Raw genomic sequence first — 41,258 nt, 5'->3', positions numbered from 1 at the left:
TAGTTCGCCGCGCCTTCAGCTGCGCCGTCGTTCTTCTTTTCCGCCTTGGCGCCCTTCCCGGAAGCCTTTGCGGAAGCGGGCGAGGCGCCCTCGAGCTGGGTATCGACGAGCTCTTCGGCGGCCGGATCATCCTGATCGGCTTCGGCGTGCTCGAGGCTGGCCTTGGCCTTGTGATCGTAGATCTCCACCTGGGCGTTCGTGGCCGATTGCGAGGCCGAGGGCCGCGAGGAGTCACCCTTGCGTGCCTTCGCCGCGCGGCGGCGGGCCGCCTCACCGGTGCCGAGGTCAGCGAGCACATCCACGCCGCGCGAGGCGGTGTAGCCCACTTCGCCTTCGAAGGCGTCCACGATGAGGGTGCGCAGCTCGGAGACGAGCGGGGCCTTCGGGTTGGCCGGGGTGCACTGGTCTTCCAGGGCGCGGTCGGCCAGCCAGTCGAGCTTGGGCTCGAGCGCTTCCCAGGTCACCCCGTTGGCCTTGAGGCTCATCTCGATACCGAGATCCTCGGCGAGCTTAGTGACCTCGTCGATGAGGGATTGCACGCCCTCTTCGGTGGTCGAGGCCGGGAAGCCCATGTACCGCGCGAATTCCGCGAGGTCTTCGTCGGCGCGGTAGTGCTCGTAGGCCGGGAAGATGGAGTGCTTGTAGGGCTTGGTGGCGTTGTAGCGAATAACATGCGGCAGGAAGATCGCGTTGGTGCGACCGTGCGCAATATCGAATTCACCGCCAACCTTGTGCGAGAGCGAGTGCACAATGCCCAGGAACGCGTTCGCGAAGGCCATACCGGCCATAGCCGAAGCGTTGTGGACCTTTTCCTTCGCTTCCATATCGCCATCCAGCACGGACTTGCGCAGGTTGGCGAAGATGAGCTGGGCGGCGCGAATGGACAGGCCGCGGGTGTAATCGCTGGCCATCGTGGACACGTACGATTCAATCGCGTGCGTGAGCGCGTCCATACCGGAATCGGCGGCGGTGCGCGCGGGCACCGAATCCACGTACTGCGCATCCACAATCGCCACATTCGGGGTAATCGCGTAATCGGCGAAGGGGTACTTGACGTGGGTTTCGGCGTCGGTAATCACCGCGAAAGGCGTACATTCCGAACCGGTACCCGAGGTGGTCGGGATGGCCACGAACTGCGCCTTGCGCCCCAGCTTCGGGAAGCGGTAGGTGCGCTTGCGAATATCCATGAACTTCTGCTTCATGCCGAAGTACGAGGATTCGGGATGTTCGTAGAAGAGCCACATGGCCTTCGCGGCGTCCATGGGGGAACCGCCGCCCAGGGCGATAATGCAATCGGGCTGGAATTCTTCCATGAGTTTCGCCCCGCGGAACACCGTGGTCGAGGAAGGGTTGGGTTCCACGTCCTGGAAGATGTTCCAGGCGACGTCGTCCCGGCGGGCCTTGAGGTGATCGATAATAACGTCCACGTAGCCGTTCATGACCATGCCCGGGTCGGTGACGATGAAGACACGCGAGATCGCGGGCATCTTCTGCAGGTACTGCGTGGAGTACCGCTCGAAGTACGTCTTCGGCGGAACCTTGAACCACTGCATATTGTTACGCCTTTCCGCAATTCGCTTGATATTAATGAGGTCGACGGCGCTGACGTTATGCGAGACGGAATTCCGCCCGTAGGAACCGCACCCGAGCGTCATGGAGGGGATGAGGCCGTTGTAAACGTCGCCGATGCCACCCAGCGCGGAAGGAGCGTTGACGATAATGCGGCAGGCCTTCATACGCAGGCCGTATTCGCGCGCCACGTCCTTATCTTCCGTGTGGATCACCGCGGTGTGGCCCAGGCCGCCGAAACGCAGCAGCTTTTCGGCCACGTCGAAGCCTTCGGCATCGCCTTCCACGGTGGTGTAGCCGAGCACCGGGCACAACTTCTCACGCGAGAAGGGTTCTTCGGGGCCCAGGCCCTCCAGCTCAACAAGGAGGATCTTCGTTCCGGTGGGAACGTCAATGCCCGCACCTTCGGCGATGCGGTCCGCGTTCATACCCACAACGTCGGCGCTGATGGTGCCATCCGCCTTGACCATGAACTTAGCAAGCTTCTTCTTTTCCTCCGGGGTGACAATATGGCAGCCCATGCGCTCGAATTCGGCGAGCAGTTCTTCGCGGATCGAGGCATCGATCACGAGGGACTGTTCGGAAGCGCAGATCATGCCGTTATCGAAAGTCTTCGAGAGGATGAGGTCATTAACGGTGCGCTTGATCTTGGCGGTCTTGTGCACGTACACCGGGGCATTGCCCGGACCCACGCCCAGGGCCGGCTTGCCGGTGGAGTAGGCGGAGGCCACCATGCCCGCTCCCCCGGTGGCGAGGGCCAGGGAGATGGAATCGTGGTTGAGCAGGGTCTTCGTGGCTTCCAGGGAGGGAGTTTCGATCCACTGGATGCAGTGTTCGGGGGCGCCGGCGGCAATCGCGGCGTCCAGCATGACCTGCGCGGCCAGCGCCGAAGACTTTTGCGCACTGGGATGGAACGCAAAAATAATCGGGTTGCGGGTCATAATCGAGATGATGCACTTGAACATCGTGGTGGACGTCGGGTTGGTCACCGGGGTCACTCCGGCGATCACGCCCACGGGCTCGGCAATTTCGATAATGCCCTTTTGCTTATCCTGGCGAATAATTCCCACGGTGCGGTCATACTTGATGGAGTTCCAGATGTATTCCGTGGCGAAAAGATTCTTGATGCACTTATCTTCGTAGAGGCCGCGGCCAGTTTCTTCAATGGCGGCCTTGGCGAGCACCATGTGCTGATCAACCCCGGCAAGGGCCATCGCGTGCACAATCGCATTAATCTTTTCTTGATCGAAGGCATCGAATTCTTCGAGGGCGGATATTGCCTGCGATGCCAAGCGATCGATCATGTCACCAACGTCGGTGCGGTCACCAATTTGCTGAGTGGTAGCCATAGTTCGCTTTCTCCCGATGGATCCGCGCCTGTGTCACCTTCGGCATATAGCGTTGCCCCGCGCTGCGGGAGGCCCGCCGTGCGGGAGAACGCCGGCTCTTGACGAACCACGCGCGTTTCCGTGCGAGCCGTGATGCCGGTTGCCGGCTCCATCGTCGCTCGCGCCTTTACCTTAGCGAATGAAAGATGCTTGCGTTGTAGCGCAGCTCGCACCGGGCGCGCCGCGGAATGAGCGCGGGGAAAGTCGGGACTTTCTGCCCGTTACCTGCGGTTTTACGCGCGGAAAACGCACTGAAAAGCCCTGAAAATTCCTCAGAAAATCGCGGCTCGCGCGCGCGGTGCGACGCAAAAAGTAAAAGTCAGACAACTTTGCGGGACTGATGTCCTCTTCTTCGCCGCCCGCAAAGTTATTTTTTTCACGACGGCGCTAGCCGGGCGCGGGGTGCTTCGGCGGGTGATGTGAAGCTTCGCGGGGCTCCACTCATACCCTTAGTCGTCCAACTCCTCCTCGTAATCCTCCCGGACCGCGCCGGTAGAGCCTGTAAGAAGAACACCGCCATCGACAATAGAACCGGGTTGCGGTGCCGGCTCAATATCAATGGGGAGAGCCAGCTTGATGGGGAAGCCGCAATCAGCGTCGATGCTGTACCACTTTTTACCTGTACGGCTATTCGTGACAATCTCAACGTTCTCACACACTGCCGTGAAGAGGGCACTGGGACTGGCTTCATCGGGCTCACACTCGCCCTCGTATAGGTCGAAAAGATCTGGACTCATGATGAGTTTCGGACCGAAAGTGAAGCTGTCGTCACCGATGGATTCCTTAGCTTTCTCCCACTCTTCAAGGGTCGGAAATACCTCGAGGGCCACCCCAATAGCGGCTAAGTGATAGTTAGTGTAGTGAGCCAGATCGCCGGTGCTGTAGGCATAGCGAACGGAATGGTGGATGGGATACATGTGGGGGTCATCCACACACACGAGCACGCGCGTGAGGAGCCACTTATCCGCATCTTCCTCGTTGAAGTCCGGATCATCGAAGATCCCTGGATCGTCGAAGAAAGCCGGATCGTATACATCTACGAGCGCAAGCCCCGGCGCCAACTGGAAAGCACTCACCACGTGCCCAGCGGAACCGAGAAGCGCCATTGTTTCAGCGAAGAAACCATCCGCAGTTTTAAAGAATCCCACGCATACGCCCGAGGGGTCATCGTGAATAACAAGGAATTCGTAGTAGGGATCACCGGCCAACATTTTCATGGTGCTCAGATCCAAGCACTTCTTCAGCTCGGTAGTATCTGCCGGAAAACCCACTACCTCTAATGCACTCATTGGTTCCATGCGCTTATTTTTTCATGGAATATCTATGCAAACAATGGCATGTCGCAGTCCGCGAGCGCATAGCCAGGTAACGCTTTTTGTAATACGATAATTCTATGGATGAAACGATCAAGGGAATACCGGTTACCGAAGAACAAATACAGGCATGGGCCGCCGAAGCGGAAGCCGGCTACGATGTCGAGACTCTTACCAAACGGGGGCGGGGGCGCCCCGGGCGAGGCACCGTTCCCAGCCAGGTGGTTGCCGTCCGTTTCACGCCAGAGGAAATTAAAGCCATTGATGCTCGCGCTCGGGAGCTCAATGTTACACGCTCCGAACTGATTCGCGAAGCCGTCTTAGCATGACAATTTCACTTCATGCCTCAGCCCCTACAACCCCGTCGCGCTACTCCTGATCGCTACTCCTGGGCGTTATTGGCCGGCTCGCTGACCCGGCGCAGCGCGGGCACCAGCGCCAGGACCGCGAGCAGGGAAAGCACCAGCGCGGCCAGCAAAGCCACCAGCAGCACAGGAGAGAAAGAGGCATCCAGGGAAACAGAACGCATCTCCATGAGCAGCCAGCCCGCCCCGAAACCGGCCGCCGTTGTGATCGTGGCGATGACCGCCAGCGGCAGCACCGACTCCACCACGAGCATGGCGGCCAGCTGGCGCACCTGCATGCCGCTCAGGCGCAGAGTCAGCAAAGAGCGGCGTCGTTCCAATAACCCCGCGTACGTCGAGACCAGCAGCGACACAATCGCCACCGCAAAGGTCAGCGCAATTCCGGCGTAGACCAGGTACGTCATCGTCTCCACGGTCTTATCCACCGCCACCGCGATACCGCGCCCACCGGCGAACACAAACACGCCGCCTGGCTCGGTGAGCTGCGCATTCATGAGGACCGTGCGCACGGCCTCAATATCGCCCGGCTCGCGCAGCTCCAGCAGCACCGCGCGCGCCTCCCCGGAAATATACGCGTTGTAACTTCCCTGCACGGTTTCGGCTAATTGCATGGCATCAGGAGCTTCGACGACGGCGCCCGGCGCATCCGCCAGATCCCAGAAATTCACGCCGATCACGCCACTGCCCTGGCACGTGAGCCCCACAGCGCGAGCGGCACTCTCGCAGGGAAGCACCACCCAGGACCGCGCGAGATAAGGCACCGTGAGGGCCCTCGCCCCCGGAACATTCGCCGGAATCGCCCGGGCCGCGGCCTCGGCCTGCTCCGGGCTGAGGTTCGCGAGCACCGCGGTGGTGCTCGGCATCTTCTCCGCCACGGTCGGCACCTGCGCGCCCAGGAAATCCACTTCAGAAACCGTAGTAATAAAGAAGGTACCGGCGAAAAGCGCGAGGATCACCCCGGAAACCGAGCGGGCAATCCGCCCCGAATGCGCCCGCACGTATTTTTGGCCAATAATCATGGGCGCCCGCCGCGCCCAGCGCGCACTCAGACCGGCCAGCACGTAGATCAACCAGCGCGCCGCCACCACCAGGCCGAGCATCATGATAACCAGCGCAATCAGGAAAAGATTTTGTTCGGTGCCGGTGGCGTTATCCGGCTCGCTGGTGACATACAGATAGCCAAAGATCGCGCAGGCCAGCGCGATACCGGCGAAACTGATCGGAGAGGGGCGGGTGAGAGTGCGGCGGCGTCGTACCACCCCCAGAGGCGTGGCATCGATGCGCCGCAGCCCCCACAGATTCGCTCCCACCACCATCGCAATAATCGCGAGCGCGGCAAGCGCGTAAGCCAGCGGCGTGACCGCGAGGGACTCGGCCCAGTAACGCCCGCGCGCCAGTGGAATCTCCGCGAGAAGCGGCCGCGCCACCGTGAAAAGCGCCGCGCCCAGCACGTACCCGGCCGCCGCTCCCACCAGGGCCTCAAGAATAAGAATCCCGCGCACCTGCCGCCGGGTAGCCCCCACCAGGCGCAAGGTGGCGTAGCGCTGTTCGCGCTGAGCACTGCCGAGCGCCGCCGAAATGGAAATAAGGAAAAGCACCGGGAACAGCAGCACCACCAGCCCGATGAGCAGCAGAATGAAATTCGGGTCGCTTCCGCTGGAGCCGGCCGGCTCGAAGGACGCAAGGCTGCGGGCATCTTCCACTTCGCTCAGATCGGTGCCCACCACGGCGAGGAGGTCGTCCGGGCCGTTGGTGAGCTCTTGCGGCAGCGTGCCCCGATCCACGCGCCCGAAGCGGTGGGCGACCGCCGGATTCGCGCTGGTCTCCAGCAGGGTTCGGGCACCGCGCGAGAGCAGATATTCGCCGCGGCCCGGCCAGGTAATGCCGTGCGGCTGCGCCGGATCGCTCACCCCGGCCGCGTCCACATACACAACCTCGACCTGCGCCCCACCGATCACCGCAAGGTCATCGATACCGGGGCGATACATTTTTATGTGCGACGACGCCGCAGCTGCGGGCAGATCCGAAGCATAAGGTGCATCGTGCAGCGTGTCCTCCCAGGATTCGGCGGTGCGATCCAGGGTGGCGTGGGTGAAAGCCGCGAAGGCGAGCAGGAGGACGGTTCCGAAGGCGACCGCGCCGGTGATGAGGGCGAGGCGGCCTTTGGTGCGGCTGAGGGATTGGCGTACCACGATCCAGGCCATATGCATGGTTATGCCTCCAGGATTCCGTCGCGGACGATGATCTCGCGGTCCGCGTAGGCGGCGATGGTCGGTTCGTGGGTGACGAGCACCACGGTCATGGCGTGTTCGCGGGCCAGTTGGACCAGGCCGCTCATGACGTATTCGGAGTTGAGGGAATCGAGGGAGCCGGTGGGTTCGTCGGCGAAAAGGATGCTGGGGTGGGGGCTCAGCGCGCGGGCGATGGCGATGCGCTGGGCTTCCCCGCCGGACATTTCGCCAGGTAGGGCCTTCGCGTGGTCCGCCAGGCCGACGCGTTCGAGCCAGCGGTAGGCGGTGGCGTAGGCGGCGCGTTTCTTGGTGCCGCCCAGGAGAAGCGGCACCGCGATATTATCCAGGGCGGTGAGCTCCGGGACGAGCTGGCTGAATTGGAAAACGAAGCCGAAATCCTCGCGGCGCAGCCGGGTGCGGTCGTTATCGGAAAGCGCGGTGAGCTCGCGGGGATGGGTTGCGGCCGCGGCATCCGGGGCGCCGGACTGGCTCGCGAGCTGGCGTGCGGTCGCGGCATCCGGAGCGCTGCGCCGGTCCGCCGGGGCCGGGCCGAAGTACGTGACCGTGCCGCTATCGGGAAGTTCGATGCCGGCCAGCGCGTGGAGCAGGGTCGATTTGCCCGATCCGGAGGGCCCCATAATGGCCAGGACTTCCCCGCGACGAATATCCACGCTGACGCCGCGCAAGGCCACGGTTTTGCCGTAGCTTTTCGCGAGGTCGCGGGCGGAAAGGATGATATCGCTCGCGGCTGGTGCGCCCGTGCCGATGCTAGTCATAGCGGTATTGCTCATAGCTCCTCCTTGAGCTGGTCGAGGCGCGAGGAAGTCAATTGGATCCACCGCAGATCGGCCTCGATATGGAAAATGGCGCTGTCGAGAAGAAGTTTTTCGGCCAGCGGGGCATTCTGTTTGCGGGTGGTGAGTTCGCGCATGCGCTGCTGGTGGGTGGCGCGCTGCGCTTTGAGGTAGCCGGAGGCATCTCCGGTGACGAGGAGCGAAAGAATCGTTTTGAAATAGAGGTCTTCTTGGAGGGCTAGCGCCGGAACTTCCGGAGTGGCCAGCCATTCACGCAAGGAGCGCTCCCCGGTGGTGGTGAGGGCGTAGCGCGTGCGGCTCGGGCCACCCGAACTTTCATGATCACCCACCTGCGCGACTTTGGCATCGCGGGCCAGCCGCGCCAGGGTGGCATACACCTGGCCGGCCAAAATCGGCTTATCGCCCGCGAAGTAGCGGTCGTAGAGCTTTTTCAACTCGTAGCCGTAATTCGGTTCGCGGGTAAGCAAACCGAGGAATGCGTACTGAACTTCCATTCCGATACCAACTATTCACTCAGTAACTAGTTCTACTAGTCACCGAGTGTATAGCGGCGGGCGCGGGGTGTGCAAGGAGTGCGGGAGCCGTAGCGAAAAGTAAGTGCACCGGGCGGGTTGCGATGATAGCTACACGAGCACGCGGGGCGGCAGGCGCGGCGCCGTCGTTACTACCGCAGGTCAAGGAGGCAAAAACCACAAACGATTTTCCCACTCAGTTTGCGTCTCACGGATTTTGCCATTACTCTTTCAACCATGGCTTTCAACACCGCTGCATTCGTATCCGCCTCCATGGCTCTGGGTACCTGCATGTGTATGTGCATGCGAATGTGCATGTGCCACTAAATTCACTTAGCGCATTTTCGTCGCCGCATCGCCCGTAGTGGGCACAATTCCCTCATTTTTCGGATAGCAATATCCGCAATTTCACGCACCCAAAAATGGATTAACTATGCCTAAAAACCTATCTTTTGCCACCCGAGTTGTTAACGATTACTCCGCATCGCGCCCGGATGACCAGTACCGTGCGGTCATCCCGCCTATTTATTTGGCCTCCACGTTCGAGCAGCCCACCGACGGCTCGGCCGGCGCGTACGGGTATCAGCGCAGCTCCAACCCGACCCGCGGCTCTGTTGAATCCGCGGTCGCGTACGTGGAAGGCGCCGAGCACGCCCTGGCTTTCGCCACCGGAATGGCCGCAACCGCAACGGTATTTTCCTCCCTGACCACAGGCGACCGGGTTTTACTCACGTCCTCGGTGTACGGAGGTACGTTCCTCTTTGTTGATGAATTTTTCGCCCACCGCGGGATAACCGCCGAGTTCGTCGATGACTTCAACGAATTGACCGAGATTCCCGAGGATACCGCGCTGGTATTTCTGGAATCGCCCACGAATCCCACCCTGCGGGTGACCGATATTTCGCATGTCGTGGCTTTGGCGAAAAAAGTTAATGCCAAGGTGGTTGTGGATAATACGTTCTCAACCGCATACCTGCAAAAGCCTCTGGAACTGGGCGCAGACGCCGTGGTGTACTCGGGCACAAAGTATTTCGGTGGGCACTCGGACGTTTTAGCGGGATTCATATTAACGAACGACGACGCCTGGTACGCCAGCCTGAAAATCGCCTCCAAGGCACTGGGCAATCCCCTCTCCCCCTTCGATTCTTATTCGATTCTGCGCGGGTTGAAAACACTTGTTATCAGGCTCGACCGGCAGCAAGAAAACGCCGCAATCCTGCGGGACTACCTAGAGAATCACCCGGCAGTTTCGCGGGTATTGGCTCCGGGCTGGTATTCCCCCAAAGAAAAGGAGATTCACGCGCGCCAATCCCGCGGCGACGGCGCGCTCTTCGCCTTTGAGCTCGCTGAAGGTATCGACTTCCATGCCTTCGCGAAGAATTTGAAGCTTATGCGCTTCGCGGTTTCCCTGGGCTCCGTGGAAACTCTCATCTGCCACCCGGCAAGCATGATCCACGAAAACCTCACCCCGGAAGAACGCGAAAAGGCGGGTATCTCCGATCGCCTGCTCCGCTTATCCGTTGGCATTGAGGATGCTCACGATCTCAAGGCCGACCTAGAAAATGCCCTGTCCGCTATCGATTAAAGGAACCGTCGATTATCTGAACCCTCGATTGAGGGAAGCATCAAGTACCCGACCCATCGATCAAAGGGAACCATTAGGTACCCAAACTATTAATCACCCCAACCATCAATTAAGGGAACCACAATGAAGAAAATATTTAAGGTGCTGGCCGCCGGCCTTGCCGCTGCGACCGTACTGAGCGGTTGCGGAGCTAAGAAAGACGCGCTCGCCCAGGTAGAAGAATCCGGAAAACTCAAAGTGGGTATCGAGGGCACCTTCGTGCCCTACGGCTACCACGACGAGTCGGGCAAACTGGTGGGCTTTGAGGTGGAAATCGCCAAGCTCATCGCCCAAGACCTCGGCGTTGAACCCGAATTCGTTGAGACAAAATGGGATTCGCTCATTGCCGGTCTTGATACGGGCAAATATGACATCGTCATCAATAACATTAACCCGACTGAAGAGCGCCGGCAGAAATACGATTTCACCAACCCTTACGCCATTTCTCGTTCCGAGATTCTAGTGAAAAAGGGCGCCGGTATTACCAAGCTGGAGGATCTGAAAGGCAAGAAGTGCGCCCAGACTCCCTCGTCCGACTACGGCCAGACTGCCGCCGCGGCCGGTGCCGAGATCGTGCCCACCCAAGGTTTTTCGGAATCAACCCAGCTGGTCATTAACGGCCAGGCTGACTGCACGGTGAACGACGTGGTGACGGTTTCTGACTTCCTGAAGAAGACGACCGCTACCGATCTGGACGGCATCAAAGTTCCCGGCGGCGAGCCGGTCCAGATTTCGGTCATGCTGGCCAAGGGCTCCGATCCCCTCAAGGACAAACTGAACGAATCGATTGCTAAGGGCCTCAGCAATGGCTCGTACGCACAGATTTTCGAAAAGTACATCGGCGAAGATATTTCGCCTAACTAAGCCCATATAAAAGGTACGTCATGAATACGATCACGCTATGGCTCGAGTCATTTCCGCAACTCTTAGAGGCCACGTTAAAAGTTACGATTCCGCTTTCGCTCATTTCTTTCGCGATTGCGCTCGTGTTGGGCATCATTACCGCCCAGCTTCGGCTATCGAAGAGTCGAATAGCTCGGGCCATAGCGTGGTTCTACGTGTGGATTTTCCGCGGTACCCCGCTCCTCGTGCAACTATTTATCGTCTTTTTCGGGCTTCCCAAAGTTGGCATCACGCTATCGGCCTGGCTCGCCGCGATCATCACTTTTTCGCTCAATACCGGCGCGTATATTTCCGAGGGAATCCGCGGGGCGCAACTCTCCATTCCTTCCGGCCAGTGGGAGGCCGCATCCACCTTACGGCTCACGCATTGGCAAACACTGCGGCACGTTATTGGCCCGCAGATCTGGCGGATCGCGCTGCCCTCTATCAGTAACGAGTTCGTGAACCTGGTGAAATCAACCTCGCTGGCATCCGTTATCACTATTTCCGATGTTTTCCAGATCGGCCAGCAGATCACCGCGCGCGTCTATGAGCCCCTGGTACTTTACGTTGAAGTTGCGGCGATTTACCTCGCTATCTGCACGCTACTGACCTGGCTGCAGGCATACCTGGAAAAGAAAACCTCCAAGCACGTGGTGAAAAATGATTGAGATTAAAGACCTAGCTAAAACATTCGGCACTGATATCCACGCCTTAGCGGGCGTCACCGCGAGCTTTTCTCCCGGCAAGACCACCGTGATCGTGGGGCCATCCGGTTCCGGTAAATCCACGCTGCTGCGCACGCTGAACCTGCTGGAGATCCCCAATTCCGGGAGTATCCGGGTTGAGGATTTCTCGCTCACCTTCCCCGCGCAGGTCACGCGAGCAGATAAAGAAAAAATCCGTTCGCACTCCGCCATGGTCTTCCAGGGTTTTCACCTGTTCCCGCATCTGACCGTCCGCGAGAATGTTGAACTTGCGCCACGACTGCACGGAAAAGACCAGAAAGCCGCGCGTGCCGACAGTGAATTATTACTTGAGCGAGTTGGACTCAGCGCGAAAACAGATGCGTATCCTGCCGAACTTTCCGGCGGCCAGGCCCAACGCGCGGCAATCGCCCGGGCGCTTGCCATGCGCCCGAAGTATCTTTTGTGCGACGAACCAACTTCAGCGCTGGATCCGGAGCTCGCGGCTGAGGTGTCCAAGGTTCTTTCCGAACTGGCCCGCCAGGGTCAGGGCTTGATTGTGGTGAGCCACGATATGAATTTCACCAGGCGCGTGGCCGACCAGGTGGTTTTCTTGGACGCTGGACACATCCAGTACGAGGGCGCCCCGGAAGATTTCTTCACATCCGCGAACGAACGCATCGTGAAGTTCTTATCGGTGTACGACCCGTCAGAGAATTTGTAGGAGCGCGGCAGGCGCGGCGTCGTCGTACTACTATGGCGCGCACCCGCGCGCGTTCCTAGGCGTTATCCGCCTCCCATTCGCCGAAGGTGCGGCCGTCATCCGCGAGCCATTCGCGCCGGCCGTTCGAGGAGCGCCCCAGGATCACCGCGGCCGCGGTGGAAGGCGAGCCGAAAGCAATATCGCGGGTGAGAACCGCGGCGCCGTCGGAAATTTTTATGGAACCATCGTCGACGAGCTTGTGATGCAGCGCGGCGTAGCTGGTGTAGGAACGGAGCGTCGATTCGGAAGCGCCCCGCAGCTGCCATTCGGCGACGACGCGCGAACCTTTGAGAACGAAATATTCGCCATCCACCAGCTGCATCGTGGCATCCACCCCTTTATTGGCCTGGCGGAGGTGGAATAGCGCGGACGTGGACGCGGGCGTTTCGGGAGCGGGAGCAGCGGGAATCGTGGAACGCGAACGCAGCACATTCACGCGGAGAATCGGGAGAATGACCTTGACGTTATCCAGGAATGATTCCGCCGAGGCCTGCTGCCCCTCCGAAAGCTTGCGCAGCCGCGGGACCTGCTTGTTATCGGGCATGGAGCAGCGCTCGGCGGCCTGCGCGATATCCACGAGGCGCGACTCGAGGTAGCCCCAATGCCCTTCGTTGAAAGATTTTTGCATGCTGCCGATAATGACGACCCGGTTCCACTGCGGTTTGCGCTGGTCGTGGGTGCGCAGGCGCTCGCTGAAATTTTCAGTTTTGCCGATGTAGCACCAAGTGTTGTCGATGGCGTCCGGATCCGTGCCGAGGAGGAGGTAGACGCCGTTGCCGTGGGCGTCCTCGCGGCGCAGCAGTTCCGATAACTGGTCGCGGCGTGCGGATACGACGACGCCCGTCCAGTCGGCGATGCTTGCCGTCATGATCCCGCCGGGCGTGCCATCCACCAAGAACAGCTCAATCGCTTTGCCGCGTGCCATGCCACCAGTGCCTTTCCGGGGTTCCATCTGGGGATTTCCTAGACGTAACTGCGTTCGGCGCCTAGGTTCCCCCGATGTGCCAATGCTCCTCTCAGATTCTATGTGAAAGTGCAGCAGCCGCGACTGGGCACGACTATCGCCACGCAATTAGTCACGCAACTAATAACGCAGCCTTCGCAAGCTTATGCTTCCCGCGCTGATGAGGACGCCAGCGAGAACCGCAAGGGGCAGGGTAACTGCACCGGTATGGGCCAAGCTCGTGCTGGGGCCACTGGTGTTGCGCGGGTGATTCCGGGTGGGCGAGGCCGTTGGGTCTGTTGAGTCTGTTGGGGTAGCACTCGGGGCTGTAGCCGTTGGCGAATCGGTTGGTGTCGCGGTTACCGGAACGGTCGGCGTAACAGTTGGTATTGCGCTTGGACGCTCGGACGGTGTTACCGTCGGCGCGGAGGTCTGCGTCGGCGGGGCAGGTGTGACCGTCGGGCAGCTCGGGGTAGGAGTTGGCACAGGCTTGCGCGGTGTTGGTTCTACCGTCGGCCGTGGTTCCGGGGACTCCGTTTCATTCGGATCAGGTGTTTCCGTCTTGTCTGGATCAGGCGTTTCACCACCCGCGGGTGTAAAACTACCTGGCGACGGCGGCACTTCCGGAGCTGGCAATGTCGGCGTAAGACTCGGTGAGGGAATTAGTAGAGGCGGGGGCGCAGTGCCCACACCCGGCGTTGGGACCGGATCGGGAGTGGGTTCCTCTTCTTCATCATCCTTGGGTTCGGAAGGCTCGGGTTTGTCAACAGGTTCCGGAGGGCACATTTCATTGGCACTCAGCACCTTCGAGGCGATCACGTCTTCCGTATCTTGAGTCCGCGCAACTAACGATACTTTAGTTCCCGCAGTCAAGTTATCGGCTAGGAGGTTGGTGTCGAGATCCTCAAAGGTTGTCGATTCGCCGAAGTAGTTATCGTCAATTTTGAGCCGGTACGTAGGGACACGGTTTTCTACGGTTGGAGCGGTAAGTCCAATCTGTCGCCATTCGCCCCAGCGCGTCTCGCGCGCGAAGTACGTTATCGTGACCGGCTGGGCAGCTTCGGCATCGCTCGTTAGGTCAAGTTCACCGTCACAATTAAAGTAATGTGGTATGCCCAGAGAAACTTTGGGATTGCCCTCCTCATCTCTGACGGCTGGTTTCGGGGACCACTGACAGTTATAGGTGTCGTTGACGCGCAACTTCAGAAAGGGTGCCACGAAGCTAGGCTTGCCATGCTCACCCGCAAGAGTGACCTTAACGGAGAGCTTGAGACGGTACTTCCTATTCGTTTCCGCAACACTAAGCCTGGTTGCACCATTATCGCAATGCGACGCGATACTGAATTGCGCAGTTTTATCAATGAACCCCGTGCCATTTTCCAGCTGTTCATCAATCCCCACGCCGAGGGCCGCTGGAGTGGACACACTCAAAGAGAGGAAGGCGACGGCAACTCCCGCGAGTGATCGGAGCCAGGCATTCGTCATTCATTCACCCCAATTCCAGGACAAATAATGGTTCATTCATATCTCCGGTATTGTTCCGCGCCTCGCAGTGGGTGGCAGTATGGAACTCGTGAGACTTCCACACATCCGACGAGCAGTGACGACACGGACATAACACCTAAATCGTTTTACATGTTAACACGCAAACATACTTAGTTTTGGGACTAAATATAGTGATGTAAGGGCGATATATTTCCAATATGTTTATATTTGAGTCGTACCCAATCTCTTGACTATTCGGCACGTCACTATAGCATTGCAATTGGCTTAGAACGCTCTCCCACCTGGGCAAACGCACCCATTCGCCAACACTCCTAGCAAGCCCCGCGATTCGCTGCCACATAGTAAAAAGCGGCAAATATTTCGATGTGACGAATTTACCACCGGCGATGAGAACCCAAGAATAATGCGGCCTAATGAAACTGAATGAAAACTGTAGGCATGGTCGGAAGCGTCAGTAAGGAGTCTGATAGGCACCTTGGAGTGCACACCATGTGGCAGCTTCCAGAGGCTATCTAAGCGGCATAAGTGACGTATGCGGCGGTCCAACTTGCACAACAGAAATGGGCCAACTTGCACAATAAAAACGGTCCAACTTGCACAATAAAAACGGTCCAACTTGCACAACGGACGTGTTAACATGTGATAACGATAGTGAAAGGAGGGTATCCACATGGGCGATTCTTCAACCCTTCCAGCCTATTTACCTCGGGTAGCCGACAGCCTGCTGGCGCGAAAACTCAAAGTAGCTGGAGCTGTACATATTCAAGGCCCGAAGTGGTGCGGCAAAACGGCTACCGCACAACAGGCAGCAGCGAGCGCTATCTACTTGCAAGATCCGGATCGTTCCGCTGATTACCTTCAGCTCGCTTTCTCAAAACCCTCTCTCCTTCTGGAAGGTGAACGCCCGCGCCTGATTGATGAATGGCAGATGGCTCCGCAGCTCTGGGATGCGGTGCGCTACGCCATCGATAGGGAGCATGGCCGCGGCAGATTTATTTTGACGGGTTCGTCGACGCCGCGCCAATCTGAGATGCCAAGCCACTCGGGCGTTGGCAGATTCGCGCGGATCACTATGCGCACCATGTCCCTGTGGGAAACTCAGGAATCAAGTGGCGCAGTTTCCCTTACCGAGCTTTTTGATGGCCAGCACGATATTGGTGCTTTAGTCAATTTCGATATTGAGCGAATTGCTTTCGCAATTTGCCGGGGTGGTTGGCCCGAAGCCGTCACCGAAAAAGATGAGGGCACCGCCCTCGATATGGCGAAGGAGTATATCCAGCTTCTCTTGGATACCGATATTGCGCAGATCGACGGAATTAACAGAAACCGCACCTGGGCGCAGGCAATTTTGCGTTCCTACGCCCGTAATATTTCTTCTCAGGCGACGCTTGCTACCATCGCGCAGGATATGCAGGGAGAACCGCCCGCGCGCAATACCGTTTCTGATTATGTGGATGCTTTGAACAGAGCCTTTGTATTCGAAGATTTGCCCGCATGGAATCCGCGCCTGCGCTCGAAAACGGCAGTCCGCACCAGTCCTACGCGCCATTTCTGCGATCCATCGTTGGCCGCCGTTATGCTCAACGCCACCCCGAAGCGACTTTTGAACGATTGGGAAACTTTCGGGCTTCTTTTTGAATCGCTGTGCGTGCATGATCTGCGGGTTTATGTTGATGCCTTGGGCGGCCAGGTCTACCACTATCGCGATAAAACAGGTTTAGAAGCCGATGCCGTCCTGGTCTTAGATGATGGGCGCTGGGCCTTGGTCGAAGTGAAATTGGGAGAACAATCAATCGACCAAGCCGCTGACCATCTCAAGAAGCTCGCACAACGGATCAATACCTCCCACGAGGGTGAACCCGCATTCTTGCTTGTGGCCACCGGCACTCAAGTGGCTTATCAACGTGACGACGGCGTGCTGGTCGCGCCCTCGGCGGCGCTCAAGCCCTAATTGGAACTTGCCCTCGCTCAGCGTTGAGACACAGCGGTAGAGTTCGCAACGATACGGAGGTGAGATGTGAACGAGCGTAACTGCGGGCATCGGTCGTCATCCCCACCGAGAATCACGCCCCTCGTCAAGTGTTTAGCGCTCATAGGTTGTTCTCAGCTCGTTGCCGTCGGGTTGTTTTACTGCGTAGCGGAAACGAATGCGGCTACTGCTTCTTTTGCATCAGTGTTGGAAATGAGCTTCCTGACGATATTGGCCAGCTTCTTCCTCAGGAACGGTGTCATCACTGCTCTGGTAGTAGCTTGCATGTTACTCATGCTCATATCTCTCGCCCTCATTGGAGTACTTGTGCGTAAGCCCGGAATGTCCCTCTTCGCTACGCTGTCCAGCATCACTCTAGGCTTGTTGCTATATTTCCCAACCGCAGGTGGCGCACTGTTTCCACACGCACTTGAGATGTCGCCAATATCTTTTGGGCTACTTCTGCTTTTCGGGGTTCCTCTCGCAGTGGTCATCTGCGGGCGGCTGATTCATAAACAATGCTCACACACAAACCATTAGACATTCTCTCGGCGCCGGCTCGGGAGTAGGAGTTGATTGCTAGGCTACGTCCCTTCTGCACAGAAGAGAGATACCCACAGACGCACAAACCAGCAGCCAGCAAATTATGAAAATGAAAGCGACTAAGCCTGAATGCAGCGTGTTAACCCCGGGCGAAGATAGGAGGCTAAGCAATTCAGTTCTGTCCAACGCTGCCGGAAGTGAACCAATATTCCCAGTCAAGGTAAACCCGTGCAAGACTTTGAAGAAGCCAGAAGAGCCGGACAACATTCCAATGCCAAGCGTTTCAATGCCGAAGGTCCAGCCAAGGCCGAGCATCACAGCACCCAATATCGACCTGGTCAGATACCCGAATAGAGACCCCAAGACTGCATATGAGAAGAGCCCGAGAGCCGTGGCGCCAAGACCCAACATCGTTCCGCCGAAATCAAAGTCGAACCCCGCACCTTGAATAGCGGTGAAAATAGTGGAGCAAATAGCCGCTGCAATAAAAGAACACAAGGCCATAATCAAGGAGACGACCGCCATGGTGACCAATCGGCTGACTCCAAGCCACCAGCGTTTGGGGATTCTTACCAAAAGGACACCCAAGGTCCTTGACTCGTAGTCACTGCAGACCAGGATGGCTCCCACTGTGACGCCAACCGGGATGGCATAAAGAGGGACAGAAGCTGTAACGTATTCACCCAGCACCGACAACTCGAGGCCTGCCCGTAGAGCTTCAGCAGCTTCGGGCCCGATTGCATCGGTCGCAGTGTGGTAGACGATGTACGGAATTACATAAGCAAAAATCACGATCTGGAGAACCCAGATGAGCACAGCTATCCGAATCGCCGGCCTAAGGGTCGCCGCTTTCACATCTGTGCGAACGATCTGCCATAAATCTGTTGACGAGCTTTTCTGGACACTAACAGTACTCATTTCACTGCTCTTTCTGAGTCATCGACAGATAGGCGGCCTCTAGGGAGTCTCGTCTTTTGACGGACCTGACCTCGATATCCTCCTTGACTAGGACCTTGACCAGATCGGATGCATTCACATCCTCCGGCAGATAGGCAAGGAGGCTTGACCCCTCGGCCTTGACCTTGACGCCCATGGCCTCCAATAGCCGTGCAGCCTTAGCTGGGTCTCCCACTTGCAGCTCTAATGGAGCCTTACCGTTGAACTGTTGACGAAGCTGCTCTGGTGTACCGTTAGCCACAAGTTTGCCAGATTCCAGGACGGTGACAGTGTCGCAAACTTGCTCAATTTCTCCTAGCAGATGGCTGGAAAGCAAGATTGTGGTTCCGGACTCCCGAAGGGCCCTCATCAAATCTCTCGTTTCCGCAATCGCCTGCGGGTCCAGGCCATTGACCGGCTCATCAAGAATTAGCAACTCGGGCTTGCCTAGAAGGGCAATGGCTATTCCGAGGCGCTGCTTCATGCCGAGAGAGTATCCTGAGGCCTTATCTTCAGCTCGATTGGCCAATCCAACAAGATCGAGGATACGCTCACATTCAGCAGTGTCCACACCGAAATATCCGGCGAATAGGGCCAAATTTTGCCTTCCACTAAGGTGCTTATAGAAGGCAGGCATTTCAATCAACCCACCCACCTTGTGGGCCATCTGCCCGGCAGGCCGTCCGAATACATTAACGGTGCCGGATGTGGGTCGAATCAGATTAAATAGGCACTTCATCAACGTAGTTTTACCGGCCCCATTCCTACCCACTAGCCCATGAATGGCACCCTTTTCTACAGAGAAATTGAGGCCATCAAGCGCCACCATTCCTGTCCGGTAGGTCTTACTCAGACCATGACAGTCAACAACCTTTTCCATTGGCTCTCCTATAGCTTCGAACCAGTTTGTCTTCAGGAGCGGTACCGAAATCACTGTACTTATCAGCTAGCAGGTAACCAGTTTTTTCCACTTGCGAATCTTGGTTCGGAAGGTGGTAAACGGGGCGACCGTGTTGATATGCACCCACTTCCACACCGGCCACGCCGATGGCGTGGAAGATGCCCACGCCCGCTGCCCAGACTCAAACAACTCCGCTTCAGTCAGGCCACCCACCATCTTGACCACTTCACCAAGCAAGTTCCCGAACTGGTCAATCAACTCTTCAGCAGGTTCTTGTTCCCAACGCTGGTAGAACGACTCATACAAGCCACCCAGCTGGTTCCACTTAAAACCAGGGGCCGGAGTCACCACATCTTTGCCCGCTTGCTCGTCACGTTCCCAGCTGAGCAATAGTTCTATCCAGCCCACCTGGTAGGCGATCATCTGCCGGGGCGTGCGATCAACACCATCAACCAGCCGATCCCAGCCATCATCGGGCACGTCTGCGAACTCGCCGAGAAATAGACTGCCGCGTTTAGCGATCTCTACCTGCAGCTCAGTGCCAGATTCATATGATCTCACCGCACACCTCCTTGTGAAGCAGCGTTAGTTTCATGCTCCGCTAGAGCATTAAACCATGAACCTATGCCCGATTACGAGAAATACGACACCCGCTAACGCGGACTTATTAAATCCGACGTGGAAGTTGGAGCCACCTGAGAGAATCGAACTCTCGACCTATTCATTACAGGTTCCATGCCTTTGCCGGGGCGCTTGAAAACAGCTCAGCACTACGCTTAGTTTTTTTACTCTTCTGCTGGCAAGTCCGGCAACTACGGCGAGTGTCCCCATGCCGGCATTGCCAGCAAGTCCGGGAATTTTGCATCGACACATAGCACGATCAAATACGAGCTTCGTTACATCATCGATAATTCAATACAGCCTTACCGGGGCAGTTACAAATATCCTCATGGAAAAAGACAATCCACGTAACGAACACGTCCTCGATCAGTGGCGTCTGGCGATGGCCGCCCAGTCACTTTCCCAAACAACGATTACTGAGAGAATCCGGGTCGTCGGTGCGCTAAGCAGAGACACCTCTGTAACTGCGCTTGAGATGAAATCCGAGGACATCGTCTCCTGGCTAGCCCAGCGCCCGAGCGCTTCCACTAAGTGGAGCTACTACACCCATTTGAATGCCTTCTATCGCTGGGCATTACGAATGGCTCTCATCAATAAGAATCCCCTTGACGTAATCCCTGCGCCCAAAAAACCGAAGAGCGCACCCCGCCCCATCCCGACCGAACTGATAACCACAGTACTCTCCTCAAACCTCCATATCCGCACGCGCGCGATGATCGTTCTCGCCTATTACGAGGGTCTCAGAACGCATGAAATCGCTAAAATCCGCGGAGCTGACTACGACCCACTAACCACCCAACTAACCATCCTCGGAAAAGGAGGAAAAATGGCTTTCATAGCCGCGCACCCCAAAGTGCAGGAAATTGCAAAACAAATGCCTCAACACGGCTTCTGGTTCCCCGCATACGTGAAAGCCGGGCACATAAGCCCTAAATCGGTAGGATACACGATAAAAACGACGTTCAAGCGCCACGGAATCACGATGACGGCTCACCAGTTACGGCATTCCTTCGGAACCGATCTCGTTGCCAAAGGCGTTAATCTTCGGGTAGTTCAAACACTCATGCGCCACGAGAGTATCCAATCCACAGCCATCTACACCCAGGTAACAAACGCTCAGCAACAACTTGCAATCGAAAACCTATAGAAGGAAATCTCCATGATTATCGCTATCTGCAACCAGAAAGGCGGCGTTGGTAAAACGACGATTGCCACGAATCTCGCACACCGCATCGCCCGCACCTCCAGTGCTCATGTGTTGCTGGTGGATGCTGACCCGCAAGGCTCGGCAACTACGACGCTCGGCGTCGAAGTAGACGCCGATACCTTGACCGTCAATGATGTGCTTGCGGCGGTGTCCGCCGGAGCGCCACCCGAAACAGCCCGCCAAGCAATACTGGAAGTGCCTGGCTGGGGTATTGATCTACTCCCCGCCGATAGAGCGTTGTGGGATCGGGAAAACGACACCACGCTCGGCCGGGAATACAGGATCAAAACCATCCTCGCTCCCCTGCATGATGCTTACGAAACTATCGTGGTGGACTGTCCGCCATCCTTGGGGATGCTCACCACCGGCGCTCTCGTCGCCGCCGATGTGGCGTTGATCGTCACCACGGCACGGGAAACCGCCTGCGATGGCGTCGCGGAAATGATCACAACCATCGCCACTATTAAATCTCTATATAACCCGGCTCTTGAGCTTGCGGGAATCCTCGTGAACTCCTACCAGCAAGGGCGCTTGGACACGAAGCGGTGGCTGACCGAGCTAGAAGCCACTTATGGCGACTACCTGCTCGCTCGGTATATGCCGATGAGGGAAGCATTCCCCCACACCGCAACCAACCACACCCCCATCAATAACGGTGACCCGCTGATTGAGGAAGCATTCAAGACGCTACAAGCCGCCCTTGCCGGCAACGCCGCACCAGCCGTACCTGCCGCGCCTGCCGGCACTCGGGCACCCGCCGTACTTGCCAGCAGTGCCGCACCCGCCAGCACCGCCAGCCATACCAGCACGGCGGCCCTGGGGGCTTGCTCATGAAACCCGTCCTCGACCTCACCTGCGGTGCCAGGATGATGTGGGTAAACAAGCACGACGAGCGCGTCACCTACTGCGACAACACAGCCGAGACCCACACGCTCTGCGACGGCCGCACCCTCACAATCAACCCCGACCAAAGGGAAGACTTCCGCGACCTCTCGTTCCCAGACAACACGTTTTACCTCGTGGTCTTCGACCCACCCCACCTCAACCACCTAGGAGAATCCTCCTGGTTGGCGAAAAAATACGGGAAGCTCGCACCCTCCTGGGAAGACGACATCAGGGCCGGATTCGAGCAAGCCTTCCGAGTCCTACGCCCAGGCGGCGTCCTCATCTTCAAATGGAACGAAACCCAAATCCCACTCTCCCGCATCCTTACCCTCACCCCGGAAAAGCCACTCTTCGGCCACACCGGAACAAGCAGCAAAACCCACTGGATCACTTTCCTCAAAACACCGACCAGTAAAGGAACCCAGCAATGAAAATGACGAAAAAAGACGCACTGCGTTACCTCTCCGACCCAACCGACACTATCTATCGCAAGCTCCTGAGAAACGGGGCCGTGGAAGCCTGGAACGGAACATCAATAAACGCCAGCCTCGCCGAATGCCGTCTCTCCTCAGACGACTGGAAGAAAGCCGGCAACCACGTCATCAAAAACGGCACCGATAAAGACCTCGTGGATCTCTTCTTCCTGCTTGCCGAAGCCCAAGGCATACTCGCGCGGGTCGTCAAACACTTAGACAAGATCAAAGCCGCATACGAAACCACCATGGAAACGGAATAACAATGAAAAAGCCAGACACACACGCGTTGCGCACACTCAAGAAAGCACCCATCACCAACCCCGTCGTCGCTGCCAGCACCGAGACACCCGCCGTACCAGCCGGCAACGCCGGCACGCCCGCACCTGCCGCACCCGCCAGCAATGCCGGTGCGCCTAGCAAACGCGGGGTAGAGAAAGTGAAAATCACCCTCCGCCTACCCCGCGAAACCGCAGACATCATCCGCGGCGCCTGGCTCGCCGACGTCGCCACAGGCAACAGAATCTCCCTATCCGAATGGGCAACCACCATCATCACCGACCACATCAACACGGACGTGACACCCGTCCCGGCAGGTGCCACACCTAAAGGAATCATCTAACCCACAACCCCAAGATTGGAGACATTCTCATGTATTTCCTCAACCCAACCTCCCAACTGACCACCCAGGATGTGCGTCAAGCGGTACGTAATCTCGTCATCGACACCGGCCTTGCTGAGATCGAGAAGCACGGCATCCCCGATAGTGCCCACGATGTTGAGGACACGACCGGGAAACTCGCACACGACGCCGATGCTGTTTTCGATGCCTGGGTATCCAGCATCATCGAGGCCACCCGCCGACACCTCGCCGACGAAATCACCGAAACTCTCGCGAGCGGAAACCACAAGCGGATGAAGCAAGCCGAACGTTACAGCTCGGAATACAAGGAATGCCTAGCACGGGCAGAAACGGCCCTCGAATGCGATAACCAAGAACTCGCCGACGAAGCACGCTGTGACGCTACACAAGCCTGGGGTAAGCACATGTACCACAAGGCTCAAGCCCTCCTTTGCATCGAGCATTGCTGCCGGATCAGCGACCTCCGGCACTTCACCCCCACACTCGATGACGTGGAAAAAGAAGACAACCCGATCATCGTCGTCACAGACACGGACGGAGACGAATAAATGACCCCCACACCAGAGCAGATTATCGCGGCCACCCGCGAACACTTCGCAAAACAAATGCTTGATCTTCTTTTCCGTATGGGACGGGAATATGACCGGGAAGCCAGCGCTGCTTATGAAAGCCACTCTGAGGCTTGCAGGGAAGCTGAATATGCCCACGAACACGGTCTTTCAGAGCTTGAATATGACGCCTGGGGAAGATCACGCGACGCATACACACACTACGAGCACGCGCGGGGCATGGATCACGCGTGCGGGAAACACCGGATCTATATTCGGGAATTCCTGGACAAGGTTCCTACTCTGGCCGAAATCGGTATCCCAGATGCCCAGCCGGCCGAAGATGCTCCGATGGAGGTGAGTAAGTAATGCGGCCAGAAGAAAACCTTGCCAGCCATGCCGGCAACGAGACACCCGCCGCACCCGCCAGCAATGCCGGCACAGCCGTACCCGCCAGCAACACGGGTATGGATCGTAATGCCGGCTGGAAGCTGCTCGCCAGTTTCATGAACCGCATGAAAGAAAAAGAGCAAAACGGCACCTGGCAAAGCTACCGAGACACTAGCGACGAGGAGGGAGACACCGATGGGTAACAATATTTATCCAGGCAAGAAAACCGCCTACTGCTACACCTGCAAGAAACCCCTGCATTATCTCGGCATCGCCGCACACCGCGCCCTCCATCACCGCGACCGCGGTATCGACTGCACCATCCGCTACACCCACGGCGATGTCTACACCTGGAAATACTCCCAACTCAAAAACCAAAAAGAAAAGGAACTCTCATGAGCATGAGCACCGGCCCCCTGGACGAGGGCACCATCATTTTCAAGAAAATCAGCGAAGACGAAATCGGGATCACCGGCGTCGCCCTCACCCCCGGCAGCCAGGCCGCTGTCACAACAAAAAACGGCGACGTTGTCACTGTTCTGGTTGGTGAGATCATCGACGAACAACAAGGAATCCGCACCGCCACGTTCGAGTGGATTGAGGAAGACCCCACCGAGACCCTTGAGCCGGGCCAAGCGATCTACCGCAAAGACAACCATTTAGGTCAATACATCATTGTTGGACGCGACCTCACAGAGGGTGCTACCGCAACCGTGATCACCAAAAACGGGACACAACATGAGGTAACGGTGGGGGAAATCCAAGCAGATGACGGCACTGTCCAGTCCGCGCTCTACCGTCGTAACTACCCGCCCATCCCGGAAGGGCAAGCTATCTATCGGCACAATCCCGACACCGACGAATACTTCATCGAAGGCCCGAATTTGGAAGAAGGCAAAGACGTCACCGTCATCACCAAAAACGGGAAAACCCACACCGTCACGGTTGATGACGTCATCACGGTCACGGAGGAAGGCACAGTGCTTGCCACCTACATCAAACACAAGCTCACTGACGCCGAATTAACCAAAGGTGGGCGGTGTATCTTCCGGGAAATCGACGGAACCTGGTTCGTCATCGGCCAAAACCTCGCTATCGGGCAAAACGCACGAGTCTCTACCCGCAAAGGCACCCAAACGGTAAAGATCACGGCGATCACTAAGGAAGAAGACGGGATCCAGACCGCCCGATACACGTGGCCGAAAAAGAAGAAAAAATAGGAGCCCCTAACCCAAAACTCCCAGCCCCTAGCGTTGTGTCTAACGTGAGGACTGGGAGTTTTTACGTGGCTGGCAAGGCTGGGCTGGGACATCCTGTTCCGATATGTCCTATGAGTGCGTACAGCGGCGAAGGTTGCTGGTGAACTCGCCTAGGTTTGTTGAGTAATTAGGGAACGCGGCGTGTAGGTACTCGGTGCTTGTGGCGTAGACGAGTACCGTGTCGCGTCGCCCGGAAAACACGTCTTCTTCTTCGTTTTGGTTATACCAATCAATAGCCTGGCTAATATCACTACTGGAAAAAGGCGAAGCGTACAAAACCTGTTCTTCTCGGTCATATTCGAGAAGATACAGGTTAGGGCCAAGAGAGCCGAAAGCCTTCCCGATACTCTGGAAAGTTGCATCTGTTGCGTCTACAAGATCGACGCAAATCTGCTTGGAGCACGGTAACGCTTCGAGCTCGCGTTTGAGCGCTTCCCGACCATTGGGAACATTAGATGCTAACGGGCGGTCTTCCTCGAGAGTGAAAAGGGCCGAGGCCAGCTGGAAAAATCGCCTTATATCTTCGTAGGAAGCGCGCGATCCTGCCAGTTTTTCAGGGCTCTTGTAATCCTGGCCGTATATCGCGCTTGCTGCTTCGACTCCCGTTGCCCACGAGTGCTGGAGTCTCGTCCTGATCTGGATTTCCACTCGAGAAGGTAGTGGTTCACCGGGTACGACGACGATGATGTGACATGAGCGGTAGCCACTATCTTGGGGACAAGCAATATAGTCTTTGATTCCGCGGGATTCTTTCACATCCAAGCGGCGTAGTACTTCGGCTACGGCAAGGTCTACTTGCTCGCAGGTTTCCACGATAAGCCGGCACCCGCCTATGTCGTCCATGGAGCCGAGCTTGAGGTTGGTGTTCTTGCGTGAGAGTTTCTTGAGAATTGAGCTGATTCGCTTCAATCGGAAAGTCACAAGAGAGTGCGGGATGAGCGTGGATATTTGCTGTAGTTCCTCAAAAACAGTACGTGTAGGCTCAATTTGCATAGAACGCCATGCTTGCACGAGGCGGAAGTATTCTTGAATCTCCTCGTCTTCTCCGACGCGAGCAAGGTCTCCACCGTGTGCGACGTACGCCTGCGCTAGGGCTTTTCCGGCTTTGTTAGCTTCACCCCTGGATATAGGCCGCACACTGTCTTGCATGGTAGAATCATAGCAATTACGGATATTGAGGTAAAAGGAGGCGAGATGGCTAAAGTTGAAGATGTAGCAGCGCAGATTCTTGAGCGTTGCGGGCGTATGACCACCATGAAATTGCAAAAGCTTACGTTCTATTGCCAGGCTGCATATCTCGCCGAAACGGGATCTCCTATTTTTGAGGAAGATTTTCGCGCCTGGGTTAACGGCCCGGTTTCTCCGGAGTTATTCAGCAAGCACCGCGGTAAGTTCTTTATTTACCCCGGCGAGCTAACCAGTGAAGCCGGCACACTATCCGCTGACGCACTGACTGTTATTGACGGCGTTTGCGATGAACTCGGTGACTTGACCGCGAATGCTTTGGTCGAAAAGACTCACGGTGAGCAGCCGTGGCTTGATGCGCGTCAAGGTTGTGACCCGCAGTCACACTCCCAGGAGATCATCTCCAAGGAGTCGATCAAGGCTTACTACCGTACACATCCAGTCGTCGAATCCTTGCTGGTTTAGCGGTCATACTCGGTTGAAGGGGCAGCGTTGCGCTGCCCCTTCAACGTTGCGGGGCGCTGCCCCACACCCCGCTGGGGACACCCGTGCCCCCAGACCCCCGCGGGCCGGCCTTGCCCCACAGGGGCAGGCCGATAAAAACACCACCCAATACCACCACGCAACGTCCCAGCCCTAAGAAAACCCGAAGCACGCGGTGACTCCCACACGCCTCACCAGCATGGCATCATGGAAATATGGATATGAACATGTTCGCGGGCCTTAAAGACACCGGCCCAAAAGACGTACACTTTAACTGTCCGGGAATCCTTGCCAAGAAACTGCAAATTCTTGCAGTGGTCAAGGAAACAACCCTGACCGCCCTGATTGTTACTGCCCTGGAAAACTACCTCGAAGAGATAGAAAACCAAGAACAGTAACTGTTGAGGCTGGCTGGTAATGGAAGCAGCCCACCTCACACACTGGGCGACCATATTGGATGCGGCCGTGAGCTGGAGAACGCGCGACTTAGAAGCCCGGCCCTCCAATAATTTTCCCTTTTGTTTTGAGCCGACCCCTTGAGGCACAAAAATGGCGCCACCCCTTGGGTGGCGCCACCCCTATTTAATCCACCCCTTATCCTCAAGGACAGCAATGGACAACAACCCGAAAAACGCTTCCACACCAAAACCAGCGTATGGAGATATGGATATACCGCCACATGGAGGGTATTCTGGGAACCGGAGAGCCAGCAAAAGGCGCAAGGTGACGCCTGCGCCTAGCCAGCTTGCTTTTGACTTAGATGCCCTCATGGGGCTAACAGAAAGGACGAGCGATGTTGATCGACCCGAGGGACGCCGGCCAGCCACTCCAGACACGCGAAGTGTGGAGTCGCTGGGCGCAAAGCAACCCGGACGAATGGGAGGTAGCCCGCAAATTCTTCCTCGAGATGGAAACGTATCTACCCCCGAACTACTACCCGAACGCCGAGGTAGAGACGTGGGAACTCTTCCCACTGGATTGGGACTGGATAGGAGTGGACATGCCCTACGAGTTTCTGACCGATCAGGAGAACTACGAGGAGCTGTACGTCCCGCGGATGAAGGAAACCCTGACCGAGGCACTACTGCGAGTATTCCGGCGCGGCCTGGCGGTGCGGATCGAGGGAACAGCGATGAGCCTGGACGAGTTGATCAAGGAAGACTTCTGGATCGAGTCCTACCAGGTAGCACACCTACCCCTGAAGAAAGTGACGGGCAAGCCGAGGCAGGACGAGCCACCGCTCTTCCATCTGGCCTGGCAGGCAATGGAGGACACGGGCAAGATGCGAGGGGAGATCATCGACATGTTCACCTCAATGCAGACGATGAAATCAACACCGGATCGCAAGTGCCCGGCCTGGGTAGCCCAGTGGCAAGCCCAGAACCCGCCAATCGAATGGGAGAACCCGACAACGCCCTCCGAGATCGAGGGGTGTTGGTAGACCCACCAGTTCCTCATCTACGCACGCGGCCACAAGACACGATCACGGGCGTGCGTGCCCGCGTGTCCGCTAATATTCACGCACTCGAACTAGCCGAGCAGGGCGGGCTAACCGAGCGTGACCTCGAGCAGGTCGCGCTCTTTAGTGGGTGGGGCGGGCTGGCGGAAGTCTTCGACGAAACCAAACCCCAGTGGGCCGCCGTGCGCGAGCGTCTCCACGACATTCTCGGCGAGGAGGGCTATAAGGCTGCGCGGCGCTCTACTGTCAATGCCCACTACACCCACACCAAATATGTCGCGGCGATTTGGGATGCACTCAAAGCTGCCGGCGTTCAAAGCGGTGCGGGACTCGAGCCGGGGTGTGGTATCGGGCATTTCATCGCGCACGCACCCAACAACCTCACCATGACCGGCATCGAGCTTGACAGCACGGCTGCACGCCTGGCCCAGCTCCTCGCTCCCAGCGACACCATCCGAGCTGAAGGCTTCGAGACCACCACGCTACCCCCGGTCTTTGATGTGGCGGTAGGGAACGTGCCGTTCGCTGACCTCGCTTTATTCGACCCGGCCCATAATCCGGGCCGGCACTCGATGCACAACCACTTCATCATCAAATCCCTGGATTTGCTCAAATCTGGCGGCTATGCGGCGCTCATCACCTCCACCTACACCCTGGACGCGAAAAACCCGGCCGCACGCCGCGACATGTATGAGCGCGCAGACCTAGTGGCAGCTATCCGTCTGCCGTCTGGTGCTCACAGTGAGGCTGCCGGAACCAGCGTTGCTAGCGATCTGTTGATCTTCCGCAAACGCACTCCAGGCGAAACTCCGCAAGAGTTCACGTGGGAACACACCCACCCCGTGCGCCTACCCCGTAAAGACGGAAGTACCGCGATATTTGCGCTCAATAACTATTTCCTTGACCACCCCTCGAGTATTCTTGGTGAGCTTGAAGCCGGGAGCGGGATGGGTGGGCGCGACGTGCTCACCGTGCAAGGTAAAAAGACACCCACCGACGTCGCAGGTAGCCTCGCGGCCGCGCTCACCCGCGTATTTACTGATCTTCCCGAGCGTCTTGCATATAGCCCGCAGGTTATTGAGATCGACGCCGAAGCCCTCACCGCCCCGCTCGAGGAGGGCATGGTTGCTGGTTCTTTGCGTCCCACACCTCAAGGCATGGAGCGCCTCGCCGCTAGTGGGGAGTGGGAGAGCGTGCGTCTAGCGAAGAAATACGTTGCCGAGACGCATCGCTTATATGAGCTGTTCACGCTTGTCTCGCGTCTGGTTAGCGCGGAAGAAACCGCGCCGGCCGCAGACCCCGCGCTCGAAGTGCTCCGCACCCAAACCCGCACCGCCTATGAGGCGTATGTAGCCGAGTATGGTGCGCTGAATCGGAATACGAAAAGCATCCGTATCGACAAGAACGGCGAGGAAGTCTTGCGGGTGGCCTACCCGCAAGCCGTCCGAGTCTTGAAGAAAGATCCCCGCCACGCCCTCTTGTTTGCTCTCGAGAAATGGGATGACGAGACAGAACGCGCCACGCCGGCTGATATTCTCACCTCCCGGCAGTTGTATGCGCCCTATACGCCTAAAGGCGCACAAACGACCCGCGAAGCGCTTGCGATGAGTCTGGAGCAAACCGGTGGTATCGACCTTGCCTATATGCACTACCTCCTAGGCTTCCGAGAAGAAGTTATTGGCGGTCAGCTGATCGAGGAGGGCCTAGCATTCCTTGACCCCGAAACCGGCGTTCTTACCCGCGCCCCCGAATACTTGTCCGGGAACGTACGCGAAAAACTCAAGACTGCTCAATCGGCTGCTCAAACCGACCCCCAGTACTCCGTGAACGTGGAGGCGCTTGAGAAAGTCATGCCTGAGCCTATTGACTTCACGGAGATCACCCCGAGCATAGGCGCGAGCTGGATCCCGATCCGGGATTACCAGCAATTCCTGCGCGAAATGCTCGATGACGGCCGCCCGAGCCTCACGCTCACGAAGGACGGCGCATACTCCGTGAACTTGAGCGGCGCCCAGTCCCGTTCCTATGAGCAAGAAACCCGGTGGGGCACTACCGCTATGCGAGCCTCCGACATCTTCGTACGTCTCTTGAATGCGTCGCCGGTCAAGGTTGAACACCCAGACCCCGATAACAAAAACAAAAAGATTGTGGATATGGCGGCCACGGCCGCGGCCGTGGCGAAAGGCAAAGAAATCGAAGACCACTTCAAAGAATGGCTCTTCGCTGACGCCACCCGCACCGAGCGCCTCGTTCAAATCTACAACGAGCGCTTCAACTCGCTAGTGGGCCGCGATTACACCGACATCGGTAGTGGCCTCACCCTACCCGGTCTGTCCTCCTCAATCCAGCTCTATGACCACCAAAAAACCGCTATCGCCCGCATGCTCTATGAACCCACGTGCGGGCTATTCCATGAGGTCGGGGCCGGGAAAACCCTCGCGATGGTCTGCGCGGTCATGGAACAACGCCGACTCGGACTCGTCACCAAACCCCTCGTCGTCGTCCCGAACCACTTGGTGGGCCAATTCAGGAGCGAATGGCTAGCCGCCTACCCGGCCGCACGCCTGCTCACTTTAGAGAGTGAAGACATCTCCAAGGCCAATAAGGCTGAGTTTTTCGCCCGCGCAAGGATGGGTAATTGGGATGCGATCATCTGCTCCCACTATGCTTTCGGCCAGCTCCCCCTGGGTAAAGAAACCATCAAAGTCTACGAGCAGACCAAGCTCGACGAGACTCGCGCCCGTATTGCTTTTGAAGCCGCTCAATCCGGCGATGTCTCTGTCTCTAAGCTGGAGAGCAAAATGCTTGAGAGCGAAGCGTCAATTAAGCGCGAGATCAACGACGCCCAAAACCAGCACGACGAAACCCTTTTGTCGTTTGAGTCTCTCGGCGTCGACTATTTGGTCGTCGATGAGGCCCACGCCTATAAAAACCTGCCCGTCAAAGGAGCGGAGAAATTCGCGGGCCTGCTCGGCGGCACGTCGTCGCGTGCCCTCGACCTCGACATGAAAATCAACTACCTACGCTCCCAGGGAAGGGAGCGTATCTGCACGCTCGCCACCGCCACCCCGGTAGCCAACTCGATGGGCGAGATGTGGGTGATGATGCACTACCTACGCCCCGACATTCTCGCCGGTGCTGGCGTCGGTGACTTCACTGCCTGGGCACGCCAGTTCGCCTCCGCCTCCACTGCGGTGGAAATGAACGCCAGCGGCTCCTACGAGGTCAAGCAACGCTTCACCACGTTCAACAACTTGCCGGAGCTGCTCGCGATGTGGCAGACGTTCGCCGACGTCAAACTCACCAGCGAACTGGGCCTCAATCTCCCGGATATGAAAACACGTGGTGATGGTGAACGGCGCGCGGAAACCCTCGAGATTGATCTGGGCGGCCCGATGGAAGAATTCCGGGAGCGCTTGGAAGAACGCGAAACCGCCATCAAAGCCGGCATGGTCAGCCCAACAGAAGACAATTACCTCTGCTTGACGAATGATGGGATCACGTTCGCGACCGACTACCGCCTCTTCACCGAGAAAAACGCGGCCGCGCTCATTGGGGTCGATACTGAGGCGATTACCCACCAGAAAGTCGATGTGGTGGCCGACAACGTCTACCGGGTCTGGAACGAAACCAAAGACAACCAGTATCTGGATGAGACCGGGGAAGTCTCGCCCACGCGCGGGGCCTTGCAGATTGTTTTCTGCGATAAAGGCACCCCCAAAACAGACGGCAGCTTTGACATGTACCACGAACTCAAGCGGCTGTTGGTTGAGAAAGGTGTGCCAGAGAGCGCGATAGCGTTTGTTCACGAAGCGAAAAATACGCTTGAGCGCGACGGTCTCTACAAGCGTGCCCGCTCAGGCTCCATCCAAATACTGATTGGTTCGACTGAGAAACTCGGAACAGGCGCGAACATTCAAACGCGGGCGGTGGCGATTCATCATGTTGATGTGCCCTGGCGCCCAGCTGATCATATTCAGAGGAATGGGCGGGTCTTCCGCCAGAAAAACCAAAACCATGAGGTCGCCGAATACCGCTACTGCACCCTCAAATCATTGGATACCATGAAGTGGCAAACCCTGGAGCGGAAAGCCGCGTTTATTGGCCAGGTCATGACCGGGAAATACTCCGGGCGCTCCATTGAAGATGTCGCCGAGCGCCAGATGTCGTATGCGGAAACGAAAGCTATCGCCTCCGGAGATATCATGCTTATGCGGTCGGTTGATTTGAAAAACCAGATCCAGGGCTTGAAGAATGAGCGGGCTGCCTGGCGTACAAAAAACGCCAACATAGCCTCGAACTTAAGGCTCTTAGGAACCACGGGTATGTTCCTGGGTCGCTATGGGGATGCTCTCGAGCGCGTCCAAGAAACCCTCACCAATCCGCCTGCGCCGGTTATCAAGTTCGATGACACGACCGTGACCGAACGTAAAGTGGCCGCAACGCAATTGAATGATGCTTTGAGCGTACTGCCAAGCTATATTTTCCGCACGGCCGCATCGCGCGGCGCGGGCGCTATCTCGTGGAATCCGGTCTATAGCCTGCCTAAAATCGAGATCAACGGCGTTCCTATCGCCTTCGGTATCACGACATCATATTTAGGTAACGGACACGGCCTGGTCGCCGTGCCCGCAGCGTTTGCTCAGCAACTTGAATACTATCGCCGCTATTTTCCCGATAAAAGCGGCCTAGATATTTCCGTGGAGGTGCAGTTCAAAGGAACCACCATCCCGCGCCTGGACTACCACTATTTTGTGAGGCTGGAGAACATGATCGGCAAACTCGATGGTTTGCAGGAGAAGATAAAAGAATACCAAGCCAATATCGAACGCGAAAAAATGCGCTACGGGAGCGAAACGGAGGAGCGCTGGTCGGGTGAGTCTAAACTTGCCACGCTGGAAGCCGAACTCAAAACGATTACCGCGAGCCTCAGGGAAGGTAAACGCACCCAGCAACAAACCATAAACCTATAAAACGCGAGCACGGTAAGGCCCGTACCGCGCGCGGTGTGCGCGGTACGGCCCTTACCTTATAGCTTCCGTTATTGTTGCGGGAAGTGTTCACTCACGCCGACATTTTCGCCCCCATCGACACCGCTTTGATGTTCAGGCCTCGCCTCATCGTCGCCGGTATTCGAGTCACTGTCCGCGCCCGGGGCGTTACCCTCGCCCGCGTTTTCCGTGCCCGCATTGCGGTATTTTTTGAGCAAAAGGCGGCGCTCATTATTATCAAGCGCGAACGCTTGCACGATCTGTTTGACCGGCAAACCCGACTCAACCAGCACGCCGCGTAAGTCCACGAGCGTTGCTCGCAGCTCGCGCAATTCACCCAGCCTTTTCTCGAAATCCGAGACCGCACCGATGCGCTTTTCCAGCTTTGCGTAATCCGGAGCGATCAGCGGGCTGTCTTTCAAGGCCGCTATTTTCTTCCTCACCACAACCACCACTTCAATACCTGTCGGTGTGGCGTAAGTTCCCGAAACAAAATATTACCACCCACCACTCTTCCATTCCACGCGCCCCGCGCGCCCACCACCAACGCCACCACGTTTACCGCCGGAGTGCGTGTCATTTTTGATCTAAAAAATGAACCCACCCACCACCAAAAACGCTACCCAGCTATGTGCGCTGCCGGCGCTGCTCTGTACCATTTTCCCACCCACTCCGCACCACAAAATAATGCTATAATGGCACGGCGGGTGCGCCACAATCATCTGACCGTCTGGGCTGCGTGTGGACATGAAATGTCCACACGCTATGCCACGCAAGACGTGGCGCCAAGCTTCGCTTGGCTAGCGGAATACACGCCGGCGGCGTGTATCTTTTCCGCTGGCCAGGCCGGCTACCCCGTGAAAAAACTTTCACGGAGCGAGGAACGAAAGTCGCCCCTACGGGCCGTGACTTTAGCCCTAGCCGACCGGCTTAGCAAGCTTAGCATTTGAGGATACAAATGCGCTTGCCCGCCGCCGCGGGGTGATATAGTATGGGGACACCCAAACCCGTTAAGGAGGAAGCGTGACAAGCGCGCCATCCTCCGGGAGGAAGCGCCGTATAGAGAAGCATCTCTATTTCGACGCTGAAGAATGGATGCGGGTGGAAGCGCGGATGCGCTCCCTGGGCCACACTAACTTTTCTGCGTTCACGCGCACACTACTGCTCGGCCGGCCCATACCAACCAGGCCAGACCGAGGCCCGCAGGCGGAAGCACTCCTGAGAGAGCTGAACAGGCTAGGCGTGAACCTCAACCAAATCGCACGCAACGTGAACTCTGCTCATGTGGCGTCTTTTGAGCAGGTTGAGGCAGCCAGAAAACTCATGGAACAAAGCAGGACTCTCATCGAAAGATTCACCTCTGGAGGCGGCCGTGGCGGTAACGAAACTGACCCAGATCAAGACGACGCTCGGTAAGGCAGTGGACTATGTATGCCAGGCATACAAGACCAACGGGCATCTTCTTGTTTCTTCGAATGCGGGCCTGTCGTGGGTGCCTGAAGATATCACGAAAGGCTTCATGGCCACCCACGCCGAGGCATCGTTCCATAAGAGTGTTGGCCGGCCTGGGAGCGTTCTCGCCCACCACCTCATTCAATCTTTCAAGCCCGGAGAAGCAGATGCCAACGAGGCACACGATATCGGAATGGAATTGATTCACGAGCTGTTAGGAGACGCCCATGATTACGTAGTGGCAACGCATGTGGATAAAGACCACATCCACAACCACATTCTTTTCAACCCCGTCAACCGCGACACGTGGAAGCGCTGGCGTTGCCCGAAGACCCGTGTCTATGACATCCGCGAGCTATCCGACAAACTCTGCCGGCAGCACGGTCTGTCAGTCATCAAGAACAGGCGCGGACACGGACGCGATAACAACATCGGTGACCTTTATGCCCAAGCGCGTGGCGACTCGCGTAAAGACGATCTGCGGCGCCTCATCGACGCCGCCATTAGCGAGACCGCTACCTGGGAGGGATTCCAAACCGAACTCGTCGCCCGCGGTATCAAAATGGAAACCAAAGGCCAACACATCCTCTTCACGCTCCCTGGCACGAAGCGATCTATCAGAGGTGCAAAGCTCGGTGCACCCTACACCCCAGCCGCGCTACGCGCGCGCCTCGGGCGCACCCAGGTCTTCGAATACGTCGCCCAAAAACACCTTATCGAGATGCGTGAGGACGGCACCATCGAAGTACTCCTACCCGGAACGCGTGGCAGTCTCGCCCTCGTGCTCCCAGCCTCGGCTATCTCTGATAGTGGGGGCGCCTACCGGCTCTATATTGACGCGGGTGCCGAGCTGACCATCATCAACACGAAAGACTTTTCGTTCCACACCCAGATCACCCCACGGCAGCTCTATACGTTCTTTACTCTCCCCGTGAACGCACCCCCAGCTTTGATTACGGGGAAGATACCGCGCGGGAAAACACCGGCCCAGCGCGCCTACTTCGCCGCCATCGACAACCAGTGCGAAAAGCTACGAGCACGGGCAGACGTCGTGAACCTCACCGCCCGCGCCGTACATATGGGCACAAGCGAACTCACCGCATACCGCGATGAGCTTCGCCTTGAGCGCGATAACCTCGTCGAGAAAAACGCGAGCCTCGTTATCGAACGCCAAGCCACGCTTGATGAAGGAAAGTCGAGTGAGGTTATTGATCGGAAGATCGACCGCACCACCACCCGCATCACCACGCTTGAGACCGCACTCAAAAGAATCGACCAACGCACCCAAACCAGGATCCAAGGAAAGGACATCACCAAATGAGTATTATGGGAGGCGAACAAATCGCCAATACAGTTACGGCAACACTCCTGCAAGCTGGCCTAAAAATCACCGGCTACTTCCTCACGAATTCCGTCCAGGCCGTTCGGCTCACCGCCCAAGGCGGCCTCAAACACCTCGCCAAAATGAAAGGCGTCGCGCCCAGTCAGCGTGACCATGGCCGCATGACCATCAAAACGCTCCAGCGCAAAGGTGGGGATCTCCACTCGGCCGAGATCACCCCGGAAAACCTTGCCGCTCTCAAAAAATACTTGCGGCGCACCGGCATCGACTTCGCGCTCGAGCGTGCCGGAGAAGGCTACTTCGTCCACTTCCAAGGAAGCGACGTGGCGCTCATGCAACACGCCTTGGCCCGCATCGAAGCCGACCTCACCCCCACGCGGCAACAGGCTAGCCAGAGCAAGCCGGGCACCGAAAAAGATACGCCGGAAAAAGACACACCTGAGAAGACGGCATCCAAGAAAGACGAGAAAGCACCAGAAGCAGACGCGCCCGCGCAAACCGGCGACGTCACCCAACCCGCCGATACCACCCCGAACGCCGACGCCGCCGCTCTGTCTGCCTCGGAAAGCCAGACACCCCAGGCACCGGCGACGTCGGAGACACTGCCGACGTCAGACGCGACGCCCACCGCTACGGTGCCGACGTCAGAGGCCGCGCCGGGAAAGAAACCGGTCACGAAAGAAAAAATCCAGACCCGCAGCGATGTGGCGCGTGCTATTGAGAAGAAAGCCCGAGCCAAAAAAGCCGCACTCAACGGGCGTCCGCCTGTGCCTGCCCAGGTGGTCTCGAAAAAGATGGGCCGGTAGAATCCCGTGGATATTTTCTGTGCCGGCACTATCGCCAACACCCCACAATGGAACCTCGAACACACCTCCTTGCGGTTCATTATCGAAACGCAGGCTGCTATCAAAACCACAGTGATAGCTAGTGGCCGCCTCGCCCGCTACCTCGGCGAAGAACTCGCATTACAGCGCGGCACTCAAGTACTTGCCTACGGAGCAATCGAGCAAGGCGAAGACGGCGGCATATTCCTCGCCCCCTATTCACTAGCCCCCGACTATTTCCCGGACTGGAGCACGCCATGACCCGCGGGACGTTCACGCTCATCACGGGCGAGCCAGCAGAGCGCGCCCTCGCCCAGCTCCTACGCGGTCACGCTCCCTTGACCGCGCTCACGCTAGCCGAGGCCCCCACTCATCCCGATGTCGCCCGCCTATTGCCCGCCAATGTGGAAGCGCTTGTTTACCGCGAGCCTGGCTTGTGTTTGATCGACACGGCCATCGACCCCCACGCTATCTTCGACACCCTCACCCGCCTACGCACACCAACGACCGATGTCGGTGACGCCGATGGTGTGGGTGTCTCTGACGTCACGACGTCAGAGACACCGCCACTCGCATCTACCGCTTCCACTCCCGACCTTGCCGACACCCAGGAAATCCCGCGGGTTTCTTTCACTTATGAGGGCCGGGCTGATATTGCGGCTGTGATCGAGACCCGCGCGAAAAAGAAAGCACACCAATGACCTACATCCTCACTATCCTCGGCCTCCTCCTCGCCTTCTGGTCGGGCAACAAGGTCTGTTTCCAGGTACGCAGCGACATCGAAGCCGAACTGCCACTCACGGATATTCTCGACCGCTTCTACCTCGATCTCCTTGAGCGGCCTTTCCACGTCTCTTTTCATGAGATCGACGCCGCCGTCGGATTGTGTCTTGCGGCCGCAATTGGCCTGAGTGCCCTCTACCAAAAAACGATGAAAGGCACCCGCCGCGACGGCGCCGAGCACGGCTCCGCGCGCTTCGCCACCCAGGCCGCGATCCGCCCCTACCGCGACAAAACCTATACGAACAACCTGCTTTTTACTCGCACCGAGCGCTTGTCCCTAGACGGTCGGAAAACCCAACGCAATCTCAACGCCCTCGTTGTTGGTGGATCCGGGTCAGGTAAATCCCGCTATTACGTTTTACCCAACCTCGCGCAATTCAATACGTCGTTCGCGGTCACTGACCCCAAAGGCGAACTCTATGCCCAAACACGCTCCCACCTCGAAGCCGCTGGATACAAGGTGCGATGCTTCAACCTCGTCGACTTCAACCTCTCCGCCAACTTCAACCCGCTCTCCTACTTCAAAGATGCCCGCGGTGAAATCGATATCAGTATCCTCGTCGAAAACTTCATCTCGAATACCACCGGGCGCAAACCCGCCACCTCGAGTGACTTCTGGGAAAAAGCAGAACGCGCACTCCTCACCGCCCTGGTTGCCTATATCTACTACACGAAAGGCAACACCGGCACGCTCATCGATATCGTCGACCTGCTCGCGCAAATGCAAGCATTCGAAAAAGAAGACGAGAGCAAGTCCGACGTCGATCTGCTCTTCGAAGCAACCAGCGAGCTAATCCAGGAAGCAGAAATAGCCCGCCAAGACCCCACCCAAGACATCTTCTCCCCCGAAGCTTTAGCCGCGATCGACGGGCTACGCTTCGCCGCCTCCCAATACAATACCTATTTGCAAGGCGCGGGAGAAACCAAAAAATCAGTGATTATCTCCCTCGGAGTGAGGTGTGCACCCCTCCACATGGCACCCATGCGGACACTTCTTTCTACCGATACCCTCCACCTCGAACGCATCGGCTTGGAGAAGACGGCGCTGTTTTTGATCATCCCTGACACCCACGCCGCCTTCAACTTCCTCGCATCCATTTTCTTCGAGCAACTCTTCGAAACGAATATTTATATCGCCGACCACGAAGCTTCACGACGGCTTCCTGTTCAACTCCAGGTGTTTATGGACGAGTTCGCGAATATTGGCAGGATTCCGTCTTTTGAGCGGAAGATTGCGGTCATGCGCTCCCGTGCCATCTCCGTATCCGTGATCGTCCAGAACATGGCGCAGGGCAAAGCGCTCTATAAGGAAGACTGGGACACCATCGTCGGCAACTGCGACTCAATCCTCTTCCTCGGCGGACAAGAACGCTCCACCACCGAATACTTCTCGAAGATGCTCGGCAAGCAAACGATCACCACCACAGATGTTTCTGAGAGCCGGGGCAGGAACGGAAACTGGACACGCGGCCACAAACGCCTCGGGCGTGAACTCATGACACCCGACGAGATTGCCCACATGAGGGCCGACTACTGCTTGTATTTTCTGCGTGGCCTTGACCCTTTCTACTCGAAAAAACTCGAAGCACCAAATGTGTAACCGCAACCAGTCGGGTTTAATCGCTCTCTTCTAAAGGGTCTCCCGACACAAAGAATCCTGGTTTCACGAACCGGAAATCTTTAGTGTCTATAGCTCACTATCCGTCGACATTATCCTTCTCCGAGGAATGCTTTAGCCATGCGCGAGGAACCGAACAGCAAGGTGAGGAAGAATACCGGGCCAGCAATCAACCCCGCCAAATTCGCCGTCAAGGTGGAGAGCATGTTATCCCCCGTCAAACTATTCACGTCCACCATCTCCACTTGGAAATACGAGTAAATCGTGATGCACAAGATGATAACCACGCCATGCAAGACCGCACCGGCGTAACGCCGCAAATATCCCACGCCGATGCTTTTCGTCTCCGGGTGCGAGAGGAAAACAAGCGGAAGAGTTGCGGCCGCACTCAAAATATAAATTTCCGCGAAACGCAACAACACGATGATTTTCACGCCGATAGAGGCAACAATGGAAAGCAGCCACGGCAAGAACAACACCAACATAAGACCCGCCTTATCGGCCATCCCGAGGTCGTCTACCGCTGTTTTCACCGACGCCGGAAGATCACCCCCGGCAACCGTGTCCGGGCTTTGCGCTACTACTCCGGCGGTGATTTTCTCACCCGCCTCATTAATCGAGGACAAAATGAGATCGACATTTGCTATTGCGATCAATATCAACGCGGCTTTCAGCAACGCGAGAGCGATCTGCTGGGTGCCGCTCTTGCTGTCTCCCTCATAACGGGTAGAAAGCCTAGCTAGCTCGAGCACGAGAATAATCGCGAGAATAGTCGCCGCCACAGGCTTTACCGCAACAGAATTGAGGCTCGTGCAAAACTCAAAAGCGCTCTGGTTGTAGGAGGCGATGTCTGTTTTCAGGTCATCGACCCCGCCCGCAAAGCTACCGCCGAAAATCGCGGTGAGCATCGCCAAAATAATCCCAGCCACAACTAGCCCTCCCTGTTAGTTTTCGCTCATGCGGATCACAACCGGAGGCTCTTCCCCGCACCACGAATCCGGGCCGACCGTTGTCCCCATTTTTTCGTTCCACGCGGCAACATTCCGGCCATCCCCTAGCGAGATCGCTACGTGCCCGGGCCAATAGAGAATGTCTCCTGGCTTGGCTTGGCTATAAGGCACGCGCCGCCCATACGACAACACACCCGTCGTGTCGAAGTAGTTGATGGTCACCCCGTGCTGGCGATATACCCAGGCAACGAACCCAATACAGTCCCAACCGCTCGGGGATTGTCCCCCGTGCACGTAGGGCACGCCTTGATAGGCGAGGGCCGTATCCAGAACTGCGCTCGACCCGCCGGGCACGCGAACTATTTCACCGGTCGCTGCCCGCCTACCCAGGTCTGGGTTGCGACGCACAACGATACGCCCGTCATCCAGGAACTTCTGAAGATCGGTGTGGGTGAAGCGCTCGAGGTAGTAGGCGGCGTTACCGTAATTCTCCGTGAGGAGGGTGCCGTCGGTGTTTGCGGCCGCATACCCGACGTGTCCGGCCGGGTGGTCATGCCCAGCCACCCCAGACTTGAACGAAACGACGTCACCGGTTTTGACGTCTTTTGCGTTACTGATAACAGGCCAGCCCGGCAAATTAGCGGTATCTCCCCACTGGGAGCCATTACCACCAGCAGGGGTTAGGTCACCGTGGGTGTAGACCCATTTACCAGGCCCGCCACCCATGTCCCGGTTCACCCGCCAATACACGAAGTCGGTGCAATTCCCGAAATAATAAAGCGTTTCCGGATTCACCGTGTTGAACACCGGCGTCGCGTTTCCTTTACTATCCCTGACTTTGTCGCGCCAGGGGTAGTCGTCTTGGATCGGGAAAGCAACCTCTGGAAGCTCATCATCGACAACGAGGTTAACGATCCAGTTGGGGATGAACGAGATAATCGCGATGATCATGATGGAGGCCACCAGCCCGGCTATCAAGACCGGGGAGGCAGCGATCATGGATACTGTGCTCGCAATGGCGGCTGCGATTTTCACGGACACCACCCGCCCAGCATTCAATGCCCGGGAGGCGAGCCTAGGCCGGTACCCACCCCGGTGAGCGGTAGCCCTGCCCGCTTTCCTGCCAGCCCGCTGGGCCTGCCGACTGCCCGGGGTCGCCCGGCGCAGTCCGGGCACGACGCTCGACCCCGAACGCGCAA

The 41,258-nt window shown here is 57.4% G+C and carries 40 protein-coding genes; 27 read left to right on the top strand and 13 right to left on the bottom strand.

Annotated features, from left to right (window positions below; translation table 11 throughout):
• Window positions 1-2,918 (bottom strand): bifunctional acetaldehyde-CoA/alcohol dehydrogenase (gene adhE / locus AC5RK6_RS09180; protein WP_087070321.1); only part of this gene is annotated, 2,918 nt, incomplete at its 3' end.
• A gap of 488 nt (window positions 2,919-3,406) precedes the next feature.
• On the bottom strand, window positions 3,407-4,255 hold the full coding sequence (locus AC5RK6_RS09175; RefSeq protein WP_101657643.1) for a hypothetical protein: 849 nt from the start codon (window positions 4,253-4,255) through the stop codon (window positions 3,407-3,409).
• A 95-nt stretch (window positions 4,256-4,350) separates the two neighbouring features.
• On the opposite strand from AC5RK6_RS09175, the gene AC5RK6_RS09170 reads away from it, so the two are divergent.
• A complete protein-coding gene (locus AC5RK6_RS09170; RefSeq protein WP_087070319.1) occupies window positions 4,351-4,599 on the top strand; it encodes a ribbon-helix-helix domain-containing protein in 249 nt (82 codons plus the stop codon).
• Window positions 4,600-4,652: 53 nt separating this feature from the next.
• On the opposite strand, the gene AC5RK6_RS09165 is transcribed toward AC5RK6_RS09170, so the two are convergent.
• From AC5RK6_RS09165 to AC5RK6_RS09155, 3 genes are read right to left on the bottom strand one after another with little or no spacing between them, the layout of a single operon-like run.
• Window positions 4,653-6,845 (bottom strand): FtsX-like permease family protein, encoded by a 2,193-nt coding sequence (locus AC5RK6_RS09165; RefSeq protein ID WP_435730969.1) that lies wholly within the window; start codon window positions 6,843-6,845, stop codon window positions 4,653-4,655.
• Window positions 6,846-6,847: 2 nt separating this feature from the next.
• On the bottom strand, window positions 6,848-7,657 hold the full coding sequence (locus AC5RK6_RS09160; protein WP_180948686.1) for an ABC transporter ATP-binding protein: 810 nt from the start codon (window positions 7,655-7,657) through the stop codon (window positions 6,848-6,850).
• Window positions 7,654-8,175 carry a PadR family transcriptional regulator gene (locus tag AC5RK6_RS09155; RefSeq protein WP_087070317.1) on the bottom strand — a complete coding sequence of 174 codons (522 nt, stop codon included), beginning with the start codon at window positions 8,173-8,175 and terminating at the stop codon, window positions 7,654-7,656. Before AC5RK6_RS09155 ends, AC5RK6_RS09160 begins: the two co-directional genes overlap by 4 nt.
• 451 nt (window positions 8,176-8,626) lie before the next feature.
• On the opposite strand from AC5RK6_RS09155, the gene AC5RK6_RS09150 reads away from it, so the two are divergent.
• From AC5RK6_RS09150 to AC5RK6_RS09135, 4 genes are all read left to right on the top strand, one after another.
• Window positions 8,627-9,778, top strand: a complete 1,152-nt coding sequence (locus AC5RK6_RS09150; RefSeq protein ID WP_101595667.1) for a trans-sulfuration enzyme family protein — start codon at window positions 8,627-8,629, stop codon at window positions 9,776-9,778.
• A gap of 123 nt (window positions 9,779-9,901) precedes the next feature.
• Window positions 9,902-10,681: a transporter substrate-binding domain-containing protein gene (locus tag AC5RK6_RS09145; protein ID WP_087070315.1), complete on the top strand. Its 780-nt coding sequence runs from the start codon at window positions 9,902-9,904 to the stop codon at window positions 10,679-10,681.
• A 20-nt stretch (window positions 10,682-10,701) separates the two neighbouring features.
• Entirely contained in the window at window positions 10,702-11,370 is a 669-nt protein-coding gene (locus AC5RK6_RS09140) for an amino acid ABC transporter permease (RefSeq protein WP_026429043.1), read from the top strand.
• Window positions 11,363-12,109: an amino acid ABC transporter ATP-binding protein gene (locus tag AC5RK6_RS09135; RefSeq protein WP_087070314.1), complete on the top strand. Its 747-nt coding sequence runs from the start codon at window positions 11,363-11,365 to the stop codon at window positions 12,107-12,109. Before AC5RK6_RS09140 ends, AC5RK6_RS09135 begins: the two co-directional genes overlap by 8 nt.
• Window positions 12,110-12,164: 55 nt before the next feature.
• Here the strand turns inward: AC5RK6_RS09135 and AC5RK6_RS09130 are convergent, their stop codons facing one another.
• Window positions 12,165-13,073: a GIY-YIG nuclease family protein gene (locus tag AC5RK6_RS09130; RefSeq protein ID WP_435730970.1), complete on the bottom strand. Its 909-nt coding sequence runs from the start codon at window positions 13,071-13,073 to the stop codon at window positions 12,165-12,167.
• Window positions 13,074-14,195: 1,122 nt separating this feature from the next.
• Between AC5RK6_RS09130 and AC5RK6_RS09125 the strand changes: the two genes are divergently transcribed.
• Together AC5RK6_RS09125 and AC5RK6_RS09120 are read left to right on the top strand one after the other, a co-directional pair.
• Entirely contained in the window at window positions 14,196-14,555 is a 360-nt protein-coding gene (locus tag AC5RK6_RS09125) for a hypothetical protein (protein WP_087070312.1), read from the top strand.
• A 712-nt stretch (window positions 14,556-15,267) separates the two neighbouring features.
• A complete protein-coding gene (locus tag AC5RK6_RS09120; protein ID WP_087070311.1) occupies window positions 15,268-16,548 on the top strand; it encodes an ATP-binding protein in 1,281 nt (426 codons plus the stop codon).
• A gap of 597 nt (window positions 16,549-17,145) precedes the next feature.
• On the opposite strand, the gene AC5RK6_RS09115 is transcribed toward AC5RK6_RS09120, so the two are convergent.
• From AC5RK6_RS09115 to AC5RK6_RS09105, 3 genes are all read right to left on the bottom strand, one after another.
• Window positions 17,146-18,027 (bottom strand): ABC transporter permease, encoded by an 882-nt coding sequence (locus tag AC5RK6_RS09115; protein ID WP_087070309.1) that lies wholly within the window; start codon window positions 18,025-18,027, stop codon window positions 17,146-17,148.
• A 1-nt stretch (window position 18,028) separates the two neighbouring features.
• Window positions 18,029-18,925: an ABC transporter ATP-binding protein gene (locus AC5RK6_RS09110; RefSeq protein WP_087070308.1), complete on the bottom strand. Its 897-nt coding sequence runs from the start codon at window positions 18,923-18,925 to the stop codon at window positions 18,029-18,031.
• A gap of 66 nt (window positions 18,926-18,991) precedes the next feature.
• Window positions 18,992-19,507, bottom strand: a complete 516-nt coding sequence (locus AC5RK6_RS09105; protein ID WP_087070307.1) for a ClbS/DfsB family four-helix bundle protein — start codon at window positions 19,505-19,507, stop codon at window positions 18,992-18,994.
• 388 nt (window positions 19,508-19,895) lie between these two features.
• Between AC5RK6_RS09105 and AC5RK6_RS09100 the strand changes: the two genes are divergently transcribed.
• The 10 genes from AC5RK6_RS09100 to AC5RK6_RS09055 are packed head-to-tail and all read left to right on the top strand — an operon-like array spanning window position 19,896 to window position 24,933.
• Window positions 19,896-20,714 (top strand): tyrosine-type recombinase/integrase, encoded by an 819-nt coding sequence (locus AC5RK6_RS09100; RefSeq protein WP_180948897.1) that lies wholly within the window; start codon window positions 19,896-19,898, stop codon window positions 20,712-20,714.
• A gap of 12 nt (window positions 20,715-20,726) precedes the next feature.
• Window positions 20,727-21,608, top strand: coding sequence for a ParA family protein (locus tag AC5RK6_RS09095; protein ID WP_101657641.1), 882 nt, complete (start codon window positions 20,727-20,729; stop codon window positions 21,606-21,608).
• A complete protein-coding gene (locus AC5RK6_RS09090; RefSeq protein ID WP_101657640.1) occupies window positions 21,605-22,090 on the top strand; it encodes a class I SAM-dependent methyltransferase in 486 nt (161 codons plus the stop codon). Before AC5RK6_RS09095 ends, AC5RK6_RS09090 begins: the two co-directional genes overlap by 4 nt.
• Entirely contained in the window at window positions 22,087-22,395 is a 309-nt protein-coding gene (locus AC5RK6_RS09085) for a hypothetical protein (RefSeq protein ID WP_101657639.1), read from the top strand. The genes AC5RK6_RS09090 and AC5RK6_RS09085 overlap by 4 nt, the downstream gene beginning before the upstream one ends.
• A 2-nt stretch (window positions 22,396-22,397) precedes the next feature.
• The gene (locus tag AC5RK6_RS09080) at window positions 22,398-22,754 is read left to right on the top strand and encodes a hypothetical protein (RefSeq protein ID WP_101657638.1); all 357 of its coding nucleotides are present in this window, start codon (window positions 22,398-22,400) and stop codon (window positions 22,752-22,754) included.
• 29 nt (window positions 22,755-22,783) lie between these two features.
• Entirely contained in the window at window positions 22,784-23,323 is a 540-nt protein-coding gene (locus AC5RK6_RS09075) for a hypothetical protein (protein ID WP_101657637.1), read from the top strand.
• Window positions 23,324-23,692 carry a hypothetical protein gene (locus AC5RK6_RS09070; RefSeq protein ID WP_101657636.1) on the top strand — a complete coding sequence of 123 codons (369 nt, stop codon included), beginning with the start codon at window positions 23,324-23,326 and terminating at the stop codon, window positions 23,690-23,692.
• Window positions 23,692-23,916: a hypothetical protein gene (locus AC5RK6_RS09065; RefSeq protein WP_101657635.1), complete on the top strand. Its 225-nt coding sequence runs from the start codon at window positions 23,692-23,694 to the stop codon at window positions 23,914-23,916. Before AC5RK6_RS09070 ends, AC5RK6_RS09065 begins: the two co-directional genes overlap by 1 nt.
• Window positions 23,909-24,112, top strand: coding sequence for a hypothetical protein (locus AC5RK6_RS09060; protein ID WP_101657634.1), 204 nt, complete (start codon window positions 23,909-23,911; stop codon window positions 24,110-24,112). Before AC5RK6_RS09065 ends, AC5RK6_RS09060 begins: the two co-directional genes overlap by 8 nt.
• Window positions 24,109-24,933, top strand: coding sequence for a hypothetical protein (locus tag AC5RK6_RS09055; RefSeq protein WP_101657633.1), 825 nt, complete (start codon window positions 24,109-24,111; stop codon window positions 24,931-24,933). Before AC5RK6_RS09060 ends, AC5RK6_RS09055 begins: the two co-directional genes overlap by 4 nt.
• A 108-nt stretch (window positions 24,934-25,041) precedes the next feature.
• Here AC5RK6_RS09055 and AC5RK6_RS09050 read toward each other — a convergent pair whose 3' ends face one another.
• Window positions 25,042-25,881 carry a RelA/SpoT domain-containing protein gene (locus AC5RK6_RS09050; RefSeq protein WP_435730971.1) on the bottom strand — a complete coding sequence of 280 codons (840 nt, stop codon included), beginning with the start codon at window positions 25,879-25,881 and terminating at the stop codon, window positions 25,042-25,044.
• Between the two features lie 285 nt (window positions 25,882-26,166).
• On the opposite strand from AC5RK6_RS09050, the gene AC5RK6_RS09045 reads away from it, so the two are divergent.
• From AC5RK6_RS09045 to AC5RK6_RS09030, 4 genes are all read left to right on the top strand, one after another.
• Window positions 26,167-26,622, top strand: coding sequence for a Panacea domain-containing protein (locus AC5RK6_RS09045; RefSeq protein WP_101657631.1), 456 nt, complete (start codon window positions 26,167-26,169; stop codon window positions 26,620-26,622).
• Between the two features lie 233 nt (window positions 26,623-26,855).
• On the top strand, window positions 26,856-27,038 hold the full coding sequence (locus tag AC5RK6_RS09040) for a hypothetical protein (RefSeq protein WP_101657630.1): 183 nt from the start codon (window positions 26,856-26,858) through the stop codon (window positions 27,036-27,038).
• Between the two features lie 395 nt (window positions 27,039-27,433).
• A complete protein-coding gene (locus AC5RK6_RS09035) occupies window positions 27,434-28,081 on the top strand; it encodes a hypothetical protein (RefSeq protein WP_180948896.1) in 648 nt (215 codons plus the stop codon).
• Between the two features lie 62 nt (window positions 28,082-28,143).
• The gene (locus AC5RK6_RS09030) at window positions 28,144-33,072 is read left to right on the top strand and encodes a helicase-like domain-containing protein (protein ID WP_284902277.1); all 4,929 of its coding nucleotides are present in this window, start codon (window positions 28,144-28,146) and stop codon (window positions 33,070-33,072) included.
• Between the two features lie 68 nt (window positions 33,073-33,140).
• Here AC5RK6_RS09030 and AC5RK6_RS09025 read toward each other — a convergent pair whose 3' ends face one another.
• On the bottom strand, window positions 33,141-33,533 hold the full coding sequence (locus AC5RK6_RS09025) for a hypothetical protein (RefSeq protein ID WP_180948894.1): 393 nt from the start codon (window positions 33,531-33,533) through the stop codon (window positions 33,141-33,143).
• 580 nt (window positions 33,534-34,113) lie between these two features.
• Here AC5RK6_RS09025 and AC5RK6_RS09020 point away from each other — a divergent pair.
• The 6 genes from AC5RK6_RS09020 to AC5RK6_RS08995 are packed head-to-tail and all read left to right on the top strand — an operon-like array spanning window position 34,114 to window position 39,091.
• Window positions 34,114-34,506, top strand: coding sequence for a plasmid mobilization protein (locus AC5RK6_RS09020; RefSeq protein WP_407705681.1), 393 nt, complete (start codon window positions 34,114-34,116; stop codon window positions 34,504-34,506).
• Window positions 34,463-35,863 (top strand): relaxase/mobilization nuclease domain-containing protein, encoded by a 1,401-nt coding sequence (locus tag AC5RK6_RS09015; protein WP_274734337.1) that lies wholly within the window; start codon window positions 34,463-34,465, stop codon window positions 35,861-35,863. The genes AC5RK6_RS09020 and AC5RK6_RS09015 overlap by 44 nt, the downstream gene beginning before the upstream one ends.
• Entirely contained in the window at window positions 35,860-36,690 is an 831-nt protein-coding gene (locus tag AC5RK6_RS09010; protein WP_274734336.1) for a PcfB family protein, read from the top strand. The genes AC5RK6_RS09015 and AC5RK6_RS09010 overlap by 4 nt, the downstream gene beginning before the upstream one ends.
• Before the next feature lie 6 nt (window positions 36,691-36,696).
• Window positions 36,697-36,969, top strand: coding sequence for a hypothetical protein (locus AC5RK6_RS09005; protein WP_101657624.1), 273 nt, complete (start codon window positions 36,697-36,699; stop codon window positions 36,967-36,969).
• Entirely contained in the window at window positions 36,966-37,409 is a 444-nt protein-coding gene (locus tag AC5RK6_RS09000; RefSeq protein WP_101657623.1) for a hypothetical protein, read from the top strand. Before AC5RK6_RS09005 ends, AC5RK6_RS09000 begins: the two co-directional genes overlap by 4 nt.
• Window positions 37,406-39,091, top strand: a complete 1,686-nt coding sequence (locus tag AC5RK6_RS08995) for a VirD4-like conjugal transfer protein, CD1115 family (RefSeq protein ID WP_274734334.1) — start codon at window positions 37,406-37,408, stop codon at window positions 39,089-39,091. The genes AC5RK6_RS09000 and AC5RK6_RS08995 overlap by 4 nt, the downstream gene beginning before the upstream one ends.
• A 110-nt stretch (window positions 39,092-39,201) precedes the next feature.
• On the opposite strand, the gene AC5RK6_RS08990 is transcribed toward AC5RK6_RS08995, so the two are convergent.
• Window positions 39,202-40,038, bottom strand: a complete 837-nt coding sequence (locus AC5RK6_RS08990; RefSeq protein ID WP_274734332.1) for a VirB6/TrbL-like conjugal transfer protein, CD1112 family — start codon at window positions 40,036-40,038, stop codon at window positions 39,202-39,204.
• Window positions 40,039-40,053: 15 nt separating this feature from the next.
• On the bottom strand, window positions 40,054-41,258 hold a 1,205-nt coding region (locus AC5RK6_RS08985; RefSeq protein ID WP_493926452.1), incomplete at its 5' end, for a CHAP domain-containing protein.

It is taken from the genome of Actinotignum sp. usb-actsch-213, assembly GCF_059085665.1.
This window is presented reverse-complemented; position numbering and strand designations above follow the sequence as displayed.

Coding starts and splice junctions, on each gene's coding strand:
- AC5RK6_RS09135 (WP_087070314.1), top strand. CDS start 11,363: ATGATTGAGATTAAAGACCTAGCTAAAACATTCGGCACTGATATCCAC.
- AC5RK6_RS09010 (WP_274734336.1), top strand. CDS start 35,860: ATGAGTATTATGGGAGGCGAACAAATCGCCAATACAGTTACGGCAACA.
- AC5RK6_RS09175 (WP_101657643.1), bottom strand. CDS start 4,255: ATGGAACCAATGAGTGCATTAGAGGTAGTGGGTTTTCCGGCAGATACT.
- AC5RK6_RS09090 (WP_101657640.1), top strand. CDS start 21,605: ATGAAACCCGTCCTCGACCTCACCTGCGGTGCCAGGATGATGTGGGTA.
- AC5RK6_RS09125 (WP_087070312.1), top strand. CDS start 14,196: ATGTGGTATGCCCAGAGAAACTTTGGGATTGCCCTCCTCATCTCTGAC.
- AC5RK6_RS09080 (WP_101657638.1), top strand. CDS start 22,398: ATGAAAAAGCCAGACACACACGCGTTGCGCACACTCAAGAAAGCACCC.
- AC5RK6_RS09095 (WP_101657641.1), top strand. CDS start 20,727: ATGATTATCGCTATCTGCAACCAGAAAGGCGGCGTTGGTAAAACGACG.
- AC5RK6_RS09155 (WP_087070317.1), bottom strand. CDS start 8,175: ATGGAAGTTCAGTACGCATTCCTCGGTTTGCTTACCCGCGAACCGAAT.
- AC5RK6_RS09120 (WP_087070311.1), top strand. CDS start 15,268: ATGGGCGATTCTTCAACCCTTCCAGCCTATTTACCTCGGGTAGCCGAC.
- AC5RK6_RS09065 (WP_101657635.1), top strand. CDS start 23,692: ATGCGGCCAGAAGAAAACCTTGCCAGCCATGCCGGCAACGAGACACCC.
- AC5RK6_RS09150 (WP_101595667.1), top strand. CDS start 8,627: ATGCCTAAAAACCTATCTTTTGCCACCCGAGTTGTTAACGATTACTCC.
- AC5RK6_RS09075 (WP_101657637.1), top strand. CDS start 22,784: ATGTATTTCCTCAACCCAACCTCCCAACTGACCACCCAGGATGTGCGT.
- AC5RK6_RS09165 (WP_435730969.1), bottom strand. CDS start 6,845: ATGCATATGGCCTGGATCGTGGTACGCCAATCCCTCAGCCGCACCAAA.
- AC5RK6_RS09140 (WP_026429043.1), top strand. CDS start 10,702: ATGAATACGATCACGCTATGGCTCGAGTCATTTCCGCAACTCTTAGAG.
- AC5RK6_RS09070 (WP_101657636.1), top strand. CDS start 23,324: ATGACCCCCACACCAGAGCAGATTATCGCGGCCACCCGCGAACACTTC.
- AC5RK6_RS09055 (WP_101657633.1), top strand. CDS start 24,109: ATGAGCATGAGCACCGGCCCCCTGGACGAGGGCACCATCATTTTCAAG.
- AC5RK6_RS09170 (WP_087070319.1), top strand. CDS start 4,351: ATGGATGAAACGATCAAGGGAATACCGGTTACCGAAGAACAAATACAG.
- AC5RK6_RS09000 (WP_101657623.1), top strand. CDS start 36,966: ATGACCCGCGGGACGTTCACGCTCATCACGGGCGAGCCAGCAGAGCGC.
- AC5RK6_RS09110 (WP_087070308.1), bottom strand. CDS start 18,925: ATGGAAAAGGTTGTTGACTGTCATGGTCTGAGTAAGACCTACCGGACA.
- AC5RK6_RS08995 (WP_274734334.1), top strand. CDS start 37,406: ATGACCTACATCCTCACTATCCTCGGCCTCCTCCTCGCCTTCTGGTCG.
- AC5RK6_RS09145 (WP_087070315.1), top strand. CDS start 9,902: ATGAAGAAAATATTTAAGGTGCTGGCCGCCGGCCTTGCCGCTGCGACC.
- AC5RK6_RS09045 (WP_101657631.1), top strand. CDS start 26,167: ATGGCTAAAGTTGAAGATGTAGCAGCGCAGATTCTTGAGCGTTGCGGG.
- AC5RK6_RS09130 (WP_435730970.1), bottom strand. CDS start 13,073: ATGGCACGCGGCAAAGCGATTGAGCTGTTCTTGGTGGATGGCACGCCC.
- AC5RK6_RS09040 (WP_101657630.1), top strand. CDS start 26,856: ATGGATATGAACATGTTCGCGGGCCTTAAAGACACCGGCCCAAAAGAC.
- AC5RK6_RS09160 (WP_180948686.1), bottom strand. CDS start 7,657: ATGAGCAATACCGCTATGACTAGCATCGGCACGGGCGCACCAGCCGCG.
- AC5RK6_RS09035 (WP_180948896.1), top strand. CDS start 27,434: ATGTTGATCGACCCGAGGGACGCCGGCCAGCCACTCCAGACACGCGAA.
- AC5RK6_RS09085 (WP_101657639.1), top strand. CDS start 22,087: ATGAAAATGACGAAAAAAGACGCACTGCGTTACCTCTCCGACCCAACC.
- AC5RK6_RS09100 (WP_180948897.1), top strand. CDS start 19,896: ATGGAAAAAGACAATCCACGTAACGAACACGTCCTCGATCAGTGGCGT.
- AC5RK6_RS09115 (WP_087070309.1), bottom strand. CDS start 18,027: ATGAGTACTGTTAGTGTCCAGAAAAGCTCGTCAACAGATTTATGGCAG.
- AC5RK6_RS09060 (WP_101657634.1), top strand. CDS start 23,909: ATGGGTAACAATATTTATCCAGGCAAGAAAACCGCCTACTGCTACACC.